Genomic DNA, 54,474 nt, shown 5'->3' on the forward strand with positions numbered 1-54,474 from the left:
GATAGAAAGCTTCATAGATTGTTTCGGCACTCACGCGCATGTCCTCGTCATCAGGAAAGTCAAGCCGGATTCGGCCTTAGTCCGCAAAAACGCCTTTCCAACACAGCATAACCCCAGGCCACAGCGTTAGGGGCCAGCAAACACGGGATTTGTTGTGAAAGTCGGGTGCTCACGCCGAGCCCAGCCGTCCTGGCTGCGGCTCGGTCTTTTTATGCCCCGGGTTGCTTGAAACCCCTGGCATAAATCCACCTACGGGTGAAAAGTCATGGTCTGTGAGCGAGATGTTTGCTCCTGGGGTATCAGGGATAAAAATCGCGTTATCTTTCGCCGTTTCGCGTTTTGACAGCGGCCGGCAATTATCAATAAAATACGGCCAGCACTGCTGTCTCGCGGCAGTCTCATCCTTTTACTCTTCCAAGGAGATTCCTATGCTCAAGCGTTCACTCGCGTCCTTCGCTGCCGTCGCCGTCTCCTCTGGTGCGGTTGTTGCGCCGGCGAATGCCGTGACTGTCACGGTCAATGATGATACGACCTGCACCATTAAGGTCACTGAAGAAGAAGCTAACTTGGCAGGCTTGACTCCGCCGGCAAACCTCAGCAAGGAACGAGCGGCTCAAATCAAAGCGGACTACGTAGATAATCAGCTGTCTGCCCTTGGCGCAGAAATAGTGAAGCTTGAAAAGGAACTGGCTGACTCCAAACTTGACGAACCGCACAAGAAGGAATTGGAGAGCAAGCTGGAGGAGAAAAGGAAGAGGTTCACCGTCAACAATAACTTGAAGAAGGCGCTGGAGGCGTGCAGCGACGGGAAGAACTACGACTCGAATCAGTCCGATGACCCGAAGCAGCCTGATGACTCGAAGCAGCCTGGTGGCTCGGATAAGCCTGGTGACTCGAATCAGCCTGGTGGCTCGAATAAGCCCGAGGACTCGAATACGCCCGGTGGCTCGGAAAAGCCCGAGGGTCCGAAGCAGCCCGAGGGTCCGAAGCAGCCCGAGGGTCCGAAACAGCCCGATGTCGAACGCGGTCTGTCTTCGATCGACGGAGCAGGAATCGGCGTCATAGTCGCGGTTCTCGGCATCCTGGCCGCCGCGCTGTCGTTCATTAAGCCGCTGCTCCCGGCTCAGCTGCGGGCTCTCCTGCCATAAGTAGGTACCCACTCCGGGCTCAGTAGCCACCCCCGCCGCGGTCTCAAAAGAGATTGTGCGCGGGGATTCGTGCTTTCCTGGTAAGCATAGGGCATGCTCGTGGCGATCTTAAGGCGTGTTTTCCCAGTACATGGGACATAAATGCATCTCGCAAGTCGGTAGAGGTCTAACAAAGTGAGACAATCGAGCGACATTTCTTGTTATGAGGGCGTGCTGTACGGCGCTGCGCCGACAAGTAACACTCGCCATAAAAAGACTGATGACTTTTACCTGACTTCCACGATTTGGTTTAGTCCGCGAGTTTCGGCTTAGTCTTCAAGGATTGTGGTGATGAGGTTCGTGGTTTCTTCGTTGATGTTGGGCGGGATGTCGTAGTGGTGTGTGCCGGTATCAATGGTGGTGTGGCGCAGTTCTTTAAGACGCGCTACTAGTTTCGGTGCGGTCACACCACTTGTGAGGTATATGTGCTTTGACATGGCTAAAGCCGCCATCATAACCGTCAGGTGGGCACGGATAGCGTCTTGCGTACGGTGGAGGATTGGTAGTGCTTGCAAATCGGTTTTCGCCATCCGGAAGGCGTTTTCGTTGTGGTAGAGCTCGTGGTAAAAGCTAATGACTGCTCGACCGGACAACTCTTCTTGGGACAGCTGGTGACGTAGCCTTTCCAGCCGGTTAGCGACAAGGATTTGTCGTAGGCTTTCTCGTTGACAGTAAGCTTCGCCCCAGCCTTGGACACGAACCGTGGAAGTCGAGTTGGTTTGGTGGCGTTGACGGCGGCTTTGGCTTTTTCTTTTTGCTTACAGGGTGAATACGCGTCGTACTTGTAGCGCTTGGGGCTCAATCCCACACACAAACCATCAGACACTCTCTCGCAGGCGGGCCCGTGCTGGTGGTAGTATGAGCAGCTCAGATTAAGAAAAACTGCTACTTATTTTTAAGGGCGAGGAAACCAACTTCATGGCACGTTTTATTGACCGCGTCGTACTTCACCTGCAAGCCGGCGACGGAGGCCACGGCTGCTCTTCGGTGCACCGTGAAAAGTTTAAGCCGCTGGGCGGTCCAGACGGCGGCAATGGCGGCCACGGAGGAGACATCCTGCTGGAGGTTTCCACACAGGTTCACACCCTGATGGACTTCCACTACCGTCCGCACCTGAAGTCCGGCCGCGGTAACAACGGTGCTGGTGACTGGCGCAATGGCGCCCGCGGCGAGGATCTCATCCTCGAGGTCCCGGCCGGCACCGTGGTCTACTCCGAGGACGGCGAGATGCTGGCGGACCTAACGGTTCCTGGCACCCGCTTCGTCGCCGCGGAAGGCGGTTTCGGTGGCCTTGGCAACGCAGCCCTAGCCTCTGCTGCCCGCAAGGCACCAGGCTTTGCGTTGCAGGGCGAGCCGGGCGAGGCCCGCGATCTGGTGTTGGAGCTTAAATCCATGGCAGATGTCGGCCTCGTCGGTTTCCCATCGGCCGGCAAGTCTTCCCTAATTTCCGTGCTTTCTGCGGCCAAGCCAAAGATTGGTGATTATCCGTTTACCACCCTGCAGCCGAACCTCGGCGTGGTGGACATGGGCTTTGAGTCCTTCACCATGGCCGATGTTCCAGGTCTTATCCCCGGCGCTGCTGACGGCAAAGGCCTCGGATTGGACTTCCTGCGCCACATCGAGCGCACCGCGGTGCTGGCTCACGTCGTTGACGTTGCCACCTTGGAGCCGGGCCGCGACCCGCTTTCCGATATTGAGGCGCTCGAGGAGGAGCTCGCAAAGTACCAAGAACTGCTGGACCAGGACACCGGCTTGGGCGATCTGCGGCAGCGCCCACGCATCATTATCTTGAACAAGGCGGATATTCGGGAGGCGGAAGAACTGGCCGAGTTCGTCAAACCAGAGCTGGAGGAGAAGTACGGTTGGCCCGTCTTCATCATTTCTGCGGTGGCACGCAAGGGCCTCGATCCGCTCAAGTACAAGCTGCTTGAAATGGTCAAGGAGCACCGCCGCACCCAGCCGAAGGTTAAGGCGGATAAGAACCACACCATCATTCGCCCACGTGGCGAGCGTAAGTCCGGCTCCCACGCTGACTTCACCGTGCGCCCTGATCCCGAGCTTGCCGGCGCCTTCGTAGTGGAGGGTGACAAGATCGAGCGCTGGATTGTGCAAACCGACTTCGAAAATGATGAAGCCATCGGCTACCTCGCTGACCGCTTGGCCAAGGCCGGTGTGGAAGATGAGCTGTTCAAGCAGGGCGCTGTTGAGGGCTGCCCGGTGACCATCGGCGGCATCACCTTCGAATGGGAGCCGATGACCGGCGGCCGTGCCACGGATGCCGGCCGCGGCTTCGACGGTCGCCTCGGCGGCACCGAGCGTGTTTCCGCCGCTGAGCGTAAGCGCGCTTCGCAGGCTCGCCGTGGTCTCATCGACGAGTATGACTTTGGCGATGACGAGAAGGTCACCCGCGAGCAGGCGAACCGCGATCGTTGGCAGGGCTAGGACCAAAGGTCTGTATGCTGGGATGGCATGACCTCTGACACATCAGATCGCCGTTCCATCCCCACTCTCAACGAGTCCTTCCCGGAGTATCCGCTGCCGCTAGAGCCCTCGCAGGGCAAGATTGCGCAGCCAGATTTCCCGGAATTAGGCGAACCCGCTGCATATCAATCCGAGCTGCGCAGCGAGCTAGCTCGGGCCAAGCGCATCGTGGTCAAGATTGGCTCCTCGTCTCTGACCAAGGACGATTTCACAACCTCTACCGAGAAGATCGACCGCATCGTCGACGCCATCTGTGCGCGCATGCAGGTCTCTGATGTCATCCTGGTTTCCTCGGGCGCGGTTGCCGCTGGCATTCGCCCGCTGGGGCTCAAGCGTCGCCCGCAGGATCTTGCTACCAAGCAGGCGGCTGCCGCGGTGGGGCAGGTGCACCTGGCTTATGAGTGGGGCGTGTCCTTCGCCCGCTATGGCCGCTCCATCGGGCAGGTACTTTTGACCGCCTCCGATACTGGGCAGCGTGATCGCGCGCGCAACGCGCAGCGCACCATCGACCGCCTACGCCAGCTCGGCATCGTGCCCATCGTTAATGAGAACGACACCGTCGCTACCTCGGAGATGCACTTCGGTGATAACGATCGCCTCTCTGCATTGGTGGCGAACTTGGTCGGTGCCGACGCACTGTTCCTCCTGTCTGACGTGGATGGCTTGTACGACAAGAACCCCTCTGAGCCCGGGGCCAAGTTCATCGAGGAGGTTCGCACGGGCAAGGACTTGAAGGGCGTCGTCGCTGGTGATGGCGGCCGCGTGGGCACCGGCGGCATGGCCACCAAGGTCGCCGCAGCGCGCATCGCCACGCGCGGAGGCATCCCTGTTCTGCTGACTGCGGCTGACAACATCGGGCGCGCGCTTGCCGACGCCTCCGTGGGCACCGTGTTCCACACCCGCCCCGAGCGCCATCTTTCGGCCTGGAAGTTCTGGGCTCTCTACTGTGCCGATACCGGCGGTGCTGTGCGCCTTGACGAGGGCGCGGTAGAGGCCGTGACCAGGGGAGGAAACTCCCTGCTGGCAGTTGGCGTCACCGAGGTCATCGGCGAGTTTAACGCCGGGGAAATCATCGACATCCTGGGACCCAAGGGCGAAAACATCGGCCGTGGCGAGGTGGGCTTTGACTCGAAGATTTTGCGCTCGGTCATCGGCCGCCACACCGAGGAGCTGCCCGAGGAGCTGCGCCGCCCAGTCGTGCACGCCGACTACCTTTCCAATTACGCGTCCCGAATCTAGACACTAGAAGCCAGAGAAACCCTAGGAGAAGACCATGAAATACGCTATGTTGCCGGAACAATGGGAAGAATCCATCGAGACCTTGCAGGGAGCTGGCCATGAGCTCGCGGAGCTTTCCGATGCCGACTTCCTCATCTACAACGGCGACGGCTCGGACTTCCCGTTGCCACTGCCGGAGAACATTAAGTTCGTGCAGATTCCGTCTGCAGGCGTAGACCATCTGCTCGACGTCATGAAGGAGACCGACGCCATCTGGTCCAACGCCGCTGGTGTATTCGATAACACCGTGGCGGAATCCACCATCGCGCTGCTGCTCGCGCAGCTGCATGCCCATCGCTATGTCAACGACACCTTCTCCAGCTACGAGGAGGTGCAGGATCACAAGACCTACCTGCACGAGGACAAGACTGTGGCGATCATCGGCGCCGGCGGTATCGGCAAGCGGCTCATCACGATGCTCTCTGGCTTTGGCCCGCGCATCATTGCCGTAAACCGGTCCGGCAACGCGGTGCCAGGCGCGGATGAGACCTATCCCATCTCCGAGGTGGACAAGGTTTGGCCTGAGGCCGACTACTTTGTGCTCATCGCGCCGCTTACCCCGCAGACCCACCACATGGTCAACAAAAACGTGTTTGCCCAGATGCCGAATCACGCGGTGGTGGTCAACGTGGGCCGTGGCCCGCTCATCAGTACCGAGGATCTTTTGGCAGCGCTGGACTCTGGCGAGATTGCCGGCGCAGCGCTCGATGTCACTGAGCCGGAGCCGCTCCCGGATGATCACCCGCTGTGGAAGGACCCGCGGGTGGTCATTACACCGCACATTGCCAATACCCGTAACTCGGTGCGTCGCCACTTGGGAGCACACACCGCAAAGGTGGCCGCGGCCTTTGAGGCTGGCGAGGAAATTCCTACCCGTGTAGATCCGAACGCTGGCTATTAAAGTGCAAAAGCATGGGCAAAGACATTCGCGTAGGAGACGCCGAACGCCACAATGCCCTAGACCTCCTCAGCACCCACTTCGCTAACGGTCTCATCGACATCAACGAGTTCGAAGACCGCACAGAAAAGGCGGCTGTTGCGCGTACCCGCGGCGGGTTAGTCCACGGCATCGATGCCGTCGTTTGGTCAGCTGCGATGATCCTCTTCTTCCTGGGTCTTTTCGTCTTCGACTGGAGCTATTTCTGGGTTGTCTTCCCGATTGCAGGTATCGCCTCGTGGGGTGTCAGGGAGGCGGTCAAGCTCTCCGACGACGACGAAAAACTTTATGAGGAATTGAAAAAGAAGGATGACAAAGACCGGGCCGAGCGCCTACGTCTGGCAGCCGAGCGCCGCAAGGAGCTGGGGCAGTAGTCCGCGGGGGCCGCGGGGGAGTGGCTGCGCGTCTGGGCTATAGCCGTGCGTGACATCCACCGCGGATAACCATGCTGTAGGGGATGAGTTTCTTTAGAGGATTTTATTTAGCTTTAAAGTGACCTAAATAAAACTCGGGGGGACCATTTTCCGGGTCTACGTGAGTGGTTGTATTCTCGTACGTGTTCAATTTAGCTAAGCCTAAGTTGGCTTGGCTATTGTTCGTGAGTAAAGGACTTTCTTTCATGACCCATTTCAACGTGCCCAAGTACTCCGTCCGCATTGCGGCAGCTACCTTGGCCATGCTTGCCTCCGCGACTGCGTTGAGCGCGTGCAGCAACAGCGAAGACACCTCCGCGTCCACCGGCTCTACCGGCGCCGCGGGGGACACTGCTGTGACCATCACTGACGTCGCTGGCCGCGAGGTCACCTTCGACAAGCAGCCAGAGCGTATCGTTCTGGGCGAAGGCCGCGGGCTCTTCGCCACCTCGATCCTCAACCGTGAAGACCCACTCGCCAACATTGTGGCAGTGGGCAAGGATCTCCACCAGGCTGCGCCCAGCTTCGAGTCCAAGTTCGCCGAAACCAATGCGGCGTACAAGGATCTGCCGACTATCGGCAACATCGCCAAGGGCGACGTAACCGTCGAAAACCTCCTGGCACAAAAGCCGGACGTCGTGGTCATGACCCTCGACCACAAGAAGGCTGCGGAGAAGTCCGGCTTCCTGGACAAGATGGATCAGGCCGGTCTGAAGTACGTCTTCACCGACTTCCGTCAGAAGCCATTGGAAAACACCCCGAAGTCCATGGAAGTCTTCGGCCAGCTCCTCGGCCAGGAGGACAAGGCCGCAGAGTTCAACAAGTTCTATACCGGCAAGGTAGATGACATCAAGTCCCGCGCAGAAAAGGCTGGCAACAAGCCGCGCACCCTGGTCTGGCGCGCAGCGGGCCTGAAGGATTGCTGCTCCACGGTCAAGGACTCTAACCTAGGTGACCTGGTTAATGCCGCCGGCGGTGAGAACCTGGGCGATAGCCTGCTGGACACCGAGTCTGGAGACCTTACCGCAGAAAAGGTGCTTGCTGAGCAGCCAGAGCACATCATCGCCACCGGCGGCGCATGGGCCAAGGACCCGGAAAAGCCGGAGGTCCTGCCGCACGTGGAGATGGGTTACGCGGCCAAGGAAGAAAAGGCGCAGGAGACCCTCGAAGGCCTGCTCAAGACCCCGGGCTTTGATCAGCTTGAGGCCCCAAAGGAAGGCAACTTCCACGCTGTCTACCACCAGTTCTACGATTCGCCTTTCAACGTCTTCGCCCTGGAGCAGTTTGCCGTGTGGATGCACCCAGAAACCTTCAAGGACTTAGACCCAGAAAAAGACTTCGCTGACTTCCACGACAAGTGGCTGCCCATCGACTACAGCGGCGTTTTCTTCACCACCAAAGACGCACACAAGCACTAGAAAATGGCACTTTTGACCTCTTCTGATCGTTCGCAGACTGACCAGAAAACCGAAACCAACCAGGTAATCGCCGAGTACCGAAGCAATAACTTACGCAAGGTACTCACCATCGGTGGACTGGTGCTGGCTGCCTTCGTGGCCTTCGTTGTCGCCACGGTGGTCGGCCCGATTCACCTTTCCCCGATGGAGATGTTGCGTGGCATTTTCTTACCGGGCCAGGTGGATGAAACCACCCGCACGGTCCTGTGGAACCTGCGTCTACCGGCGTCGGTTATGGCCGTGCTCATCGGCGCCGCATTGGCGCTATCCGGCGCGCACATGCAGACCATTCTGGATAACCCTTTGGCCGAGCCTTTCACCTTGGGTATTTCCGCCGCCGCGGCTTTCGGTGGCGCGGCCTCAATCGTGTTGGGCTGGACCGTGCTGGGGAATCCGCAGTTCAATCTCGCGGCCGTCGCTTGGCTGTCGGCTCTCGTGGCTGTGGCCATCGTCGCAGGTGCGGCGGTGTGGCGCGGCGCTAGTGCGGAGTCAATGATTCTGCTCGGCATCGCCCTGGTCTTCCTCTTCCAGGCGCTGCTTTCGCTGATGCAATACAGCGCCTCGACTGAGGCCCTGCAGCAGATCGTCTTTTGGACCATGGGCTCACTGCAGCGCGCGAACTGGGTGTCCAACCTGATCATCGCCGCCACCTTGCTCATCGCTGTGCCCTTCACCGTCTTCAACGCGTGGAAACTCACGGCGCTGCGCCTGGGCGATGAGCGCGCGGCAGCGCTGGGCATCAACGTGCAGCGGCTGCGCGTTTCCACCCTCGTGGTGGCATCCTTGCTGGCCGCAAGTGCCGTTGCTTTCGCCGGAATCATTGGCTTCATCGGCTTGGTTGGCCCACATGTGGCGCGCCTTCTGGTGGGCGAGGATCAGCGTTTCTTCGCTCCGGCCTCCATGGCAGCGGGCGCGATGCTGCTGGCGGGTGCCCACGCGGTATCCATCACCATCATCCCCGGCGTTGCCGTGCCCATCGGCATCATCACCGCTCTTGTTGGCGTTCCTTTCTTCGTGCTGCTCATCTTCACCAAGAGGAGGATCAAGTGCTGAAAGTAGAACAAGCATGCGTGAACTTTGGTAAACGGGAGGTTCTAAAGGGCGTTGACCTCCCAGAACCAGGCCCCGGCACCATCGTCGGCCTTATCGGTCCGAATGCCGCGGGCAAGTCCACCTTGGTCAAAACCATCGCTGGCATCCAAAAACTAACTTCGGGTACGTGCGATACCGGTGATGCCACCGTGGGCTACGTGCCGCAGGACCTTTTGACCAGCGCCTCCCTGACCGCCTTTGAATCGGTGGTCATCTCCGCTAAGCGCGGTTCGGCCAACGCCTTGGAATCGGCGGTTGAGGCGCTCGAAAAGCTCGGCATCGTGCATCTCGCGCACCGCTACGTCCACCAGCTCTCGGGCGGCCAGCGCCAGCTCGTTGCCGTGGCGCAGATGCTGGCCCGCGAGCCGGATCTGATGCTGTTGGATGAGCCGACCTCCGCGCTCGACCTGCGCCACCAGGTGCATCTGCTGGATACCTTGCGCAAGGAGGTCTCCCGCGGGGCGGTGGCGTTGGTAGCTATCCATGATCTCAACCTGGCCGCGCGCTATTGCGATGAGCTCGTGGTTCTCCACGGCGGCCGCGTGCATGCCCATGGAACGCCCGCAGAGGTGCTGAACACCGAGCTGTTGGGTGAGGTCTATGGCATCCGCGCTCGAGTCATCGATGACGAAGGCGTGCCCATGGTCTGTCCTGTCGAGGCTAACTTCAGTAAGCTTGAGCCTCATGAGCCAACTCACTCGCGATGAAGAACGAGACCAAGTACTAAAACTGGCACGTCAGGCGAAGAAAGTTGCGCCGCGGTTCGCGCAGCTTTCTACCCCGCGCAAGAATGAGATTCTTCTGCGCGCCGCTGAAAACCTGGTGGCCCGCACCCCTGAGATCCTCGAGGCCAATGAGCGCGACGTCGCCGCTGGCCGCGCGGCCGGGATGAATGATTCTTTAATCGACAGGCTCTCGCTTGACGCCACGCGCGTCGAAGGTATCGCCGGCGGCCTGCGCCAGGTCGCCGCCCTGCAGGACCCAGTAGGGGAGGTACTGCGGGGCCACACCATGGACAACGGCATCCAGATGAAGCAGGTGCGCGTGCCGCTCGGCGTCATGGGCATGGTCTACGAGGCCCGCCCGAACGTCACGGTGGATGCCTTTGGCCTTGCGCTCAAGTCTGGCAACGTGCCGCTGCTGCGCGGATCTAAGTCCGCACGCAACTCCAACGAGCAGCTCGTGGAGATCCTCCAGGACACCCTGGCGCACTTCGACCTTCCGCGCGAGGGCGTGCAACTCCTGCCGTGCGAGAGCCACGATTCGGTGCAGGATCTCATCACAGCGCGCGGGCTTGTCGACGTCGTGATTCCCCGTGGTTCTGCTCGCCTCATCAATGCGGTGGTGGAGGGCGCTACCGTCCCTGCCATTGAGACCGGCACCGGCAATTGCCACTTCTACATCGATGCCAGCGCTGACCTCGACAAGGCCATCGCCATGGTTATCAACGGCAAGACCCGCCGCCCTTCGGTTTGTAACTCCACCGAGTGCGTGCTGCTCGACACCGCGCTTGCCGACGCCGCGAGACTCCGCGTCATCACCTCCCTTCAGGAGGCGGGCGTGGTTATCCATGGTGACGTTGCTGAGCTCGAGCAATTCGGCGTGGCCAATGCCGTGGAAGCAACCGACGAGGAATGGCGCGAGGAGTTCTTAAGCAACGATATCTGCGCCAAGGTCGTGGAAGGTGTCGATGACGCCATCGCGCACATCGCCGAGTACACCACCGGCCACACCGAGGGTATCGCCGCCCAGGACGCCGATGTTCTGCTTAAGTTCGCCAACGAGATCGATGCCGCCGCCGTCATGCTCAATGCCTCCACCGCCTTTACCGACGGCGAGGTTTATGGCATGGGTGCGGAGATCGGTATCTCCACCCAGAAGCTGCATGCTCGCGGTCCGATGGCGTTGCCGGAGCTGACCTCCACAAAGTGGATTCTGCAGGGAAGCGGTCAAACTCGACCTTAAAATATGTCTCTATCTCTTTTTCACCCAGGCGCCCACGCCCGCGGATGGGCAGAAGGTGCACGTATAATCTCCACTCATGACTAGTCCACAGCGCATTGGAATCATGGGCGGCACCTTCGACCCCATCCACAATGGCCACCTCGTGGCCGCCAGTGAGGTGGCCTACCGCTTCCAGCTGGACCAAGTAGTCTTCGTGCCCACCGGCCAGCCGTGGCAGAAGGCGGGGCGCGACGTCACCGCAGCCGAGCATCGCTACCTGATGACCATGGTGGCAACCGCCTCGAATCCGCGTTTTACCGTCTCCCGCGTCGACATCGACCGCAAGGGCCCCACCTACACCATCGATACCCTGCGTGACCTGCGCGAGCTTTTCCCTGATGCCGAGCTCTATTTCATCACCGGCGCCGATTCCCTGGCCTCGATCATGAGCTGGCGCGATTGGGAGGTCATGCTAGAGATGGCCAACTTCGTCGGCGTCACCCGCCCCGGCTACGAGCTCAGCAAGGATATGCTGCCGCTGGAATCCCAAACCGGGATCGAACTCATCGAAATTCCCGCCATGGCCATTTCTTCCACCGATTGCCGCGAGCGCGCCAGGGAAGGCGAGCCGGTGTGGTACCTCGTGCCGGATGGGGTTGTGCAATACATCGCTAAGAACAATCTTTATGGCCCTAATCCTGATAAGCCTTTATAGAATTTGGGAAAAGAATTCACGGAAATAGCCAAACGCACCTCTCACGTGCGAAACTGGCAGAACTAAAAAGTTTTTGAAGATATTTGAAGGAAAGCACATGTCCGTTACTGATGTAGCCCGCAAGATGGCTGAAACCGCGGCGCACGCTGCTGACGAGAAGCTGGCCACGAACATCGTGGCCATCGACGTCTCTGACGTGCTTGCTATCACCGAGATCTTCGTGCTGGCATCCGCCGAGACCGAGCGCCAGGTGGCCTCCATCGTGGAGGAAATCGAGGACGAGCTGACCAAGCTTGGCCATGAGCCAAAGCGCCGCGAAGGCAACCGCGAAAACCGCTGGGTACTGCTGGATTATGGCCACATCGTCATCCACGTCCAGCGCAACGACCAGCGCGAGTTCTACGGCCTGGACCGCCTGTACCACGACTGCCCGATCATCGAGATCGACGGCATCGAGACCCCAGAGCGCCCAGGCGAGTGGTCCAACGAGGTAAACCTGCGTGAAGTCGAGTCCATTGACGAGATCCCGCTGGCTCAGCCGGAGCCGGAAGAGGACGAGGAGTACTAAAACCTTGGTTCGCCGTCTTATTCTGATCCGTCACGGTCAGACCACCTATAACGCCACCGGCCGCATGCAGGGCCACCTGGACACCAAGCTGTCCGCGGTGGGTTATGAGCAGGCCAAGGGCGCGGCGGCGATGCTCAGAGACAAAAACATCTCGGCCATCGTGTGCTCGGATCTCATCCGTGCCCGCGAGACCGCGCGCGTCATCGGCGAGGAGCTCGGGCTTGAGCCTTCCATCGACGCCCGCCTGCGCGAGACCAACCTGGGCGACTGGCAGGGGATGAGTTCCGTCGAGGTCGACGAGGAGTTCCCTGGCGCACGCGCCATCTGGCGCCACGATCCCACCTGGGCGCCGCCGCAGGGCGAGTCGAGGGTGGACGTCGCCAAGCGTGCCCGCCCCGTCATCGACGAGCTCATGCGCACCCATGACTGGAGCCCGGGCCCCGTGCTCGTGGTCGGACATGGAGGCGCGATTTCCGCGTTGACCTGCAACCTTCTGGGCCTCGAGCACAATCAATACGGCATCCTTTCAGGACTTAAAAACACCCACTGGTCCCAGCTGACAGCCCGCCCGGACTTCAATCCGGGCAATCCCACTTCCTCCCTGGAGTTCACCCCGGACAACGTCGATGGCGCCAAGTGGTACTTCGACGGCTGGAACATGGGCGCGCACGTGGTCGGCGGAGCGGGGGCGGACGTCTAGTGTCCGTTCGCATTGTCACTGACTCTGCTGCTGGTCTGTCCCAAGAAATCGTGGAGCAACTCCAGATCCAGGTTCTTGATCTGCACGTCATGGATACCGAGGGCGAGCAATCTACCTCGGGCCTGACCTCCTTAGAGCTGGCTGCCGCCTATGGTCGGCAGATGGAACGCGCCAACGACGCCGGCGTGGTGGCCATTCACCTGTCCAAGGAACTGTCCTCCACGTGGTCGGCCGCGGTCACCGCGTCCGGCGTGTTCCCGGATACCGTCAAAGTGATCGACTCTGGCTCCGCCGGCATGGTCATGGGCGCGGCGGCAATGGCTGCTGCCAAGCTTGCCCAGGAAGGTGCCTCGCTGGAGGAATGCCACGCCGCGGCCGTTGACACCGTCAAGCGCGGCAAAACCTGGGTCTACCTCAACTCCACGGAGGACTTGCGCCGCTCGGGTCGCCTTTCTGCCACCACCGCCATGTTGTCCACAGCACTCCTGGCTACCAAGCCGATCATGTCCATCGTGGGTGGCAAGCTGGAGTTGGTGGGCAAGACGCGTACGCAGACCAAGGCCTTCACCAAGCTCGTGGACCTCATTGCCTCCCGCGCGGACGGCGACCCGGTATTTGTGGCTTTGCAGCACAACGACGCCGAAGAACCTGCTGAGCGTCTGCTTGAGCTGCTCGAAATGGCTTTGCCGGAGGGCTCGTCCTTCATGCTGGAAGAGCTGACGGACGTCCTCGCGGTCCACGCTGGCCCTGGCGCCATCGGCGTCTCCGTGGTCTTTAGCAAGGAGACCCCAGACAAGCCGCATTCCTTCTTCGCGCCACGAAAGCCTGCGGAGAAGTAACCTATTTGTTGACGCGCTCAACAAGTTATCCACAACTTTGAGAATTGACCCTCGACTTTCGGGCGCCGCCTTCGTAGCGTCGAGGGCATGCCCCACATCAGCGACCGCCTTCGCGAGCTCTCCCGTCCCACAGGGGAGGAGGATCTCCTCACCGTCAGCTATCCACGCCCGCGCATTTCCGTGCCGCCGTGGATTGCGTGCACCATCGCTGTCCTGGTGGCCGCGGGAATTTTGGTGTGGCTGGGGATTTCCTCGCGCGCGGAGCCCTATGCCGCGACCAGCCCCACCTCCTCGACTCCTGCGCCAAGCTCCCTCGTGGTCTCCGTGGTGGGGGAGGTGGACAACCCTGGCCTGGTCACGGTGGCACCTGATGCGCGCATTGCCGACGCCCTCGACCACGCCCGGCCCAAGCCCGGCATCGATCTCCGCAACCTCAACTTGGCCAAACGGCTGACCGACGGCGAGCAAATAGTCGTCGGCATGCCTGCGCCCGTGCCAGGATCCGCTGGCGAACCTGGCCAAGGTCCGCTGAGCCTCAACGCCGCCACGAAAGAACAGCTCATGGACTTAAAAGGCGTCGGCGAGGTGACCGCGGAGGCCATCATCGCGCACCGCGAGGAAATCGGTGGCTTCAGCTCAGTGGAGCAGCTTATGGACATCAGCGGCATCGGCCCGGCCAAGTTCGAAGGCCTCAAGGACCAGGTCCAGCCATGAAGCAGCTGCGCCTGTTGCCGGCCGCATGTGCGGTGTGGGCGGCCACGCTGCTGGCCTTGCACGGCAACTGGTGCATTGTGGTGCCAGTCCTCGCCCTCGTATTGTGGCGGTGGCAACGGGGCCAGGCAATCTTGTGCGCTGCTTTGAGTGCGCTTGCGATTGTGGTCACCAAGGTGCGGCTGGCGCGCGCAGTGCCGCTTGGCGACGTCCTCACCGGCACCGTCATCTCCGATCCCTCCGAGACCCGCGGCGGCTGGTTGCTGCGTTTGCGCGTGCCGGGCTACCCCTTCCAGGTTCCGGTATTCGCGGATGATCCTGCTCCCAGTGGGGCAGAGGTCACCGTCTCCCATGGGCGGCTGACGAGCTTGACGCCGCCGGACTCGTTGGCCGCGCACGTGGCGGAGAACTTCCGCGAGCTCGTGGTCACCACAGTGGGCCCTTCCTCGCAGGGACTGCTGCCCGGCATGGTGTTGGGCGACACCACCCTGCAGGATGCCGCGGAGAAGCAGCTCTACATTGATACCGGCTTGTCTCACCTAAGCGCGGTCTCCGGCTCCAACGTGGCGATTGTCTGTAGTGCTGCGGCCCTGTTGGTGAAGGGCCCACGGCTGCGTGTAGCGGCGTCGTTAGCCGCGCTCGTGGTGTTTGTGCTCCTCGTCGGGTTTGAGCCCTCCGTCCAACGTGCCGCCGTGATGGGCCTGGTGGGGTTGCTCGCGGTGCTCAACTCTTCCCGGATGGAGCCGATGCATGGCCTGAGCCTGGCGATAATCGTGCTGCTTTTCATCGACAGCGAGCTGTGTTCTAGCTTTGGCTTTGCACTCTCCGTGGTCGCGACTGCGGGAATCGTGGTGGTCTCGCCCTTGCTCTACCGGCACCTCGCGGTGATCGGCTGGCCCGACATCTTTATCCGTGCCCTTGCCGTAGCCATCGCCGCGGACCTAGTGACAATGCCGATTGTGGCGTTGATGGCGGGGGAAGTCTCCGTGGTCTCGGTACTGGCCAACGTCCTAGTCGCCCCCGCCACGGCGCCGGTGACCATCCTCGGACTCATAGCCGCCATCTTCGCCCAGCTAGGGCCGCTCTCCGTCTTGGGTGCGGGCCTGCTCGCCGTGGCGGAACCCTTTACTTGGTGGATCAACACTATCGCTCACGGCTGCACCGGGCTTCCTCTCAACACCGTGGCCGCCAGCCCGTTCCTCGTGCTGCTGGCCTATGGCTGGGTGGTGGCCGGCATTATTTATCGCCGCCCACTGCTGACCCTTTTGTGCGTGATTGCGGTCCTCGTCCCGCGGCACCTGGAGACACCGCAGAAACCTGTGCACGTGGTTGCCACGGAGGAGGATGTTTATCCGATCCCGCCGGGCACCTGCTCCATCGTGGTTACCGAAGACTCCCCGCCGGACTATCCCACCCGCACTCCTGAAGGCATCCCGGTGTTCTACCGCTAGAATTGCACCCATGCAGCAAGTCCACCTCATCCTTGGCGACGACGAATTCCTCACTGAACGCGCCCGACTTTCCATCCAGAAAGCGGCCGGGGAGGGCGTCGAGGTGGTGCGCCTGAAAGCCTCTGAGGTCTCCGAAGGCGAGATCGCCATGGCCACCAGCCCGTCACTGTTTGGTGACAACCGCGTCATCGTCATCAGCGACGTGGAAAAGGTGGGCAAGGAACTGACCCAGGTCCTGCTCACTGCGGTCGCTGATCCTGGACCGGGCATGACCTTGGTGCTCATCTACACCGTCACCGCAAAGACACTGAAGGGCAAGAAGAAACCACCGGAGATCGTGGCCAAGCTGCGAAAGGTGGGCGAGGTGCACGAGGTCTTCTCGCTGTATCCCAACGAGCTGGGCTCTTGGGCCACCCGCGAGTTCGCCTCCCACGGCGTACGGCCGACCCCTGACGTGGTGCAGGCTGTCCTCGACGGCGTGGGCTCTGACCTGCGCGAGCTGGCCTCGGCCATCTCCCAGCTGGTCTTTGACACCAACGGCAACGTCACTCGTGAGGCCGTGCACAACTACTACGTGGGCATCGCTGAGGTGGCCAACTGGGACATTGCCGACGCCGCCGTGGCCGGCCGCGTCGAGGCGGCCGTGTCTACCTGCCGCCGCGCGCTCCAGCTTGGCGCCTCCCCGGTGGCTATTGCCGCGGCTCTCGCCAATAAGGTCGGCGCCATCGCCCGCCTTTACTCAGCCCGCGGCGACCAATACTCCCTGGCCAAGGACACCGGGCTGGCCCCTTACGTGGTGAAGATGACTCAGCCGGTAGCGCGCCGCTGGTCTGAGGACAACGTCAACAAGGCGGTCATCCTCATGGCGGAGCTCGACGCCGCAGTCAAGGGCCAAGGCGGCGATGAGGACTTTGCCATTGAGGCAGCCGTGCGCCGGGTCGCTGAACTCGCGCGATAGACTTGCTTTTCATGGAAGACATCACCCAAGACGTCCAGGAATTCGCCTCAAAGCTTTTTGACTTCGCCCGCCACGGCGACGCCGCCCTCCTCGAGTACATCAAGCAGGGCGTCAACGCCGATATGGTTAACCAGGACGGCCAGTCCTTCGTTATGCTCGCTGCCTACAACGGCCACGCCGAGCTCGTGCGCGAACTCGCCGGCCTTGGCACTGACGTTAACCTTCTCAACGACCGCAATCAGTCCCCGCTGGCTGGTGCCATCTTTAAGAAGGAAGACGCCGTGGTCGACGCACTTCTGGCCGCCGGCGCTGACCCGCAGGCTGGCACCCCGAATGCCGTGGACTCCGCCCGCATGTTTGGGCGCGAAGACCTGATTGAGCGCTTTTCATGAGTTGGTCCGCATTTGCGGCACTGATGTTCATGAACCTTCTGGGCGCGTTGGCTCCTGGGCCTGACATCGTATTGGTTACCCGCTACGCCACGCGCTCGCGCAAGCACGCCATCGCTGCCGCGACCGGAATCCAGTTGGGAGTGCTCTTTTGGTACACGATCACCGTGTTTGGCGCCGCCGCAGTTCTCACCGCGTTCCCGGGGATTCTGCGGGCCATTCAGGGAATCGGTGGTGCCTTCCTGATTTTCATGGGCGTGCGTTCAATCAAGGGCGGTCTGGAACTGCTCCACAATCCGCCCGCTGATATTGAGGAGGCCGCCCTGCGCTTGGGCAGCCTTGGGCAGGTCTTCCGCACCGGCTTGGCCACGAACCTTTCCAACCCAAAGATCGTGCTCTACCTCGCGGCGATGATTGCCCCGCTTCTGCCACCGCATCCGCCGCTGTGGCTCGCGGTGGCACTCATCTTGGGCCTATCGCTTTCGGCCTATCTCACGTTCGTGCTGCTCAGCACGGTTATTTCTACGTCCGCGATTCGCCGCCGCATGCTGGCCGCTGGCCCCTGGATTGACATCGCATCCGGCGCGTTCTTCATCATCGCCGGATGCGTTCTCATCAGTGCTTCCGTGGGGATAGCGCCGCAGCTACACGCTTAAGCTGCTCCGGGTAGTCGTTGTACGGGGTCACCGCTTCAACAAAGACCAGCTTGTCCTTGTTCGCGGTGGCCACGGCCACGGATTCTTCGAGCTCCGCGCCAGTAGTGGCCCGCAGCGTAAGCCCAAAGTCGCCAGCCCCAAAGAAATCTAGCGTCTTGGACCAATCCCACGCCGGGATGTCGTTGTAGTACTCGTCCTCGCCGTTGATTGCGCGTTCAACGGTGTAGCCATTGTTGTTCACCAAGAAGATGGCCGCGGGAACCTTTTCGCGCACCATTTGTCCGATTTCCTGGATGGTCAGTTGCGCGGAACCATCACCGATGAGCAGCACTGGACGACGCCCCGGCTGCGCCAGCGCCGCACCAAGTGTTGCGGGCAGCGTGTAACCGATGGAGCCCCACATCGGCTGGCCGATGAACACCGTATCGGTGGGGAAGTGGTGCGCCGAGAGTCCAAAGAAGGAGGTGCCCTGCTCCGCGATGACCACGTTGCCCGGCTCCAGCGCGCGTGAGACCACCGCCCAGAGTTGTTCCTGTGACAACGGATCGTCGGTGATTTCTACCTTCTCTGCAGGGTTGGTCTTGCCCACCGGCATGAACTCTGGCGATACCTCGGCTGTGACTTGGTCCAGAATCTCGATGGCCCGGCCCATGCTCAACGGCGTGTAGGCATTGCCCTGGATGTAGGCCGTATCACGGCGAATATCGACCTGGTTATCTTGGGAAATCGCAACGGAGAAACCCGCGGTGATGTTATCGGTAAAGTCCACGCCCACGGTCACCAAGGCAGTGGCCTCCTCGACGGTTTTGCGGGTATCGCCATGCGACGCCGCACCAGAGTAGATTCCCGCGAAGTTCGAGGTCTCCTCATCGATGAGGGACTTGCCCCAGCTCAACGTTGCTACAGGAACCGCGGATCGATCCAGATAGCCCTGGAGCGTGGACTGGCAGCCAAAGCGATGCACGAGGACGTCGGCAAGCACTGCGAGAGTACGCCCCTTGAGGAAGCCCTTCAGGTCCCGCTCAAACTCTTGTGCGGCGGCTTCCGAGTCGAGCTGCTCGATGAGCGGCAGCGGAGCCTTCGGCGGCGTGCAGGGGGTGCTGGCGACGTCCGCCGCCAGATGCAGCGCGCCGGGCTTGCGCTGGAATAACACCTGGACAATGAGGTTATCGATCTGCGCCTGCGCGGTCATTGCGTTGAGATCCTCGGCCACGCAGGTCAGCTCGCGGTCAATGCGGAAGAAGCGGGCGAAGTCACCATCGCCCATGGAGTGGTGGATCTTGGCCACGGAGGCTTGCAGCTCCTTGCGCGGCGAACCAACAATGTGGATGACCGGCACGTTCTCCGCGTAGGACCCCGCGATGGCGTTGGCGGCGGAGAGCTCGCCCACGCCGAAGGTAGTGAGGAATGCGCCGATGCCGCGCAGGCGGGCGTATCCATCAGCCGCATATCCGGCGTTGAGCTCGTTGGAATTGCCCACCCAACGAATCTTCTCGTGGGCCACAACGTGGTCGAGGAACTTGAGATTGAAATCGCCGGGAACACCGAAAAGCTCCGTGATGCCGACTTCCGCCAAGCGGTCGAGAAGGTAATCACCAATCGTGTACATATGTACAACATATCCCAATAGGTGAGACGGCGAAGGCTATACCAGCATCAATTGTTCTGGTGCGATGAGTTCCCAAATCCACTGCGACCACGCCGCGACTGTCGACGCCCTCCTTGGTAGCGTCGACCCAGTAAGCCCCAGGTCTGCTTTCTCCATGAGCGCCTGAGCCTCGGCCTTGGTGAGTGCGCGCTGCTGCTCCACGACTTCCCGAATGACGGCGTTGAACACCTGCCGCCGCGCGAGGGCATCCACCAGCATCAGATTGCGCTCGTCGCGCGAACCCGTCAGCGGGGTGCCTTCAACCACTCCGTCGTTTATCTCCATCAGGCCCAGGTAACGCCCGGCGTTCACGTAATAGTCCGCTTGGCGCGGCGTGAAGCCGAAGCGTTGCGGAATCTCTGCTTTGGCCACGGGCAGCATCTCCAGCAAGCTGACCACGCGCGCGAAAGAATCGGCTTGCGGGAACGGGATGCGCGGCTCGGGCTCGGGTTGCGTGCGGTGCGCAACGGCGCGCAGCGCAGAGCTTGTGACCTCCGAACCGCCAAGCACGTAGCGGGCGGAATCCTCCAGCTTTATACTGCGGAAGTCTGCCGGATTAGGAAAAGAATAACGGTACAAATGGAATACTCCGTTGGAATAGACCACGTACAGCGGCACCACTTCCTTGGCGAGTGCCTGGGAGAAGCGCCGGTACGGAAAATACAGCTGGCGGATGTTGAAGTCGGGCGAGATATGGTTCTTGGCCTCAACCAAGATGAGCCGCTCCGCGGATTCGAAGCCGCCGTCGATCTCCATCTGCGCACGGTCGACGTCCAGCTCCAAGTTCAGGTCAGCCAGGCGAATAGGCAGCTGCAGTGTGGACATGCGGCCAGTCACGGTGGGGTAGAGCTGCCCGCCACCCACGAAGTCCGTGAGGATTCCGGACAGTGCCGCCGCATTGAGCATCACCGCCTCCGAGGTCAGGTTCTTAAAATCCAGCGACTCAATGCCGCTCGGAATGGGCAGCGACTTTAGTGGTGCGGCGTGCTCGGGAAACTTCTCATAGACATCGAAGCGGCCAATCAGGTACGCATCTCGGCGCACCGGCATGATGGATAAGCCGTGTTCCCGGAAGAACCAGGGCCGCGCCGCGGAGAAGTCGTGCTTGGCCATAAGCCGCGGCTCACGGCTGGACAGTGCCTTGATGCGCGCTGCTTCTACCACCACGAATCCGGTGCGCTCAAGCTGCTCGCGAACGGTGGGATCGCGGAAAACCTTGAGCCAGCCGACGTCGTTGAGCCCCAGCGTCTGCCCATCCGGAACGTCGAACTCCGCGCACAAGCTAGCCAGCTGCTCATCCATAGTTGCGCACCAGAACCTCGTCTACCTTGCCGCGCTTGCTCGCCACCGAATTGATGGAGCGGGTGGCCCCGACGATGTTTATCTCGTACTCGGAGTAGATCTCCTGAATGAAGTCCGTGGCCGAGTTCGAAAGCAGGAACTTCACGCCGGCGGCGTCGAGCTTATCGCAGACCCCCTTGAGACGCAGCTGATCCTCGCGGCCGAAGCCCCCGGACTGATACCCCGTGAAGTTGCTGGTGGGATTGACCGGATCATAGGGCGGATCGAAGTAGACAAAGTCGCCTTCCTTGGCGTCTTTCAAGATGGCCGCGTAGTCACCGGTATTGAAGGAAACATTGTTGCTGTTCAAGTACTCGGAGACCGCACGTAGCGTTTCCTCATCACAAATGGCGGGGTTGGTGTAGCGGCCGAATGGCGAGTTGAACTGGCCGGCGTTGTTGACGCGGTACAGGCCGTTGTAGCAGGTCTTGTTGAGATAGACCGTTCGTGCGGCGCGCTCCGTGCGCGTCATGTGTGCAAAGGAGGAGTCACGGTCTTTGCTGCGCATCTTGTAGAAGAAGTCTTCCTCGTTGGGATAGGTCTGCAGCAGCTCGATGAGACCTGCGACATCGTCTCGGACTGTCTCGTAGACGTTGATGAGCTCCGTGTTGAGATCGTTGACCGCGGCCTTGTGCGGGGTCAGCGAAAACAGCACTGCGCCACCGCCGAGGAAAGGCTCGAAATATCCGTCGAATCCTTCTGCCGGGAGGGCAGCGTGGATCTCCGGCAGTAGCTGGCGTTTTCCGCCGACCCATTTGAGCAAAGGCTTCACATTTTTCATAACGTTTGCCATAGTAGCGGGCCGCCCGGACATGGCCGTCTATGTGTTCGAATAGATCGAAAAAAGGGACCTCACAAGGAGGTCCCTTCAATCAAAAGCGGTGTGTATTACGCCATCTTGTTGAAAGCGTTAGCCATACCGGACTTCTTGTTGGCAGCCGTGTTGCGGTGGAAGACACCCTTGGACACGGACTTGTCCAGAGCGCGGGAAGCGACGCGGAGCTGCTTCTCAGCAGCTTCCTTGTCACCAGCGGTGACAAGCTCGCGGAACTTGCGGATCTCGGTACGAACTGCGGAACGAACAGCCTTATTGCGCTGACGTGCCTTCTCGTTGGTGAGAATGCGCTTCTTCTTGGACTTGATGTTTGCCATCTTTAATACCTCTTGGAAATCGAATGATTACATTGGGAAACCAACCCGCCGGACATGTCCCGCATGGCGCTCGGCGTTGATGTTCGATGGGCGGACCCAAGGTCCTGACCGCCCCGACCAACGCGCCCGGAAAGTAAGTAACTTCCAAAACCTAGCAGGAGCAGGAAGAAAAACCCAAATCAGGCCTTGGACTTAGGACCAGTGGTAACGCGAGCGAAGACGGTTGGCAATGCGCTCAAAACGGCGCTCCGGGAAGAGCGTGCCCTGGCGGCGGCATTCTTCCTCAGAAATCTCGAGGATTCTGTCGAGGCGAACCCAACACTGGCGGCCTGATTCGTCCCATTCACCAGTGCCGATGTCGAGCCATTCCTCTTCGTGAGCATGGTTTGGGTTGGGGGAGATGAGCAGCCCCAGCACGGTGGTGCGGGTGCGGGAGATAATGAGCACGGCGCGTTCGCGCGGCGGGGATTGCTTGCCGTCGGAGGGAGCCCAGACCCAGACGACCTCGCCAGAATCTGCTTGGCCGTCCATGTCGGGGGAGAAGCACACAGAGCGCGGATGGGAGTTGGTGCATTCGACGCGGATGCGGGCGGCTTTGCGGGGTTCGCGGTATTCGGCGGCGTTATTCATACCGAGACGCTCGGAGATGCGGGCTAGTCCGACGTCGACAGGCTCGCGTTCGCCAATTCCGAGTGCCACCCGTAAGCGGGTGAGTGGGTTGCCGCTAGTCATGTCGTCTATTCTAAACCCATGTCTAAAAACTTTGCGGCCACTACGTTTACGAATCCAACCCAGATTCGAAACTTCTGCATTATCGCCCACATCGACCACGGCAAGTCGACGCTGGCTGACCGCATCCTGCAGTTTTCGCAGGTCGTTGACGCGCGTGACATGCGCGATCAGTACCTCGACAACATGGATATCGAGCGCGAGCGCGGCATTACCATTAAGGCGCAGAACGTGCGTCTGCCGTGGATTCCGCGCACCGGAAAGCACGCGGGCGAAGAGATCGTCATGCAGATGATTGATACCCCGGGTCACGTGGACTTTACCTATGAGGTCTCCCGCGCGCTGGAGGCATGTGAGGGTGCAATTTTGCTTGTCGACGCCGCCCAGGGCATCGAGGCCCAAACCCTCGCCAACCTGTACCTGGCGATGGAAAATGACCTGGAGATCATCCCGGTCCTCAACAAGATTGACCTGCCGGCTGCGGACCCTGAGAAGTACGCGCTGGAGATTGCCCACATCATCGGCTGCGAGCCAGAAGAGGTTCTGCGCGTGTCCGGCAAGACTGGTGAAGGCGTGGAGGACCTGCTGGACAAGGTAGCTGAGCTGGTGCCGCCGCCTTCCACGGAGGCGCCTGATGACGCCCCTGCCCGCGCCATGATCTTCGACTCCGTCTACGACACCTACCGTGGCGTTGTCACCTACATCCGCATGATGGACGGCAAGCTCACCCCACGCCAGAAGGTCACCATGATGTCTACTGGCGCGAACCACGAGCTGCTCGAGGTGGGCATCGTGTCCCCGACGATGCAGAAGTGCGCCGGCCTGGGCCCGGGCGAGGTGGGCTACCTCATCACGGGCGTTAAGAACGTGCGCGAGACTAAGGTGGGCGACACCATTACCTGGGCGTCGAATGGCGCAACCGAGCCGCTTAAGGGCTATGCGGACCCGAAGCCAATGGTCTACTCCGGCTTGTTCCCGATTTCCCAAGCGGACTTCCCCGACTTGCGCGATGCGCTGGAGAAGCTGCAGCTTAACGACGCCTCCCTGACCTTTGAGCCAGAGACCTCCGTTGCTCTGGGCTTCGGCTTCCGCTGCGGCTTCTTGGGCCTGCTTCACATGGAAATTACGCGCGACCGCTTGGAACGCGAGTTTGGCTTGGACCTGATTTCCACCGCGCCTTCTGTTACCTACCGCGTGGTTGCAGAAGACGGAACCGAGTCCCTCGTCCACAACCCTGCCGACTGGCCGGGCGGCAAGCTGCGCGAGGTCTACGAGCCAATCGTGAAGATGACCATCATCGTTCCTGAGCAGTTCGTGGGCTCCACCATGGAGCTGTGTCAGTCCAAGCGCGGCCAGATGGGCGGCATGGACTACCTTTCTGAGGACCGCGTGGAGCTGCGCTACACGATGCCGTTGGGTGAAATCATCTTCGACTTCTTTGACATGCTGAAGTCCCGCACTAAGGGCTATGCTTCGCTGAACTATGAAGAGGCTGGGGAACAGCTCTCTGATCTGGTCAAGGTGGATATCCTGCTCAACGGTGATCCGGTCGACGCCTTCTCTGCCATCGTTCACCGCGATTCGGCGCAGTGGTACGGCAACAAGATGACGAAGAAGCTTAAAGAGCTCATTCCGCGCCAGCAGTTCGAGGTCCCGGTCCAGGCAGCCATTGGCTCCAAGATCATTGCGCGTGAGAATATCCGCGCTATGCGCAAGGACGTCCTGGCGAAGTGCTACGGCGGCGATATCTCTCGTAAGCGTAAGCTACTGGAGAAGCAGAAGGCTGGTAAGAAGCGCATGAAGTCCATCGGTTCGGTTTCCGTGCCGCAGGAGGCGTTCGTGGCAGCGCTTTCTACCGACGGTGAGGGCTAAGACCTAAGCCCAAAAACCCCAGGCTTGGCCCTGGGGTCTTTGCCATGGGTGGGGGAACTGGGCGTCGTCAAGCATGCTCTTTTTGGCTGAAACTTCCGGCGGGGGTAGGCGGGGGTAGTAGCTTTGTCGAACTGGCAAAAGTACCAATAGCGCCGTTTCTATTTTCGAAAATTCTTGCGGGTGTCCGGGGCGTTTTGTAGCTTGGGTGGCAAGCAGCTCGGAGGGGGAGTTGCGCAGCGAATGCTGTTCTCAAAACTACGTTTAAGGAAACTCGATGGACGGACCCTACTTCGCTCCACTAAATCCAAAGTGTGAGGTTGGGAGGTCATTTGTGGAAAGTAATCGCCTGACCTGGCGTGCCTTTAATGCAATTTTGCCGCAGCCTGACGAGGATGCTGAACTAGCGTTCGCAGATGTTTCGCGCAAGCTTGGCCTGACTTCCTACAAAGCTGAACATCTGTTCTATGGCTTCAAAAAGATCTCGTATCTGCCTAAACTACGTCACCTCAACAAACTGGACTGGTTCTTGGACTATGACCGGATTTTGGCCATCGGCAAGGCGCTGCAAGGCGTCGAGGAACGCATCTATCCGTTCGTGGATGATGCTCTCGAAGAGCTCTTCACCCCGCGTCGTCCGAATCAGCGCCTGCCCGAGGCCTCCCGTATTCGGAAGGTAATTTCTGAGGTTCTCGCCCTGCACTATTGCGTTGAAGGCGAAGATGAAGAAGATCGCGACCGCTACCGCATGGAGCGGTATGCCGGTCGTGGTGAAATCACCGCCAACCTTGATGCAGTTACCGCAGAAACCATTGACCGCCTAGTTCGTAAGCGAGCGGAGAAAGAGGGCATCTCCTTTGCCCGTGCGTTGGTGGCCACCATCCTTGAACCGATCGAGCAAAAGGTCGTTATCAACGTTTTCCAGCAGGCTGATACCTCACTAGCCTTCGCTCCCGGATACGGGTATATCGACCCACCAGAGGGCGCCTCGACTCGAGAAATCGTGCCAGGTGAAACCGAGGGGTACCGCCCGACTGAAGCAATTCGAGCGTTTGTTGAGGCGCGCGATGGAACGTGCCGAGGTCCAGGTTGTGACATGCCTGCGCACCTTACGCAGCTCGACCACCGAATTCCCTACGCGGATGGCGGAAAAACCTCGAGCGATAATTTGGTTTGCCTTTGCCAACGCTGCCACAACATCAAGACGGATGGCAGGGCGTTCTATGTCATGGACCCCGACACCGGAGTAGTTCTATGGTGCTGGGCAGACGGCACCTGGGAGAGCACCGTTCCGAATGGGCTTCTCGTTCCCAACAATGCGAACTGGCGCCAGAGCGTGGCTGAACGAATGGGCGCCTGGGAAGCGAGAGGAAGGTTGCTTTCCTTCGATGACGCTACTGCAACGCCGGCTTAATTCCGTCCCATGTACGCTGCAGTTGCTGACCGAACATGGTCCACCCGTGGATTCCTTTGTCCAGGTAGTCCGTGGTGTGCTCGATGCCTGCCTCCAAAAGGGAACCCGCAATCTGGTTAGTGATTGGATAGGTAGAGTAATCTGCCACCTCTTGGTCGGTGACCTCGCCGGTCGCAGCCGAAAGGTACAAACGCGTTCCTCGCAGTCCCTCCGGAGGCGACCACATATTCTGTGGGTTGCCACCAAGGTTGCCTACGGTGAGTTCAACCGTGCCGCGGCCTGGCTCCTCAGTGGGAGTCCGCCTGTTCGGACCTCCAGATGTCAGTTTGTGGTGCAGTTCATTGCAACTGGGTTCCATGTAGTGTCGATGGTCAAACCCGGGAAGGATTGATTCATGGAACCCATCAAGAAGAAGGCACCTCGCCAAGGCCAGCAGCTTCCACCGCTGCCAGTTACCGCTGCCAAGATTGGTGAGCGTCTTGCCAGTGAGGTGTTCTTAGAGCAAGGTCAAAAGCTCCTACCGCAGCTGCAGGAATTCCGGCGGGATATGCACCAGCACCCGGAAATTGGGCTCGAGCTTCCGCGGACGCAAAAGAAGGTCCTCGAGGCGCTCAAAGGCCTGCCGTTGGAGATCCAGGTCGGCCAGGATTTAAGCTCCGTGGTCGCGGTCCTTCGCGGCGGCAAGCGCGGCCCACGGCCGGTTTCGGTGCTGCTGCGCGCAGACATGGACGCGTTGCCGGTCCGTGAGCAGACGGGCGATCCTTTTGCTTCCACCAACGGCTTGATGCACGCGTGCGGCCACGACCTTCACACCGCGGGGCTCATCGGTGCAGTGAAGTTGCTGTGCGCGCAGAAGGAGCACTTGCTTGGCGACGTCACCTTCATGTTCCAGCCCGGCGAAGAAGGCCCCGGTGGTGCGCTCCCGATGATCGAAGAGGGCGTCCTCGATGCAGCGGGGCGTCGTCCGATTGCTGCTTATGGCCTGCATGTCGGTCCGCAGGATCGTGGCACTTTCCACCATATCTCCGGGCCCATGATGGCGTCATCGTCGAATCTGAAGATCACTGTCTATGGCAAGGGCGGCCATGGGTCGCGGCCGCACGATGCCATCGATCCCGTCGCAGCGCTGGGGGAGATTCAGATGGCCTTGCAGGTTGCACTGACTCGCCGCTTCGACGCTAACGAGCCGATCGTCATCACGGTGACTAATCTGCGCGCTGGCGACGGCGCCATTAATGTCATTCCTGATCACGCCATGCTCGGCGCCACAGTGCGCGTGCTGCGCGACGAAAAGATTGAGCAAGTGCGCCAGATGGTTGTGGAAGTGGCCAGTTCTGTCGCGGCGTCGCATAGATGCACCGCAAAGGTGGATTTCGAGGTTTTGTATTCCGCAACCAAGACCAACCCGCGCGAGAATCAATTCGCCGCGGCGCTGTGGGGTGGCATGTTCGGGGCGGAAAATGTCATTCCGATGGAAACGCCCATGATGGCCTCGGAGGACTTCGGAGACGTACTGGCGCAGGTACCTGGCACCTTCATGTGGTTTGGCACTGTCAATCCGGATACCCCGGAGCACCTGCGTGAGTGGAATCATTCGCCGCTGGTGAGGTTCGATGATTCGGTGCTCGGTGACCAAGCCGCAGCACTCGCCGCCGTCGCCTTTGAGCGCTTGGCTGCAGAAGACGCGCATCCTTCGCCGGCAACAAGGGTGATGCGCTCTGCGGTAGAGGGCCTTGAGTAGTACAAGATTGTCGAGATAACAATGCAGGTCAATGCGCTGAGCAGGGTTTGGCCCCACCCCACATTCTCAGCGTTAACGTCCATAGAGCCCAAGGCGCCAGCAGCAAAGAAGACAAAGTGATTGCTTGCGGCTTTTCTTATTTTGCTGCGCTATCTCAGCTGGTGGCGAAGGGGCTGGACAATAATGAAATCGCGGAGCAGCTTTATGTCTCTGTGGCCACGGTAAAGACGCACATCAAGCACATCTTGGAAAAGATTGGCGGCACGAACCGCGTGCATATCGCGATTGCGGTGCTGGAGCAGCGCTAGCTTTCCTTGTCTTCGCCGGTGTAGCCGTCAGCCCAGGTGTCGGTCTCGAAGTCGTAGTCAACGTTCTCGCCGTCCTCGTCCGTGCGCTGGTACCACTCGGTGTAGCGCTGCGCGGAGGAGTCGAAGTCGGAGCCCGCACCGCGGCCCTCCTCAGCATGCTCAATGGAAAGCTCGAAGTCGTCGCCGTGCTCCTCGATGCCGCGGACAACCGCGTTCTCCACAGCGGCACGGGCGTACGTGCGGCGAATGAACATCGGGTCAGAACGCAGATCTGTCACAAAAGCCACCATCATCACGAGCAACACCACGCAGAACGGAAGCGCGGAAAGAATAGTCAGGTTCTGCAGGCCGGAAAGCACGTCCTCGCCGCCGGTAAGCAGCATGACGATGGCGATGCCCATCATGCACAGACCCCAGAAGACCACCACGAGTTTGTTGGGCGCAGGATCTCCCTTGGAGGACATCGTGCCCATAATGACGGAGGCAGAATCCGCCGAGGTGATGAAGAAGATGGCCAGCACGGAGAGCAGGATGAACGGGGTTACCTGGCTCAGTGGCAGGTTGTCGAACATGGTGAATAGTACCTGCTCGCCAGAAGCGGTTCCGTCGAAGCCTGGGACCTTTTCGCGGCTAAATTGAATCGAGGTTCCGCCGAAGACGGTAAAGGCCATGATGAGGATAAGCGTTGGCGCGAAGACGGTCACGGCGGTGAACTCACGGAGAGTACGTCCGCGGGAGATGCGGGCGACGAACATGCCCACGAACGGCGTCCATGCAATCCACCATGCCCAATAGAAGGCGGTCCAGTAGGACTGAAACTCGATGGTTTCATCGCCCCAGGACAGGCCTTTGGCCATCATCGGCAGCAGCTGGTCGATGTAGGTGACGATGCCCGAGGGGATGAGGTTGAGCAGCAGCAAGGTTGGGCCGGTGAGGAAGACGAAGACCACGAGGCCCAGCGTGAGCGAGATATTGATGTTGGACAGGTAGCGCACCCCGCGGGAGACGCCGGAGACTGCGGAGATGATAAAACCACAGCCGAGAACCGCAATGATGACGATGAGCGCGGTATTGGTCAGCGGTCCGGCATCGCGGATGATGGAGACGCCTTCACCGATCTGGATGGCGGAAACGCCCAGCGTTGCAGCGGTGCCAAAGAGGGTGGCGATGAGTGCGAGGGCGTCGATTAGCTTGCCCAGTGGCCCATCAGTATCGCGGGAGCCGAACAGCGGCTTGAAGATCGAAGATATCAACGGGACGCGGCCGCGGCGATAAGAGGAATAGGCAATTGCACCGCCTACCAATGCATAAGCAGCCCACGGGGAAAGACCCCAGTGGTAGTGTGCCTGGGTCATGGACTGGTGCAGAGCCTCAACCGTGTTGCCGTCAACGGTGTGCGGCGGCGGGGTGAGGTAGTGCGAAAGCGGCTCCGACGGGCCGTAGAAGAAGATACCCACACCGATGCCGGCGCCGAACATCATGGCCACCCAACTGAACCAGCCGAACTCGGGCTCTTCGTCATCGGTGCCGAGCTTGATGCGGCCGAGGCGGGACAGGCCCACGTAGGCCATGGTGACGATGGCCATCATCATGGTGATGTTGAGCAGCCAGCCGGTGTTGGTGATTGCCCACGAGAATGCGCTTGACGACGCCGCGGAGACCGACTCCGGGGATAAGATGCCCCAGATGATGAAGCTGACGACGGCGATTGCCGTCACGGAGAACAAGGCCTTATCAAGCCCGAACGTGTTGCGCTGGTTCTCAACGCCGATGCCTGGGACGAGGCCCGGGTGCATGTCGTGGGGATAGAGGCCCACGGCGCGGGCTTCTGTGTTCGTATCTGTGTTCGTAGATGCAGGGGTACTCGGCGAATCGTTGATGGGAGAAGACAAACTTTCCTAACTTGGCGGCACCTCAATGGGCCTGCCTTTTAGACATTGGCCCTCCATTGTTCAGGAGAAAAGGTGCAAGTGCCAACTTATCCGCTAGTATCAGGGAATCAGAGTTTCTAATGGATTGGATTGCCACGAATGCAACTGCCAAATTTTGATAATTCTTCGTACAACGTCGCAGAGGCCGAGTTGCTATCGGCTTTTGAGGTCTTCGAGCGCATCGAAGAGCATGTGCTCGATAAATCTCTACTTTTCGAAGTCTATTCGCGCTAGGGATACCAGCGCGTTGATGTCACCCGGAACCTCGTCCGGGTGAATTGAGCAGTAATCCAAGATGAAATAGCCCGCATGCTGCAGGGCAAGGTGGCGCTGCCAGAACTCACCCACGTGTTGCGGGTGGTTGACTGCAATGGACTGGATGGAGCGGCGCTCAGAAAGCAGCTCGTACTGCAGGTCGCGGCGAGCAGCCAGGGACTCGTCGGGGGTCGAGAAAAGTAGTGCGCCCAGCAGGCTGGTGATTGCTTCCTGGCAGCGGACCTGCAGACGGTAGTGGTTGGTCAGCTGGGCACGCGGCTTCCAGAGCCAGAGCACCAGCAAGGAAAAGACCACCGACAGAGCGATCTCACAGATGCGGGAGAAAGCCGTGAACGCCAAGTGATCGGCCGTATGACCCATGAGCAGCGCCAGCGGCGTGGAGAAGATGACGCAGATGGCATAGTTCTTGACCACGAAGATCTCCGCGCAGAATTGGCAGGCAGCGAGCGCGAGCAGCAGCGTCCAGCTTTCTAAACCGAAGGACGCAATGAGGTAGAACACGCACACACCGAGCAGCGAGCCCACCATTCGCTGCAATCCGCGGATGGTGCCGGGCACGTGGTCCGGGCCCCACTGCAGAAGAAGCAGCACGGAAACTGCGCCCCAGTCCGGGCGGTCGAGGCCCAGTGCAAGGCCCACGAGCGTGGTGGCGATGGCCGCAAGCAGAATCTTCTCTACCGTCACCACCGCATGCGAGTTGCCCACCGACGCGCGGTAGATGCGGTAGCGCATCGTCGGCTTGGTGTGCGGGATGGCGGTGCGGTTTGGGTCGACGTAGGTCGGGGAGTCAGAAAGCTCATCCGAGTTGGCAGAGAGATCCAGTGACTGGTTGTGCTGCACGATGCGGTTCTGCGCGGCAAGGGCACGCTCCACGAGGTGGCCTTGTGATGCTTGGATGACGCGGCCGCCGCGGACGATACCGGCGTCGGAAAGCGCTTGCCACGTATTCGCCAGCGCAGTCTGCGCCTGATGGTGGCGTGCCAAGACGTCGGTTGTGGAGTTCTCAAAGGCGGCAGTGGCCTTCTCTAGGGTCGCGACAGTGCGGGTCTCCGGACCGTGCGGGGAGTGGAAGCGAGGCAGCATGCCCAGGCAGTACGCAGCGATGACACCCGCAATGGACCAGGCAGCGACCTCAAAGGGGGTGATGTCGGTGCGCGCGAGCATGGTGGAGCCGCCGCCGACCATCACCACGAAGAAGGAACCCGGCGGCGGCAGACGTAGCGCATTCTGCAGGAAGGCGCCGAGCGCGCCAATGGAAATAGCAAAGGCCGCAGACAGCAAAAGCCACCAGTGTCCGTGGCCCGGGGCGAAGACGAGCTCACCCACCAGCGAACCAACGGTAGCGGCCAAGGTAAGGAGCACACCCGCAGTGAGAATCACCCAACGGCGGGTGCGATAGGGGTGCCCCTCGCCGTAAATGACGGACATCGCGCCCGCGGTGACCAACAGCACGGCGTCGGGGTGGCCGGTGAGGATGGCGAGCGTGCCGGGAATGGCGATGGCGAGAGCAGCACGCATCGCGCCCGGCCAGCGAGTCACCGAAGAGTTGTAGGCGGTGAAAAGCTGCAGCGGGCGCGGGCGTTGCGGTAGGGGATGCTCAATCAATTCGCTCATATCGCGGCATACGTTACCCCTGCGCAGCCTCTAGAAGCGACTTGGTATACGGGTGCTGTGGGGCGGACCATACTCCGCGTTCGACCAGCTCACCATGGTAGATGACAGTCAGGCTGGAACACACTTGCTTGACCACACCCAGATCATGCGAGATGAACACCAGCGTCAGGCCGTAGCTTTCAACGAGCCTCTCAAGCAGCTCGAGGACCTGGGCGCGCACGGAGACGTCGAGGGCGGAGACCGCTTCGTCGGCGAGGAGGATGTCCGGGTTGCCGATGACCGCGCGGGCAATCGAGATGCGCTGGCGCTGGCCGCCGGAGAACTCGTGGGGGAAGCGGTCCAAGGCATCCTCGTCGATGCCGACCTCCGCCAAGACTTTCGCAATCTCGGCACGTGTGACCGGTGTGGGTGAGCCCTCAGCCACGATCTTCCAGATCGGCATGCGCGGATTGAGGGAACCTTGCGGGTCCTGGAATACCATCTGCACGCGGCCTTCCACCTGCACGGACCCGGAGGTCGGCTGCTCGAGGCCGGTGATGAGCTTGAGCAACGTCGTCTTACCCGAGCCGGAGCTGCCGACGACGCCGATGCGCTCGCCCTTGCGTACTTCGAGGGAGACGTCGGAAAGCGCAATAGTGGAGCCGTAAGCCTTGGTGACGTGGTCGAGGGAAATGACAACCTCGCCGAGCTTCGGCTCAGTGGCGGCCGGCTTGGACTGGGAGGCCGCGATGAGGTGCTTGGGGTACGGGTGCTGGGGGATGTCCAGCGCCGCGCCGGATTCGACGATCTGGCCGTCCTGCATGACCAACGTCTCAGGGCACATGCGGCGGATGACGCGTAGGTCATGGCTGATGAACAGCAGCGCGGTGTTGTGGCGCTGGGTCAGTTCCATAATGAGGTCCAGGATGCCGTTTTGCGTGGTGGCATCGAGGGCCGTGGTGGGCTCGTCGCAGATGAGCAGCTTGGGGTTGCGGGCCATGGCCATGGCAATCATTACGCGCTGGCGCTGGCCGCCAGACAGCTCGTGCGGGAAGCGCGAGGCAAGGGCCGGATCGAGGCCCACCTCGTTGAGCGCCTCAGCAGACGCGCCGGCGTAGCGTAGCTGCTTGCTTACGCGCATGAGCGGGTCGAGCGCGCTCATCGGCTCCTGGAAGACCATCGCCATGTCGGCGCCGCGCAGCTTGCGCACCTGGCGGTCACGCAGGCCCACGAGCTCGCGTCCGCCAAGTTCGATGGAACCCTCAGCGTGGAGGTTCTTTGGCAGTAAGCCCATGATGGCCAGCGCGGTCAGGGACTTTCCGGAGCCGGACTCACCGATGATGCCCAGGCGTTGGCCGGGTTCAATGCTAAAGCTGAGCGGGCCAACGATGGTCTCCTTGCCGGTGCGGATGCACAGGTCTTGTACGGAAAGCATGGGGTGGTTCATCGCTGGCCTCCTTTCAGGCGGGGATCGAGGATGTCGCGCAGGGCGTCGCCAAGCAGGTTAAAGCCCAGCACCGTGGCGGCGATGGCCAGGCCCGGCCAGAAGGCCTGCATGGGATGGCTGGCCAGCAGGGACTGGGAATCTTGCAGCATGCGGCCCCAAGACGCGGTGGGCGGGGTGGTGCCGAGGCCCAGGTAGGAAAGGCCGGCCTCGGCGAGGATCGCGAGTGCGAAGTAGACGGAGGACTGCACGATGATAAGCGGGGCGATGTTAGGCAGGATATGGCGCACCGCGATGGTGGGCGCTGAAACCTTGGAAACGCGCGCCGAGGCGATGAAGTCCTGCGTGACCACCTGTAGGGTGCCCGAGCGTGCCACCCGGGCAAAGGAAGGGATTCCCGCGATGCCGATGGCGATCATGGCTGAAATCGTCGACGGACCCCATACCGCGCCGGCGATGATGGCTAGCAGCAAGGCTGGGAAAGCCAGCAGCAGATCGGAGCCGCGCATGATGAGGGAGTCGAGGATGCTATTGCGGCGCATGCCCGCCACCACACCGAGCGGAACGCCGACGAGCGCAGCTATGCCGACGGCGATGACGCCCACGAAGAGCGTGATGCGTGCGCCGACCATCAGACGCGAGGCGATGTCGCGACCAAAGCGATCGGTGCCGAGGAGATGCTCAGCGGAGCTGCCCGCCAGCAAATCGGGCGAGGCGATGTTCGGCGCATAAGGCGTCCAGAAAAGGGAGACCGCCGCGAGGAGGGCGGTGATACCGACGAGAACGAAACCCAACTTCTTCATCGCTTCTCCTTCAAACGCGGATCGATTACGCGGTAGGCCAAGTCGGTGGCCAAGTTGATCACCAACGTGAAAAAGACCAGCAGCATAACCAGGGTCTGCACGGTGGTGAGATCGCGGTTGGACACGGCGTCGAGAAGCATGCTGCCCAGGCCCGGAATGACGAAGACGGACTCGATGACCACCGCACCCACAATCAGCGTGGTCAGCTGCAGGCCCGTGACCGTGAGCACCGGCAGGGCCGCATTGCGCAGGCCGTGGCGGCGCAGCGCCTCCGCATGGGATAGACCCAGCGCGCGGGCGGTGCGGATGTAATCCTGGTCCATCACATCCACGATGGAAGAGCGCACGTAGCGGGTGAGCATCGCGCCCTGCACCAAGGCCAGGGAGATCACCGGCATGATGAGCCGGGCGATAAAGTCGCCGAAGTCCTGGTCCGGTGGAATCCAGCCGTTGGCGGGCAGCCAGCCCAGACGCACGGCGAAGAAGGCCACCATGATGATGCCCACGAGGAAGCTCGGGACGGCGATGCCGATCTGAGTCAGTGCCGAGACGAACGTGTTGCCCGTGCGCGCCAGCCACATGCCCATGGGCACAGCGCCGGCTAGCGCTAGCACGATGGCCAAGCCCACCAGGATGAGGGAGACCTGGGCGCGGTCCAGCACCAGCGGAGTGATGTCCTGCTGTGAGGACAGCGAGGTGCCGAAGCTGCCGCTGAGCAGCCCGCCCACCCACTCGAAGTACTGGGTGAAAAGCGGGCGATCAAGGCCGAGGGTCTGGGTGAGCTCGGCGACGGCCTCGTCAGTGGCGTTCACGCCCAGCGCCACGCGCGCCGGGTTGCCGGGCACTGCGCGCATGAGCAGGAAGATAGCAACGGAGGCCGCAAACAAGGTCAGGACGAACTTGGCCAGCGCCTTGAGGTAGGTCATGCCTGCTCCTTTAAGTTGCGCAGCTCGATGGCGTCGGTGATTTGATTGGGGTCAAGGCCCTCAATCCCGTCGCGATAGAGCACGATGTTGGGCATGTTCATCAAGGTCAGTGCACCGGCGTCGGCCATGATCTGGTCCACAGCCTCGCCCATGAGCTTGGGGTACTGCTCCTCGGGGGCGGCGTCGGCAGCCGCGAGCAGGTCACGGGCCTTCTGCGAGTCGTAGCCCAGGTAGTAGTCTGGGTTGCCAAAGAGCGTGGGGATGTCGCGCGGCTCCACGTGGGAGACCAACGACATCTGGTAATCCTTGGCGCCCATGACCTGGCCCAGCCACACGGCGGGGAACTCGGCGGACTCGAGGGTGACGTCGAAACCGATCTCGGTCAGCTGGGAGTAGAGCAGCTCTGAGACGCGCTGGGCATAAGGCAGGGTCGGCGCGGTGATGGTGACGGGGGCTCCCACGGCACCGGCCTCAGCGAGGAGCTTTTTCGCGCGCTCGGGGTCGAATCGGTAGTAGTCCTTATCGCTAGACCAAGGGTCCGTCGGTGGGACCGGTGCACCGCCGGTGTCCTGGGCCATGCCGCCCCACAGGACCTGGTTGGCGGCATCGCGATCCACGCCGTAGGCCACGGCCTGGCGCACGCGAGGGTCGTCGAAAGGCGCGGCGTTGTTGTTCATGGAAAGCAGCACCTCGCCGTTGGTGGTGCCTACCGTGGTGCGGATGTCGGAACCCAAGTCATCGAGGAGCTCCGGGTTCTGCATTGCCCACACTACGTCGACGCCGCCGGACTTCAGCGAGTTCACGGAGGAGACAGCATCGGGGAAGTACTGAATGGTCACGTCTTCCTGCGGGACCTTCCCCCAGTAGTCACGGTTAGGGGTCAGGGAGATGAACTCGCCTGGGGTAAAGCCTGCGAGCGTGAACGGGCCCGTGCCCACCGGGGTGGTGGCAAGGTCCGTGGCGGTGGGGGTCATCATCGCGCCGATGGCGGTGCCCATGGACCACAGCCAGCCGTTGGAATGCTTGGACAGTTTCACCTTGAGGGTGTGCTCGTCGATTGCGGTGGCGGAGTCAACTACCGCCATCTGCTTGGCGATGCCGTTGGTCCAGTTCTCTTTCACGTTGTTGATGGAGTAGGCGGCGGTCTCAGCGGTGAAGGCGTCACCGTTGCTGAACTTGATGCCTTTGCGCAAGTGGAAGGTGTAGGTGGTGCCTTCGGTGTCCCAGTTCTCGGCAAGTCCGGGGACTATCTCATCGCCCTCAATACGTACGAGGGTCTCGTATACGTTGCTCATGAGTGCAGCGGGAATGGCCGCGCCGCCTACATTGGTGAAATCGAGAGAGGTGGCGGCGCCGGTTGCGGCGATGGTCAGGGAATCACTGGCGGTGGGTTTGACCGCCGTGTGTCCGGCTGAGCACGCGCTTAGCGACGCCCCGAGAACCAGCGCGCAGGCCATGCGCGCTAGGTGTACTTTCTTCATGAAAGCAGGTTAATCGGTGGGGGTGGGTTGCGCGAAATCTAGTCAGATAGCTCGAGCGGGAAGCGCCATAGGGGTGCACCGGGCTCGCAGGCAAGAGCCTGTGCGTCTTCGTCAGAGGCATAAACGAGAGTTGGAAGCCGGTGGGCATTGTCGTAATCGACACCCTTTTCAAAAAGGTGGCTGTGGATGGAACCTGATTCGGCATCAAGGCCGCGGCTTTCGAGCCAGTGGGAAATGGAAAGGATGGAATCAAAGTCTTCCGAGTTGAATCGGCCCAGAACTACTGAGCGGCGCCCGCGTCCGGAACTGACTAATACCTCTGCACGCAGAGTTGAGATCTTTTTTGTGATGCTGCACATCGCGCACTGCCATGCGTCCACCTTCGCTACTGAACAATGGAAATGCTAATCAAGTTAAATCCAAGGTTTCAATTTCATGGAAGTTATGTGTTTCCCCTATTTTGAAAATAGTCCAGCTGCCGCACAGGTAACTTGCTGGAAACTGCATGACCAGTGGTCGTGCATTCGCGCTCCAGCTGATATGTAGTTTTGATTTGCGCAGGATTTCTAGTGCAGATCCCAAGCCTTCGCCAGAAGGTCCATGTTGTGGAGCACGTTGTCGTGCGTGGTGGACTGCAGAGAAATCATGAGCTCGTCCGCCTGAGCCTTTTCCTGGAAGCCCTCGAGGTACTCGCGGACTTCATCGGTGGTGCCCACGGCGCTGTACTGCAGCATGTCGAGAATTTGCTGGCCTTGGTAGGAGCTAACGATCTGCTCGACCTGCTGGTCGGTGAGGTGCTTGCCGCGGCCGGCAAATGCCTTGACGCGGTTGAAGCAGACCTTTTCGTATTCGGCGTCGGCCGCCTCCTTGGTGTCGGCGGCTAGGACGTTAACGCCGGCAATGACGTAAGGCTCGCTGAGTGCCTCAGAAGGCTCGAAGTTGGTGCGGTAGTACGCCGTGGCGGACTCCAGGTGGGTCGGCGCGAAGTGGGAAGCGAAGGCATAAGGCAGGCCATATTTCGCTGCTAGGGATGCGCCGAACATGGATGAGCCCAGAATGTAGAGCGGCACGTGGGTGTTTACGCCGGGGATGGCCTGCACACCGGGAACCAAGGACTTGCCGGAGAGGTAGCCCTGCAGCTCCTTGACGTCCTCGGGGAAGCGCTCAGCGGCGTGGGCATCGCGGCGCAGGGCGCGGCCGAGGGTGTGCATGTCGGTGCCGGGCGCACGGCCGAGGCCCAAGTCGATGCGATTGGGGTAGAGCTCAGCTAGCGTGCCGAACTGCTCGGCGATGACATAAGGGGAGTGGTTGGGCAGCATGACGCCACCTGCTCCCAGGCGGATGGTGTTGGTCTTAGCGCCGATGTGGGAAATGAGCACCGCCGGGGATGACGAGGTGATGTTCGGCATGTTGTGGTGCTCGGTGTACCAGATGCGGGAGTAGCCCAGCTTTTCGGCTTCTTGGGCTAGCTCCACGGACCTGGCCATGGACTGTGAGGCGGTCTCGCCCTCGTAAATGGTGCAAAAGTCGAGGATTGATAGCTTGGCGTGTTCCGTCACTGAAATAGGTCCTTAGTTGGCATTGATGTGCGAGTTCGTTCTCGTCTTCCAACGCTACGCCAGCACCATTTATTTCTCTCTAATTCTTTCGCTGAGCGAAGTCGATGGCAACGCCGATGAGCGCCGTAACGGCGGTTGGAACGAACCAGCCCAAGTCGACGGACTGGCCTGGGGAGGCGTTCAGTAGCGGCTCGGCAGCAGCCAGCCAGCCCTGGTTTGCCAGCACCGTCAGCGCAGACCAGACCACGGAGGTCCACAGTGCAAGCAGGAAGGCCCAGCGGAAGGCCACGGCGTTCTTGACCACCGGCTGGATAAGGGTCAAAGCGATGAGCGTGATAGCTGGTGGGTAGAGGAAGATGATGAACGGAACCGCGATAGAAAGCACTGTCTCGAGGCCCTGGAATGCGAAGGCGATAGAAAGCAGGGTGAAGACTACGGCCCAGAAGTGGTAGGTGGTCTTAGGGACCAGCTGAGCAAAGAACTCAGAGGTTGCAGTAATCAAGCCCACGGCGGTGGTCATGCAGGCGAGGATGACAATCGCGGAGAATACCGCCTGGCCCACGCCGCCCATGGTGGAGTTCGCGGCGTCGGCAAGCAGTGTTGCGCCGGACTCATAAGACTGTCCATCCTGGATGGTCTGGCCGATCCAGCCCAGGCCCAGGTAGATACAGGCGAGGAGGCCACCGGCGATGACGGCCGCTGTGATGGTGCCGCTGATGACCTGCTTGCCGGCTTTGAAACCCTTGGACTGTAGGGAGGAGACAATGACGATGGAGAACGCCAAACCTGCGATGGCATCCATGGTGTTGTAACCCTCAAACAGGCCGGTGACCATTGGTGCGGAGGTGTAATCTTCGGTGGGGGCGGCCGGGACGCGTTCAGCGCCGAACGTGGCCAAAGTGATGAGCACAAGCAGCAGGATGACCAGTGCAGGGGTCAGGAACTTGCCCAGGGTGTCAATGATGCTGTTGGGCTTCCAGGACAAAGCAAGGGCGATAAGGAAGAAGATGATGTTGTAGGTGACGTTGGCGCCGAAGCCTTCCCAGCCAAACAGCGGGGTGATGGCGGTCTCCATGGAAACCGCACCGGTGCGCGGCAAAGCGTAGAAAGCGCCGATAGCAAGGTATGCCATGGCGGAAAAGACAACGCCGAAGAACTTGCCGCCGTAGTTGCCGATATCGCGCACGGACTGGCCGGAGATGGACACTGCCACCACGGCTAGGACTGGCAACAAGACGCCTGCGGCGAGGAATCCCAGAATGGCAGGCCAGAAGTTGGTGCCGGAAGCGACGCCCACCATCGGCGGGAAAATCAGGTTTCCAGCGCCGAAGAACATGGAAAAGAGCATGAGCGAAGCCACGATGATGGTCATCGTGGGCTTCGTGTTGGAGCCAGTAACCGGGCTCGCGGCGGTATCTGTTTGTGTTGTCATTATCTTCCTCGTTTGTCTCAATCCTTGGGATGAGTTTCTCACACGACGTTAATCGGTGATGGGAAGTAAAGGCAAATTTCTAATTATCGCTCGAAAGCATTCTCGAGGCGGTTGAGTGCTTCCTCGAGGATCTCGCGGGACGTGGCGAAGTTCAGACGCGCGTGATGCGAGCCTCCAGTGCCGAAGGTTTCGCCCTCGTTGAAGGCCACCTTGGCATGCTCACGCAGCCACTTCGCCGGCTGTGGATTGTCCCCGATGGCGGTCTCGCGGAAGTCGAGCCACAGCAGGTAGGTGGCGTCCGGCTGGCTGGACTTGAGCCCTGGCACGCGCTTCGGTAGTTCTTCAACGAGCCAGTCACGGGTCTCGCGCAGGTACTCCAGCTCTTCATCCAGGAACTCCTGATCGCGGTAGGCGGCCTCGGCCGCCAAGACTCCGAGGGTGCCGGTTCCGTCCTTGGCCACACCGGTCAGGGAGTTCCACGTTGCGACGTCGTCGGCGTTGGAGAAGATGATCTGCGCGCACTTGAGGCCCGCGGTGTTCCATGCCTTGGACGTGGCGGTCACGGTAAGAGCGCGGCGTGCACCGGCCTCGCCTAGGGAGGCAACCGGAATGTGCTTGCCATTGAAGACTAGGGGAGCATGGATCTCGTCGGAGAGAATGCGTGCGTCGTACTTCTCAGCCAAGGCGACGAGTGCGGTCAGGTACTCCTCGTCGAAAACGATGCCCAGCGGGTTGTACGGGTTCGAAAGGAGAATGGACCCGGCACCTGCCTGGAATGCGCGCTCAATATCGTCGAGCTCCAGGGAGGTCTCAATCTTCTCGCGGCCGGCAGTCTCCGGCAGCTCCAGCAGCGGCGGGTAGGAAGGGACCGGCACTACGACGGCAGAGCCCGGGCGGGTGAAGTATTGCAGACCCACTAGGAGGCCGCGGACGGCATCGCCGATCCAGAAGATCTGCTTCGGGTTAGGGCGCCAGCCGTAGCGGGAACCGTAGAAGTCAGCCAGCGCCTCGTTGAGGCCAGAGGTTTTGGGGGCTGGGGTGTAGCCGAATGTCTGTTTCTTCAGGGCCTTTTCCAAGACCTGCTTGACCGCAGGGGCGGTGTCAAAGTCGGATTCGGCGATCCACAGTGGGAGGACGTCTTCGCCGTACACCGTCCACTTGCGGGTACCGCGGGCTTTCAACTCTTCAAGGCTTGGAAACTGCATGCTCCCAACCCTAGCGGGCAGGCTGAAAAAGGGGCTGGGAAATTTATTCTTGGCCGCTATCCTCGTAGTCCTCCTCGTCATGGCCTGGCTCCACGAAGCCGTACTTCTTCAGGCGTTCGCGGTCGGCGCGGGAGTTGGACTGGGTAAGGCGCAGCAGCTCCGCGTAGATGCCGCCGGACTGAGCGAGCTCGGCGGGGGAGCCAATCTCGTCGATGCGGCCGTGATCGAGGGTGATGATGGTATCGACGTCCGCGATGGTGGACAGGCGGTGGGCGATGATGAGCGTGGTGCGGTCCTTCATCAGCTCATCCAGTCCTGCCTGCACGGCGCGCTCGGCCTTGGTATCCAGCGCGGAGGTGGCCTCGTCGAGGACCAGGATAGGGGCGTCCTTGAGCATCGCGCGCGCCACCGCCACGCGCTGCTTCTGGCCGCCGGAAAGCTTGAGACCGCGTTCGCCGATGACGGTGTCGTAGCCTTGGGGGAAGGCCTGGATGAAATCGTGGGCATTGGCACGCTTGGCGACGTCGATTACTTCCTGGTCGGTGGCACCCGGCTTGCCGTAGGCGATGTTGTCACGAATAGAGCCCGAGAACAGGTAGGACTCCTGGAAGACCACGCCCACCGAGGCGCGCAGGCGCGCTGCGGTGAGCTCGTCGACGGCGTGGCCCAAGACGCTGAGCTGCCCCTCGGATGGCTGGTACAGGCCCAGCAGCAGGTTGACCAGAGTGGACTTGCCGCCGCCCGACTCGCCCACGAGCGCCACCTTGTGGCCTTCCTCCGCAGAGAAGGAGATGTGGTCCACCACCGGTTTGTCCTCCTCATAAGCAAAGGAGACGTCGTTGAAGGCAAAGATTGGCTCGCCCGGGGTGGGCTCCAGCGGGGCAACCGGGGTGAGGTCGAGCGCCGGGGCGTCGGAAGCCGTGGTGGCGTCGATGAGGCCTTGGTTGGCGGTGGGCTCGAACTCTTCCTCCATGACCTTGAAGTAGTCCTTGGAGCCGGCGATGGCGCGCTGTGCGGTATCAACGATCCAGCTCATCATGAACACCGGCTGCTTGGCTAGGTTGACCAGCTGCAGGATCATGACCATGTCACCGATGCTGAAGTGACCTTCCAGCGTGCGCCAGAAAACGATGCCGTAAATGCCCAGGAAGATAAGGGCCATGGCCACGCCGCGGACGGTGTCCATGGAGTGCCACCAGCGCGACTGCGGCTTGGTGGTGTCCACGATGCGGCGGTAGAGCTTGCCAAAGTAGTGGAGTTCGCGGACCTCGGCCACGAAGGACTTGGTGACCTTGACCTGGCCGATGACCTCAGCGAAGCGGCCATTGGCCTCGTCGATGTCGGCGTTCTTTTTGCCCTCGTACTTCTGCCAGCGCGTGGAGGTCAGCGCAGTCAGCCACATGTAGATGGGGAAGAGGGCGGCGAGCAGGATCGCTAGCGGCCAGTAGTAGAAACCCATGATGACGAGGACGGCGATGGCCTCGATGAGCATCGTGAAGAAGTTATTGGAGAAGGACTGCACAAACTGCGTGATATTCGAGATCGAGCGGTCCAAACGCGCAATTAGGGTGCCGGTGACCTGGTTGTCGTAGTAGCCCTGGGGCACGGAGAGCAGCTTGGCAAAGTAGCGCGTGGACAGGATCTGGCGCAGGCGGGCGACCATGACGTCGCCGATGTAACCGCCGACGTTCCTGACGAGATTGCCAATCGCGTCCGCGGCGAACAGGGCGATGACCAGCCACATGACGGTACGCAGGGCGTCGCCAGCCGGCGTCCCACTGCCCAGCGAGTCAACGATGGTGTCGGTGGCTTCGCGAACCAGGAACGGCGAGACAAGCGACAACACCGCAGTGATGGTGGCGGTGAAGAGGACACCTACGTAAAAGGGCCACAGTGCGGAGGCACTGCGAGTGATGCGCAGAATGGAATTCACGGGGTTTAGCTCAATTCGGTAGGAGGCAAGGCCGCACGGCCTAACTTTCAAGCAAACGGACAGTATGCCACTCCAAGCAGATAGCGGCATAGTCAGTGCCAAGAAAAGGCATAGCTGTGCTTTGTTTGTAGAGCCGTGATCGCGGGGAATGGAGCTGTCTGCGTTAAGGTATTGAGGAAAGTTTGTTTTGTCCCACAGCAAAGAGGAATTCGTGGTGAAAAGGTCTCTGAAAATGATTGCCGGCTTGGCTGCAATCAGCACCATCACTTCGGGCTGCGCCATTCTGCAGCCAGAGGATACTGGTTTGGGCGAAAACATCGTGGTTTCCAGCTCTGAAGAGCCTCCGTACGAGCCCAAAGACGTAGACAACAAGGAAATTACCTCGGATCTCGGCGCCAAAGTTAAGGACGATGGGCTCAACGTCGAGTGGGAGCTGCAAGGCGTCTATTCCGACTCCGTGCAGGGATCTGTGGTGACCATCAAGCTGCACAACCTCAATGACCAGGCCCTACCTGTTGATGCTTTCGAGGATCCCGTCCTTGAGCGCGCTGACGGCAATGGTGGCTGGTCCAAGATTGAGCTGCTGCCTTACGACGCCGCGACCAACCCCGATGTTGCCGCCCCTGGGCTGGACCTTCCGCTGGGCGCCGGTGCTTCCACCAACTTGCAGTACCGCTTCAACGTGGCCCCGGGCAACCTGTGGAACGCCCGCTTGACCATCGGAAACGTTACTTACGTGGGAGATCTTAACCTATGACAGAACTCGTAGTCCTCGCCGGTTCCGACGGACTACCAGCCGGAACAGCTGATAAAGCGGCCGTCCACACGACGGATACCCCGCTCCACTTCGCGTTTTCTGCGTGGGTACTGCGTGAAGGCAAGGTCCTGGTCACTCGCCGTGCGTTGAGCAAGAAGACGTGGCCGGGCGTGTGGACTAACGCTTTCTGCGGTCACCCCGCCCCAGGCGAGGAGAACGCCGCTGCAGTCATCCGCCGTGCCCACTTTGAGCTTGGCCTTGCGATCTCCGAGGTCCGCGAAGTGCTGCCGGACTTTTCCTACCGCGCGGTGGATTCCTCTGGCATCGTCGAACACGAGATTTGCCCGGTCTTCCTCGTGGAGCTCGCGCCCGGAGTAGAGCCGCAGCCTAACCCAGACGAGGTCGACTCCTACGAGTGGGTCGAACCCGCCGAGCTCATCCGCGCCGCCGAGGCCACCCCGTTTGCCTTCAGCCCGTGGATGGTTGAGGAGCTGGCGGAGGCGCCGCTGCGCCAAGTGCTGGCTTAGCAGAAAGGAATTTAAGGGATATTCGGCTGTCCTTAGAGGCTGACCTATCCCGACTATTTCGGCTTCGACTGTTGTGGGCTGATTTTTGATCCAGGGCTGGTGTAAACACAGACGCCCCGCTTTCCGAGGTCTTATGGAATCTAGGTCCTCCATAGCAGCGACAGCATAAGCTGCGTAGTTTGGGGCTTTCGCTCACCTTGCCTATTTCGTGGCTAGTGAATGCTCTCAAATACCAATCCGTATATGGCGTGAGCTTTACCCAAAAGTGAGACAGAGACTTGCTCTAAGCTTTCCCAGAGCACGACCACGGCGTTTGAGTTGATTCTTCGTGAGCAAGTGGAACTCGGTATTGCTGAGGAAGATGTTTGGGCGAGGTAGATTCATTGCGTTAGCAACTGCTATGGAACTTGTGTGCGACTTCTCGACTCGCGTGTCATAGTCTCCGTTTAAATTGAAGACATGAGTGAACTGAAAAACCCGCTTGCGCGGGTAAGAAGTTGCTGCCAAGTTATCAACTCAAGGCTTACTTGGCTCATCCCGACAACTGCGGGAGTCATTGCAACATGCATATCGTACCGCCGCTCTGTAGTAGACTTAAATTTGAAAGTTTTTAATAGTAATCCTTGAGTTGTGGATCTGAGGTAAGTTGATTGTTATGGTAGGTGAAAGCTTTCTCGGTCCAGCATCGCTAGCGTGGGCTAAACCTGGGGATGAGTCGGGTTATTTGTCGGTGTGGCAGCACCTTGTAGATACCCGGGATGTTGCTTCACGTTTGTGGGACACGTTTGTTGCGGATTCAATTAAGCAATCATTGGCTACAACAGAAAGGCTTGAGGTTTCTGAAGTCCGAGCATTGGCCGTGTTCTTGGCAGGGATCCACGATGTCGGCAAAATCACCAGAAGTTTTCAGCGCAAGATACCGCCTGGGGCCAACGCAGAGATGATCCTTGGAAGTCTCGAAGACGTTGGATTAGATCTGGAATTTGGGCTCGAAGAAGTCGGCGCTTACTTCCCTCACGGTTTGGCCTCATCGGTGATTCTTTATGACTGGCTTTTGAAACAGGGAATGTGGGGGCCAGTTGCGGAAACTATTGCGAGTGTCGTCGAGTCGCACCACGGAATTCCTGCCAGAACAGTGGATTACGACAGGGCTCGCGCAATTCTCCGTGAGTACCCAGAGAACTGGTTGTTAGTTCAGGCTGCTGTTATTGAAGCAATGGCCGATGCCACTGAGGTGAAGCCGATCATAGGAAAGATTCAATCAGAGCTGTTTGTACCTACGATTCAACTGATTACGGGACTGGTCATTGCTGCTGACTGGTGTGCGTCAAATGAACGGGCCTTTCCGTATGTTTTCGATTGTGAACAAGAGCAACGGGTTCAGGATGGGCTGGCGTCGATTGGGTTTGCAGGCTTGTGGAGCGCTTCTAAGACAATGAAACCTGACGTTGCGGAGTACTTTGCTGCGGCCTTTGGTTGGCCTGATGAGTGGGATCCGCGGCCCATTCAACAGCGGGCTTTTGCCCAGGCCCGCAGATCCGAGGGGGCTTCACTGCACATTATTGAAGCGTCTACTGGTAGCGGTAAAACGGAGGCGGCTTTAGCTGCAGCACATGCGTACGCAGAAAAGCATGGTTGCCATGGGGTAGTTTTCGCTGCGCCGACGATGGCTACAGCGAATGGCCTCTTTAACAGGGTGATTCAGTGGGCACAGAATGTCGTTCCCGCAGGTGATACGACTGCGGCCTACCTTGCACATTCGATGAATAGCTTGGTCAAGGAGTATCAGAGACTGCGAGTTAAAGGAGTCGGCACCGATACTTCGGATAATGGGAGCGTTACCGCGATGGAATGGTTCGCTTCTCCCAAGAAGGGGCTGCTCTCTAACTTCGCTGTGTCGACAGTAGACCAAGTTTTGATGATGGCACTGCAATCCCGCCACAACATGCTTCGCCACCTTGGTCTTGCCGGAAAAGTCGTCATTATTGACGAGGTCCATGCATATGATTCGTTTACGAGTGCGTATTTAGAGTCGACCTTGAAATGGCTCGCTTGGTATGAGGTACCGGTCATCTTGTTGTCGGCGACTTTGCCGGTAGATAAGAAGGAAAGTCTGGTGCAAGCCTATCGTTCGGTTCTGGGAGAAGAGGACTGGGAGTCTGTAAGCGATGGGTATCCGCTACTTACGATTGCGGATGCAAATGGAGTGCGTGAGGAATCACTCGATATCGGCCCTAATGAGATTCACGCGGACGTGTCCGTGATTGGAGACACTGATCGTGAGCTCTTAACGTTGTGCGAGGAGTTACTCACTGATGGAGGTTGCGCGCTTGTCGTGTGCAATACCGTCCGGCGAGCGCAGAATTCCTATTCGATGCTGGTAAAAAAGTTCCCAGACGAGGTTGAACTGCATCATGCAGCTTTCATCGCGCATGAGCGCGCGGTGAAGGAGGGCAAGATGCTTCAACAACTTGGACCAGAGGCTAGGCGCGGGAGGTCTCGCCCGTATCGACGTATTTATGTTGCTACCCAGGTGGTCGAGCAATCTTTGGATATTGACGTCGACGTCATGATTTCTGACATGGCGCCTATCGATCTGCTCGTTCAACGCGCTGGCCGTCTGCACCGTCACCAGCGGCCACTGGAAGATCGGCCTGAAAAACTGCGTCGCGCTCGCCTCTTCATAAGAGGGGCAGAGGGATGGGACGAGATGCCCGTTTTCGACTCTGGCACGGCCGCTATTTATGACCCTGCAGTACTTCTAGCTTCTGCTGCTGCGGTTTCACGGAAGTGGCTGAGTGAGGGATATCGGCGCCCAGAGGACATTGCTGGCATAGTCCGCGGTACTTACGCAACGGTCGCTGATCCAGAGTCACCAGTGGCGGACTGGCAGCCTGCATGGGACGAGGCGAGAGAAGAAAGCCGCAAGCTACAAAACTTGGCAATCAATCGATCGGAGACGTTCCGTTATCCGGATCCCGACGTAGGCAATTATCGTGCACTTTTTGCACGTTACTTTGAGTCTAAGGGGTCAGCTGTGGATAAGGAAGAAGCAGCTATTGCTCAAGTTAGAGACGCTGATCCGACCATTGAAGTTATTCCTATCGAGACGGGGGACTTCGGGTATCGCCCATGGGGAACAGAAAGTGAGTACGTGCTCGACGACGAGAGCCCGGAGTTTTCATTGGCCCGACATCTCGCCGGCGCTACCGTTCGACTCCCCACCCGGATGAGCAAGCACGAATCTGTATTCGACCGAGTAATCGATCAACTTGAAAAAGAAACCCCTGTTGGGTGGGTAGACAGCTTTCTCCTTAAGAACAAAGTTGCACTGCGGCTGGATTCTACTGGGGAGGCAAACATTGCTGGTTTCGATGTGAAGTATTCGCCGGAACTGGGCTTGGAGGTGAAATAGGATTGTGAGTCGAGACAACTTTATTAAGGCCAACTGGAGAACCCGAGGCCCGCCCTGAAAATCGTGATTTAGGTCCTAAATAAATCTCTATCGCTCTTTAAGGAGGAAAGATGTCACGCGAAGACAGTGATGTGTTCTCATTACTCGATGAACCGTGGATTGCGGCTGTCGGCAGTCATGGAGAACCGCTCTTGGTGAGTATTAGACAGATATTCGATGGCACACACGACATTGCGGAGCTGCGTGGGGACTCGCCAGCGCAGGATTACGCGGTTCTCCGCGTTTTGCTCGCGATATTTTGGCGGGCACATTCAGTGTCCAAGCCTGCGGGAAAAACTAAATTCTCTATGGCTGAGTGGTTTGTCAAGGCGAGGGCTGATGCTCTTGAAGGTGCAGCTGACATTAAGGTGCTTTCGTACTTGGACGGTTATGCAAACCGGTTCAACCTTTTCGATTCCGACCATCCCTTCATGCAGGTCGCTGACCTTCACACAGAGAAGGGATCAGTTTCTCCCATAAACCGAGTCATTCCCGAAGCAGAAGATGAGTTCTTCACGATGCGGGCCGGTAAACCCCTTGAGAAGCTCAGTTTCGGAGAGGCTGCGCGCTGGCTTGTGTATGTTCATGCATACGACTATTCGGGAATCAAATCTGGTGCGGTTGGCGACTCTAGGGTTAAGGGTGGTAAAGGATACCCAATCGGCACGGGGTGGACCGGAATGACCGGTGGAACCTATTTGATAGGTGCAAATTTGCGCGAGACTCTGGCGCTGAACACCACTGAGGCGTGCCTACGTACACCAAATGACAAACCAGTGTGGGAACGTGAGCCCGACACCGCGGCTGAGCGCAATGGAGGAGCTATTCACATTGGTGGTCCAGCAGACCTAGCAACGTGGCAAACTAGGCGAGTTCGGCTTCATCGTGAGAACAATGAGGTTGTTGCGGTTCTTGTGAGCAATGGTGACCGTATCCCCGATGCCGGCCTTAACGCATTCGGAGATCCGATGACACCCTACCGCTACAGTAAGAACCAGTCGAAGAAGGACTTTGTTGCCTTCTACCCGCGTCCATACGATGCGGGAAGAACTATGTGGCGTTCTCTTGAACCGCTCATTGCGATGGAGTCCGATGCGCCATACCTTCGGAGTACTTCTTCAGCAGGGAAGGGAGCGCAAGCCCCGAAACGCCCGGAAATTCTGGATCAGCTCGCATACTACTGGCGGACAGATGTTCTTCCTCCATCCTTAGCACACGTGGGCATGGTCACCGTGGAATATGGTGCTCAGTCGTCATCGGTGGCGGCGAGTGTCACCGCTCGCACCACGTTGAACCTTCCAGTTCTGGAAAATGACGCTGTTCGGCGCGCAGCCCTAAACGCAGCTGATGTCACTCTTAATGCAGCTATTGCGCTTGGACAGTTTGGCGGAAACTTACTTGTTGCCGCAGGCGGTACCTATGAGTTTCAAGCTGAACCCATGGATTCGGCTCTCGCGCAATTGGAGCCTGCTTTCAATCGGTGGGTAGCGGGATGGAGTGATAGCCCTGAGCCTAAGGAATACGCAATCGAATGGCAGAAACAGGTGCGGTCTTTCATGCTCTCTCGTGGAGAAGCCATGCTGCATGCTGCAGGACCGAGAGCGATGATAGGTCGACCCCTTCTCAGCTCGACGACTGAGAAACCGCAAATTGTCACTGCAGCGTCCTATTTTTCATTGTTTGGCCGGAGGCTCGATAATTCATTGCCGCTCTTGTCGGAAGAATCGAAAAAGAAAGAAATGGTAAACACGAATGACTGATCAGCTTAGGCGGTCTCGCTTGTCTTTGGCGGTGAGCAATGCCGCAGAGCGTTTACAGAATGCGTACCTGCAGCGCGGAGAGAAGCCTGGTAGTGAGGCCGCAGCAAAGAGCACACTATCAGAGATGCGTCGGTATGCTGGCCGGAGTCCGGAAAAGGCGCCTCTGGCATTCCAACGGGTCATGAACCTCATGTATCCTGCGCTGCTCGACGAAGAACCTGGATTATTTGCAACTCGCGAAGAGGAAGCGGCGTTTTATGCATTGACGCTTTTCGCATCGCACATGCAATCTGCTACCCAGCCGGTACATGTAGAAGGATGTAGTTTCGCACGAGCATGTGGATTGATGTACACCCAGAGTGAATCCGAGTCATTGAAGCCTCGTTTCGACGCTATCTTAACCGCAGCTGGCTACGAGTCGCAGCTGTATCACGCACGTTCCCTGGTGAGTATTCTTCGTTCAAAGAATATTGGCTTTGACTATGGAGCATTCGCTCAGGATTTGAAGACGTTGCGCAATCCGAAGTTCCGAAATTCCGTTCTCCTTCGATGGGGACGAGATTTTGCCACGGCCCCATTCACTAAAAAGACCGAAAAATAATCAAGAAAGGTTCAATATCATGTCCCTAACTGTTGACGTCCATGTCCTTCAAACCATCCCACCAAGCCTCATCAACCGTGACGATATGGGCGCACCAAAGTCCGCACGTTATGGTGGTGTTCAGCGCCAACGTGTCTCGTCGCAAGCATGGAAGCGTGCCGTCCGCCAGGATTTCGCCAAGCGCTTCCCCGCAGAGGTGATGGGTAAGCGCACCCGTCTCGTGGGAGAACTCATCTGCAAGCGCATTTTCGAAATCACCGAGGAGGCAGGAGAGAAGTGGGAAACCCAGCGTGCGATTGATGGGGTAAAGAACCTCTTTACTGGTGCCAAGCTGAAGCTCAAGGATGCCAAGAGCAAGAACGACGAGACCGAAGAGGACGCGAAAATCGCATACCCAGAGCTCGGTTACTTGTTGTTCCTGGGCAACCATCAGATTGATCGTGCTGCTCGCGCCATCATCGATAAAGATGGGGAGAAGTTTAAGAAAAATGAAGCTCAGGCAATTCTTGACACTGAGCACTCCATTGACATCGCAATGTTTGGCCGTATGGTGGCTGATGACGCTGCTTTCAACGTCGACGCTTCCGTCCAGGTCGCGCACGCGTTGGGTATTCACGAGACTGAGCCGGAATTCGACTACTTCACGGCAGTCGATGACGCCACTGCTGACAATGAAGAGACAGGTTCAGGCATGATCGGCACTGTACAAATGATGTCTTCAACTCTTTATCGCTTCGCATCGGTCGACTTCGAATCCCTTGCTTCCAATCTCAATGACGTGAAAACTGCGGTCGACTCTGCGGCGGCATTCGTAGATTCCTTCGTCAAATCCCTTCCAACAGGTAAGCAGAACACTTTTGCACACAACACGCTCCCTGAGCTTGTTTATGTCACGATTAGTGACGATCGTTCGGTGTCGTTGGTCAATGCTTTTGAGGAGCCCGTCGAGGCGGGTGCTGCGGGGCGCAGCAAGCTTGGTGCGGAAAAGCTCGCCCAAGAGGCTATCGAAACTCAGCGAATGTATGGACTCAAGCCAACTGCCCAGTTCGTCGCTGGAATTCGCGGACTTGACGGGTATTTCACCGAATTTGCGGACTCAGTCACTATTCCTGAGCTTGAAGAGCGGGTGGCAGATGTTCTCAACTCCCTCATTTCGGAGAAATAGAAATGACTAGCACCTTGCTACTACTTCTTAAAGGTCCCATGCAATCATGGGGCGATGATTCCCGCTATAAACAGCGCAAGACGGGAAAGGTGCCGACCAAATCAGGGGTGATCGGTATGCTCGCTGCAGCTCTAGGCCGCCGACGAGTCGATCCGATTGAAGATCTTGCGGGATTGGGTTTCGGAGTGCGAGTGGACCAACCTGGTACCTTGCTAAAGGATTTCCAGACCGCGCTACCGGAGGGCGCTTCTAACGCGCAGCTGGTGACCCGCTACTTTCTTAGTGATGCTGTGTTCGTTGCTGCTGTGGAGTCTGAGGAACGAGACCTCTTAGAGAACATTGAATCAGCTCTGCGACGTCCCCGCTTCCCGTTGTTCCTTGGTCGCCGATCGTGTCCTGCGCCAGCTGATCTAGTCTTGGGGATCCGCGATAGTGATTTGGTCACAGCTCTGCAAGGCGAAGAATGGCACGCCTCCAAAAGTCATCGGCAAGCTCGAGCGAGAAACGTTGTATTACCGATACACCGCGACGCAAGAGAAGGGGAGAGAGGAATAGCATGCCGCGATGTTCCGATTTCTTTTGCCCAAGAGCATCGGCAGTATGCGTGGCGTGAAGTTGTGCAGGACGCGACAGGCGCTCCGTTTGAGAATCCTCTCGCTACTAAGTCTGATCCATTTTTTGAAGCGGTGATTCGCGCATGAGTACGTTAACGAAGTTGTATCTCAACCCCTTGAAGCGTGGCGCTGCAAAGCTATTGGCGAACCCACAAGCGATGCACGCGGCCGTTCGTGGAGCATTTCCACCAGATATCGACGAATCACAGTCGCGGGTGCTGTGGCGCGTGGACCACAGGGAACATGAGCATGTTCTTTATATTGTGGGGCCTGAAGAACCGGATGCCCAGCACATCGTTGAGCAGGCTGGCTGGGGCACCCGGCCCGCGCAATCGGCGGACTATTCAAGGTTTTTGGAACAGATTGTCAATGGGCAAAAATGGGCTTTTGAATTGGTGGGAAATCCCGTTGAGTCAATCACTATTCCAGGGAAATCGAGGGGAAAAGTTGTTCCACACGTCACGGCTGCTCAGCAATGCGAGTGGTTATTGAAAAAGTCGATGGCAGCGGGCTTTTCCATCGCAGTCGATGAGAACGAGGAGCCTATGCTTTCTGTGGTTGAACGTAATAACCTGCGGTTTTCAAAGAGAGATGGTGCTAAACGCGTTTCTCTCCGCACCGCACGGTTCCGTGGGCAACTCGTAGTCACCAATGCCAAAGCCTTGAATAAGTCGCTCCAGCAAGGAATTGGACGTGCAAGGGCATATGGTTGTGGCCTTTTAACGCTAGCTCCGGCAGAGTAGGAAAGTCTGCAAATGGAACCGCAAAAGGTACCTGTTGATCGGCAAGAACTGACGCGCGTGAGTGAGAGGATTTCATTTCTCTACGCTGAGCGTGCCGTGGTCAACCGGGATAACAATGCACTGACCATTTCGGATCAGAATGGCACGGTACATGTTCCAGCAACCACGCTTGCTGCGTTGTTGCTGGGACCGGGGACTAAAGTGACATACGCTGCAATGGCTTTGCTGGGCGATACTGGCGTATCTGTTGTGTGGGTGGGAGAAAAGGGCGTGCGTTACTACGCCCACGGACGCCCTCCTGCCAAGACTTCGCGTTTCGCTGAAGCACAGGCTCGAATTGTTACCAACCAACGGGCCCGTTTGGACTGCGCTCGAGAAATGTATTCCATGCGCTTTCCCGACGAAGACGTGAGCGGATTAACTATGGCGCAACTACGTGGGCGTGAAGGCGCACGTGTCAAAGCGATTTATCGTAAGTATGCAGATCTCTATGGAGTTTATTGGGATCGGCGGCGTTACGACCCGAATGACTTTGCTGGTGGCGATCCTATTAATCAAGCACTCACCGCGGCGAATGCTGCGTTGTATGGTGTGTCTCAAGCGGTGATTACGGCCTTAGGTTTTGTCCCTGCACTGGGTGTGGTTCATAACGGCACGGACCGTGCTTTTGTGTATGACATCGCTGATCTCTACAAAGCGGAGGTTTCGATCCCAGCTGCTTTCGCAGCAGCCTCTGAGCCAAGGAACGATATTAGCGGACAGGTTCGCCGACTAGTTCGGGATGCAATCATTGAAAAACGGCTATTGCCACGGATCGTAAAGGACCTCTATCGCCTAATGGGAGTGGACAATAGCGCCGAGTCAATCGATGTAGAGCTGCTTTTGTGGAACGAACTTGAAAATATTGCGGCTGGTACTAATTGGTCAGACTTTGATCGGAGTTCTCCATGATGGTGCTCGTCGTTACTGCATGTCCCGCCGGCCTGCGCGGTGACCTTACTAAGTGGTTACTTGAGATTTCACCTGGGGTGTTTGTGGGTCGTCCATCAGGGCGCATTCGTGATCTGTTGTGGGAACGTTGCGTAAGTTTGTGCAAAGATGGCCGCGCTATTTTGGTTTTTAGCTCCGATAATGAGCAGGGGTTGGATTTTCGCGTTCATCGCCATGAGTGGGAGCCTGTGGATTTTGATGGTGTCACCCTCATGCGAAGAACCACTGCGCCATCAAAAGCTCAACGCCGTACCGGCTGGAGTGCTGCCCGAAATGCTCGCCGACACTGACCGTTACACCATAAGTCGGATCTGCTAGCCTCGTTTTTGGCTCTTCCACGCTGGTCAGTAAGTGTCCGCCCCGCGTAAGCGGGGATGAGCCCCCAGACGCCGCGCCAGCGCGGGTGATTGTGCCGTCCGCCCCGCGTAAGCGGGGATGAGCCCAGCCTGGAGAATATCACCGAGCGCGGGGAAAAGTCCGCCCCGCGTAAGCGGGGATGAGCCCCCCTGGCCTGATTCCGTAGCCGTATCGGGTGAGTCCGCCCCGCGTAAGCGGGGATGAGCCCACCAGAACGGCATGAGCCTTGCAGCTGCGAAGGTCCGCCCCGCGTAAGCGGGGATGAGCCCCCGTCCCTGGTGGCGCACGATGTCGCCCTCGCGTCCGCCCCGCGTAAGCGGGGATGAGCCCCAGTGGCGAAAGCGTTCCACATGTGGCCGTACGTCCGCCCCGCGTAAGCGGGGATGAGCCCGCCTACCGAGGCAGCCGGGATGAGCTACGTGCGTCCGCCCCGCGTAAGCGGGGATGAGCCCGAATATCATGGAGCCCATGACCAACGAAACTCGTCCGCCCCGCGTAAGCGGGGATGAGCCCGCCGGTCGCGCCCGAATCAAAGAGGTTGGTGAGTCCGCCCCGCGTAAGCGGGGATGAGCCCCCCAGTGAGGGCACAACAGTGGCGCAGCAAGTGTCCGCCCCGCGTAAGCGGGGATGAGCCCCAGTGGCGAAAGCGTTCCACATGTGGCCGTACGTCCGCCCCGCGTAAGCGGGGATGAGCCCGCCCTGTTCGCATGCTTCGAGAGCTGCTTGCTGTCCGCCCCGCGTAAGCGGGGATGAGCCCTTCTCGGATGTCAGTACCAAGGTCAAGTGCTTGTCCGCCCCGCGTAAGCGGGGATGAGCCCATCACGACGAGGGCGATTGCCAGGATGAGTGTGTCCGCCCCGCGTAAGCGGGGATGAGCCCACGTGCCGTTACGCCGTGCGCAATTTTGTGAGGTCCGCCCCGCGTAAGCGGGGATGAGCCCAACAT

50 protein-coding genes and 1 CRISPR repeat array are annotated in these 54,474 nt (G+C 59.4%); of the genes, 32 read left to right on the forward strand and 18 right to left on the reverse strand.

Annotated features, from left to right (window positions below):
• Positions 1–428 precede the first annotated feature (428 nt).
• Positions 429–1,148, forward strand: coding sequence for a hypothetical protein (locus HMPREF3153_RS04370; protein ID WP_070420126.1), 720 nt, complete (start codon positions 429–431; stop codon positions 1,146–1,148).
• Positions 1,149–1,456: 308 nt separating this feature from the next.
• Here the strand turns inward: HMPREF3153_RS04370 and HMPREF3153_RS12610 are convergent, their stop codons facing one another.
• Positions 1,457–1,624, reverse strand: a complete 168-nt coding sequence (locus HMPREF3153_RS12610; RefSeq protein ID WP_240927054.1) for a hypothetical protein — start codon at positions 1,622–1,624, stop codon at positions 1,457–1,459.
• 481 nt (positions 1,625–2,105) lie between these two features.
• Between HMPREF3153_RS12610 and obgE the strand changes: the two genes are divergently transcribed.
• From obgE to HMPREF3153_RS04460, 17 genes are all read left to right on the forward strand, one after another.
• On the forward strand, positions 2,106–3,629 hold the full coding sequence (obgE, locus tag HMPREF3153_RS04380) for a GTPase ObgE (RefSeq protein ID WP_005528303.1): 1,524 nt from the start codon (positions 2,106–2,108) through the stop codon (positions 3,627–3,629).
• 27 nt (positions 3,630–3,656) lie between these two features.
• Positions 3,657–4,907, forward strand: coding sequence for a glutamate 5-kinase (gene proB / locus HMPREF3153_RS04385; protein ID WP_005528305.1), 1,251 nt, complete (start codon positions 3,657–3,659; stop codon positions 4,905–4,907).
• A gap of 34 nt (positions 4,908–4,941) precedes the next feature.
• Positions 4,942–5,847 (forward strand): D-isomer specific 2-hydroxyacid dehydrogenase family protein, encoded by a 906-nt coding sequence (locus tag HMPREF3153_RS04390; RefSeq protein WP_070420127.1) that lies wholly within the window; start codon positions 4,942–4,944, stop codon positions 5,845–5,847.
• A gap of 11 nt (positions 5,848–5,858) precedes the next feature.
• A complete protein-coding gene (locus tag HMPREF3153_RS04395; protein WP_046646209.1) occupies positions 5,859–6,257 on the forward strand; it encodes a DUF1707 SHOCT-like domain-containing protein in 399 nt (132 codons plus the stop codon).
• A gap of 245 nt (positions 6,258–6,502) precedes the next feature.
• On the forward strand, positions 6,503–7,714 hold the full coding sequence (locus tag HMPREF3153_RS04400; RefSeq protein WP_049063160.1) for an ABC transporter substrate-binding protein: 1,212 nt from the start codon (positions 6,503–6,505) through the stop codon (positions 7,712–7,714).
• Positions 7,715–7,717: 3 nt separating this feature from the next.
• Positions 7,718–8,806, forward strand: a complete 1,089-nt coding sequence (locus tag HMPREF3153_RS04405; RefSeq protein ID WP_005528313.1) for a FecCD family ABC transporter permease — start codon at positions 7,718–7,720, stop codon at positions 8,804–8,806.
• The gene (locus HMPREF3153_RS04410) at positions 8,800–9,552 is read left to right on the forward strand and encodes an ABC transporter ATP-binding protein (protein ID WP_046646211.1); all 753 of its coding nucleotides are present in this window, start codon (positions 8,800–8,802) and stop codon (positions 9,550–9,552) included. Before HMPREF3153_RS04405 ends, HMPREF3153_RS04410 begins: the two co-directional genes overlap by 7 nt.
• The gene (locus HMPREF3153_RS04415) at positions 9,530–10,810 is read left to right on the forward strand and encodes a glutamate-5-semialdehyde dehydrogenase (protein ID WP_070420128.1); all 1,281 of its coding nucleotides are present in this window, start codon (positions 9,530–9,532) and stop codon (positions 10,808–10,810) included. The genes HMPREF3153_RS04410 and HMPREF3153_RS04415 overlap by 23 nt, the downstream gene beginning before the upstream one ends.
• Before the next feature lie 76 nt (positions 10,811–10,886).
• Positions 10,887–11,504, forward strand: a complete 618-nt coding sequence (gene nadD / locus HMPREF3153_RS04420; RefSeq protein ID WP_005528316.1) for a nicotinate-nucleotide adenylyltransferase — start codon at positions 10,887–10,889, stop codon at positions 11,502–11,504.
• Positions 11,505–11,601: 97 nt separating this feature from the next.
• Positions 11,602–12,072, forward strand: a complete 471-nt coding sequence (gene rsfS, locus HMPREF3153_RS04425; RefSeq protein ID WP_005528318.1) for a ribosome silencing factor — start codon at positions 11,602–11,604, stop codon at positions 12,070–12,072.
• Positions 12,073–12,076: 4 nt separating this feature from the next.
• A complete protein-coding gene (locus HMPREF3153_RS04430) occupies positions 12,077–12,772 on the forward strand; it encodes a histidine phosphatase family protein (protein ID WP_070420129.1) in 696 nt (231 codons plus the stop codon).
• Positions 12,772–13,611, forward strand: coding sequence for a DegV family protein (locus HMPREF3153_RS04435; protein ID WP_070420130.1), 840 nt, complete (start codon positions 12,772–12,774; stop codon positions 13,609–13,611). Before HMPREF3153_RS04430 ends, HMPREF3153_RS04435 begins: the two co-directional genes overlap by 1 nt.
• An 87-nt stretch (positions 13,612–13,698) precedes the next feature.
• Positions 13,699–14,325 carry a ComEA family DNA-binding protein gene (locus HMPREF3153_RS04440; protein WP_046646212.1) on the forward strand — a complete coding sequence of 209 codons (627 nt, stop codon included), beginning with the start codon at positions 13,699–13,701 and terminating at the stop codon, positions 14,323–14,325.
• A complete protein-coding gene (locus HMPREF3153_RS04445; protein ID WP_070420154.1) occupies positions 14,322–15,773 on the forward strand; it encodes a ComEC/Rec2 family competence protein in 1,452 nt (483 codons plus the stop codon). Before HMPREF3153_RS04440 ends, HMPREF3153_RS04445 begins: the two co-directional genes overlap by 4 nt.
• Before the next feature lie 10 nt (positions 15,774–15,783).
• Positions 15,784–16,731, forward strand: coding sequence for a DNA polymerase III subunit delta (gene holA, locus HMPREF3153_RS04450; RefSeq protein ID WP_172953403.1), 948 nt, complete (start codon positions 15,784–15,786; stop codon positions 16,729–16,731).
• A gap of 11 nt (positions 16,732–16,742) precedes the next feature.
• Positions 16,743–17,123 carry an ankyrin repeat domain-containing protein gene (locus HMPREF3153_RS04455; protein WP_070420131.1) on the forward strand — a complete coding sequence of 127 codons (381 nt, stop codon included), beginning with the start codon at positions 16,743–16,745 and terminating at the stop codon, positions 17,121–17,123.
• A complete protein-coding gene (locus HMPREF3153_RS04460; RefSeq protein WP_049147748.1) occupies positions 17,120–17,776 on the forward strand; it encodes a LysE family translocator in 657 nt (218 codons plus the stop codon). Before HMPREF3153_RS04455 ends, HMPREF3153_RS04460 begins: the two co-directional genes overlap by 4 nt.
• Here the strand turns inward: HMPREF3153_RS04460 and HMPREF3153_RS04465 are convergent.
• The 5 genes from HMPREF3153_RS04465 to HMPREF3153_RS04485 all read right to left on the reverse strand — a co-directional run bounded on the left by HMPREF3153_RS04465 (position 17,736) and on the right by HMPREF3153_RS04485 (position 22,649).
• Entirely contained in the window at positions 17,736–19,385 is a 1,650-nt protein-coding gene (locus tag HMPREF3153_RS04465) for an alpha-keto acid decarboxylase family protein (protein WP_070420132.1), read from the reverse strand. The genes HMPREF3153_RS04460 and HMPREF3153_RS04465 overlap by 41 nt on opposite strands.
• Before the next feature lie 36 nt (positions 19,386–19,421).
• Complete coding sequence (locus tag HMPREF3153_RS04470) at positions 19,422–20,726, reverse strand: type II restriction enzyme (RefSeq protein WP_070420133.1); 1,305 nt, start codon at positions 20,724–20,726, stop codon at positions 19,422–19,424.
• Entirely contained in the window at positions 20,719–21,546 is an 828-nt protein-coding gene (locus HMPREF3153_RS04475; protein ID WP_070420134.1) for a DNA adenine methylase, read from the reverse strand. The genes HMPREF3153_RS04470 and HMPREF3153_RS04475 overlap by 8 nt, the downstream gene beginning before the upstream one ends.
• Positions 21,547–21,653: 107 nt before the next feature.
• A complete protein-coding gene (rpsT, locus tag HMPREF3153_RS04480; RefSeq protein WP_070420135.1) occupies positions 21,654–21,917 on the reverse strand; it encodes a 30S ribosomal protein S20 in 264 nt (87 codons plus the stop codon).
• Positions 21,918–22,109: 192 nt separating this feature from the next.
• The gene (locus HMPREF3153_RS04485; RefSeq protein WP_070420136.1) at positions 22,110–22,649 is read right to left on the reverse strand and encodes a type II toxin-antitoxin system PemK/MazF family toxin; all 540 of its coding nucleotides are present in this window, start codon (positions 22,647–22,649) and stop codon (positions 22,110–22,112) included.
• 18 nt (positions 22,650–22,667) lie between these two features.
• On the opposite strand from HMPREF3153_RS04485, the gene lepA reads away from it, so the two are divergent.
• Both lepA and HMPREF3153_RS04495 read left to right on the forward strand, forming a co-directional pair.
• A complete protein-coding gene (gene lepA / locus HMPREF3153_RS04490) occupies positions 22,668–24,518 on the forward strand; it encodes a translation elongation factor 4 (protein WP_049063149.1) in 1,851 nt (616 codons plus the stop codon).
• A 331-nt stretch (positions 24,519–24,849) separates the two neighbouring features.
• The gene (locus HMPREF3153_RS04495; protein ID WP_070420137.1) at positions 24,850–25,929 is read left to right on the forward strand and encodes an HNH endonuclease signature motif containing protein; all 1,080 of its coding nucleotides are present in this window, start codon (positions 24,850–24,852) and stop codon (positions 25,927–25,929) included.
• Here HMPREF3153_RS04495 and HMPREF3153_RS04500 read toward each other — a convergent pair.
• Entirely contained in the window at positions 25,910–26,287 is a 378-nt protein-coding gene (locus HMPREF3153_RS04500; protein ID WP_193394789.1) for a hypothetical protein, read from the reverse strand. The two genes, HMPREF3153_RS04495 and HMPREF3153_RS04500, sit on opposite strands and share 20 nt — an antisense overlap.
• Positions 26,288–26,323: 36 nt before the next feature.
• On the opposite strand from HMPREF3153_RS04500, the gene HMPREF3153_RS04505 reads away from it, so the two are divergent.
• Together HMPREF3153_RS04505 and HMPREF3153_RS04510 are read left to right on the forward strand one after the other, a co-directional pair.
• Positions 26,324–27,670, forward strand: coding sequence for a M20 metallopeptidase family protein (locus HMPREF3153_RS04505; protein WP_049160793.1), 1,347 nt, complete (start codon positions 26,324–26,326; stop codon positions 27,668–27,670).
• A 116-nt stretch (positions 27,671–27,786) separates the two neighbouring features.
• Positions 27,787–27,978, forward strand: a complete 192-nt coding sequence (locus tag HMPREF3153_RS04510; RefSeq protein ID WP_070420138.1) for a response regulator transcription factor — start codon at positions 27,787–27,789, stop codon at positions 27,976–27,978.
• On the opposite strand, the gene HMPREF3153_RS04515 is transcribed toward HMPREF3153_RS04510, so the two are convergent.
• The 11 genes from HMPREF3153_RS04515 to HMPREF3153_RS04565 all read right to left on the reverse strand — a co-directional run bounded on the left by HMPREF3153_RS04515 (position 27,975) and on the right by HMPREF3153_RS04565 (position 42,561).
• The gene (locus HMPREF3153_RS04515) at positions 27,975–29,774 is read right to left on the reverse strand and encodes a BCCT family transporter (RefSeq protein ID WP_141740917.1); all 1,800 of its coding nucleotides are present in this window, start codon (positions 29,772–29,774) and stop codon (positions 27,975–27,977) included. The genes HMPREF3153_RS04510 and HMPREF3153_RS04515 overlap by 4 nt on opposite strands.
• A gap of 342 nt (positions 29,775–30,116) precedes the next feature.
• Positions 30,117–31,799, reverse strand: coding sequence for an FUSC family protein (locus HMPREF3153_RS04520; protein ID WP_070420140.1), 1,683 nt, complete (start codon positions 31,797–31,799; stop codon positions 30,117–30,119).
• Between the two features lie 13 nt (positions 31,800–31,812).
• Positions 31,813–33,225, reverse strand: a complete 1,413-nt coding sequence (locus HMPREF3153_RS04525) for an ATP-binding cassette domain-containing protein (protein ID WP_083280945.1) — start codon at positions 33,223–33,225, stop codon at positions 31,813–31,815.
• On the reverse strand, positions 33,222–34,025 hold the full coding sequence (locus HMPREF3153_RS04530; RefSeq protein WP_049151651.1) for an ABC transporter permease: 804 nt from the start codon (positions 34,023–34,025) through the stop codon (positions 33,222–33,224). The genes HMPREF3153_RS04525 and HMPREF3153_RS04530 overlap by 4 nt, the downstream gene beginning before the upstream one ends.
• A complete protein-coding gene (locus HMPREF3153_RS04535; RefSeq protein WP_070420141.1) occupies positions 34,022–34,951 on the reverse strand; it encodes an ABC transporter permease in 930 nt (309 codons plus the stop codon). Before HMPREF3153_RS04535 ends, HMPREF3153_RS04530 begins: the two co-directional genes overlap by 4 nt.
• A complete protein-coding gene (locus HMPREF3153_RS04540; RefSeq protein WP_070420142.1) occupies positions 34,948–36,432 on the reverse strand; it encodes an ABC transporter substrate-binding protein in 1,485 nt (494 codons plus the stop codon). Before HMPREF3153_RS04540 ends, HMPREF3153_RS04535 begins: the two co-directional genes overlap by 4 nt.
• A gap of 38 nt (positions 36,433–36,470) precedes the next feature.
• The gene (locus HMPREF3153_RS04545) at positions 36,471–36,791 is read right to left on the reverse strand and encodes a GntR family transcriptional regulator (RefSeq protein ID WP_070420143.1); all 321 of its coding nucleotides are present in this window, start codon (positions 36,789–36,791) and stop codon (positions 36,471–36,473) included.
• A 207-nt stretch (positions 36,792–36,998) separates the two neighbouring features.
• The gene (locus tag HMPREF3153_RS04550) at positions 36,999–37,991 is read right to left on the reverse strand and encodes an LLM class flavin-dependent oxidoreductase (protein WP_070420144.1); all 993 of its coding nucleotides are present in this window, start codon (positions 37,989–37,991) and stop codon (positions 36,999–37,001) included.
• 79 nt (positions 37,992–38,070) lie between these two features.
• A complete protein-coding gene (brnQ, locus tag HMPREF3153_RS04555) occupies positions 38,071–39,423 on the reverse strand; it encodes a branched-chain amino acid transport system II carrier protein (protein WP_246817162.1) in 1,353 nt (450 codons plus the stop codon).
• Between the two features lie 83 nt (positions 39,424–39,506).
• Positions 39,507–40,628 carry a MalY/PatB family protein gene (locus HMPREF3153_RS04560; protein ID WP_070420145.1) on the reverse strand — a complete coding sequence of 374 codons (1,122 nt, stop codon included), beginning with the start codon at positions 40,626–40,628 and terminating at the stop codon, positions 39,507–39,509.
• Positions 40,629–40,671: 43 nt separating this feature from the next.
• Positions 40,672–42,561: an ABC transporter ATP-binding protein gene (locus HMPREF3153_RS04565; protein ID WP_070420146.1), complete on the reverse strand. Its 1,890-nt coding sequence runs from the start codon at positions 42,559–42,561 to the stop codon at positions 40,672–40,674.
• A 232-nt stretch (positions 42,562–42,793) separates the two neighbouring features.
• On the opposite strand from HMPREF3153_RS04565, the gene HMPREF3153_RS04570 reads away from it, so the two are divergent.
• The 10 genes from HMPREF3153_RS04570 to cas2e all read left to right on the forward strand — a co-directional run bounded on the left by HMPREF3153_RS04570 (position 42,794) and on the right by cas2e (position 53,462).
• Positions 42,794–43,318 (forward strand): hypothetical protein, encoded by a 525-nt coding sequence (locus HMPREF3153_RS04570; RefSeq protein ID WP_070420147.1) that lies wholly within the window; start codon positions 42,794–42,796, stop codon positions 43,316–43,318.
• Positions 43,315–43,845 carry an isopentenyl-diphosphate Delta-isomerase gene (idi, locus tag HMPREF3153_RS04575; RefSeq protein WP_049063135.1) on the forward strand — a complete coding sequence of 177 codons (531 nt, stop codon included), beginning with the start codon at positions 43,315–43,317 and terminating at the stop codon, positions 43,843–43,845. Before HMPREF3153_RS04570 ends, idi begins: the two co-directional genes overlap by 4 nt.
• A gap of 655 nt (positions 43,846–44,500) precedes the next feature.
• Positions 44,501–47,260, forward strand: coding sequence for a CRISPR-associated helicase/endonuclease Cas3 (locus HMPREF3153_RS04580; RefSeq protein ID WP_083280947.1), 2,760 nt, complete (start codon positions 44,501–44,503; stop codon positions 47,258–47,260).
• A gap of 110 nt (positions 47,261–47,370) precedes the next feature.
• Positions 47,371–49,059 carry a type I-E CRISPR-associated protein Cse1/CasA gene (gene casA, locus HMPREF3153_RS04585; protein ID WP_070420148.1) on the forward strand — a complete coding sequence of 563 codons (1,689 nt, stop codon included), beginning with the start codon at positions 47,371–47,373 and terminating at the stop codon, positions 49,057–49,059.
• Positions 49,052–49,660, forward strand: coding sequence for a type I-E CRISPR-associated protein Cse2/CasB (casB, locus tag HMPREF3153_RS04590; protein ID WP_070420149.1), 609 nt, complete (start codon positions 49,052–49,054; stop codon positions 49,658–49,660). Before casA ends, casB begins: the two co-directional genes overlap by 8 nt.
• A 19-nt stretch (positions 49,661–49,679) precedes the next feature.
• A complete protein-coding gene (gene cas7e / locus HMPREF3153_RS04595) occupies positions 49,680–50,825 on the forward strand; it encodes a type I-E CRISPR-associated protein Cas7/Cse4/CasC (protein WP_070420150.1) in 1,146 nt (381 codons plus the stop codon).
• Between the two features lie 2 nt (positions 50,826–50,827).
• A complete protein-coding gene (gene cas5e / locus HMPREF3153_RS04600; RefSeq protein WP_070420151.1) occupies positions 50,828–51,526 on the forward strand; it encodes a type I-E CRISPR-associated protein Cas5/CasD in 699 nt (232 codons plus the stop codon).
• The gene (gene cas6e, locus HMPREF3153_RS04605; protein WP_070420152.1) at positions 51,523–52,182 is read left to right on the forward strand and encodes a type I-E CRISPR-associated protein Cas6/Cse3/CasE; all 660 of its coding nucleotides are present in this window, start codon (positions 51,523–51,525) and stop codon (positions 52,180–52,182) included. Before cas5e ends, cas6e begins: the two co-directional genes overlap by 4 nt.
• Before the next feature lie 12 nt (positions 52,183–52,194).
• Positions 52,195–53,133, forward strand: coding sequence for a type I-E CRISPR-associated endonuclease Cas1e (cas1e, locus tag HMPREF3153_RS04610; RefSeq protein ID WP_046646233.1), 939 nt, complete (start codon positions 52,195–52,197; stop codon positions 53,131–53,133).
• On the forward strand, positions 53,130–53,462 hold the full coding sequence (gene cas2e, locus HMPREF3153_RS12400; protein WP_049151744.1) for a type I-E CRISPR-associated endoribonuclease Cas2e: 333 nt from the start codon (positions 53,130–53,132) through the stop codon (positions 53,460–53,462). Before cas1e ends, cas2e begins: the two co-directional genes overlap by 4 nt.
• 63 nt (positions 53,463–53,525) lie before the next feature.
• Positions 53,526–54,469: a CRISPR direct-repeat array (repeat unit 29 nt; unit sequence GTCCGCCCCGCGTAAGCGGGGATGAGCCC).
• Positions 54,470–54,474 lie beyond the last annotated feature (5 nt).

Source organism: Corynebacterium sp. HMSC06C06, from assembly GCF_001807295.1.
GTDB lineage: Bacteria > Actinomycetota > Actinomycetes > Mycobacteriales > Mycobacteriaceae > Corynebacterium > Corynebacterium striatum.

Coding starts and splice junctions, on each gene's coding strand:
- rpsT (WP_070420135.1), bottom strand. CDS start 21,917: ATGGCAAACATCAAGTCCAAGAAGAAGCGCATTCTCACCAACGAGAAG.
- HMPREF3153_RS04465 (WP_070420132.1), bottom strand. CDS start 19,385: ATGTACACGATTGGTGATTACCTTCTCGACCGCTTGGCGGAAGTCGGC.
- cas2e (WP_049151744.1), top strand. CDS start 53,130: ATGATGGTGCTCGTCGTTACTGCATGTCCCGCCGGCCTGCGCGGTGAC.
- HMPREF3153_RS04515 (WP_141740917.1), bottom strand. CDS start 29,774: ATGCACCCGGGCCTCGTCCCAGGCATCGGCGTTGAGAACCAGCGCAAC.
- HMPREF3153_RS04370 (WP_070420126.1), top strand. CDS start 429: ATGCTCAAGCGTTCACTCGCGTCCTTCGCTGCCGTCGCCGTCTCCTCT.
- lepA (WP_049063149.1), top strand. CDS start 22,668: ATGTCTAAAAACTTTGCGGCCACTACGTTTACGAATCCAACCCAGATT.
- HMPREF3153_RS04530 (WP_049151651.1), bottom strand. CDS start 34,025: ATGAAGAAGTTGGGTTTCGTTCTCGTCGGTATCACCGCCCTCCTCGCG.
- HMPREF3153_RS04440 (WP_046646212.1), top strand. CDS start 13,699: ATGCCCCACATCAGCGACCGCCTTCGCGAGCTCTCCCGTCCCACAGGG.
- idi (WP_049063135.1), top strand. CDS start 43,315: ATGACAGAACTCGTAGTCCTCGCCGGTTCCGACGGACTACCAGCCGGA.
- HMPREF3153_RS04570 (WP_070420147.1), top strand. CDS start 42,794: ATGATTGCCGGCTTGGCTGCAATCAGCACCATCACTTCGGGCTGCGCC.
- HMPREF3153_RS04520 (WP_070420140.1), bottom strand. CDS start 31,799: ATGAGCGAATTGATTGAGCATCCCCTACCGCAACGCCCGCGCCCGCTG.
- HMPREF3153_RS12610 (WP_240927054.1), bottom strand. CDS start 1,624: ATGTCAAAGCACATATACCTCACAAGTGGTGTGACCGCACCGAAACTA.
- HMPREF3153_RS04500 (WP_193394789.1), bottom strand. CDS start 26,287: ATGGAACCCAGTTGCAATGAACTGCACCACAAACTGACATCTGGAGGT.
- HMPREF3153_RS04460 (WP_049147748.1), top strand. CDS start 17,120: ATGAGTTGGTCCGCATTTGCGGCACTGATGTTCATGAACCTTCTGGGC.
- HMPREF3153_RS04545 (WP_070420143.1), bottom strand. CDS start 36,791: ATGTGCAGCATCACAAAAAAGATCTCAACTCTGCGTGCAGAGGTATTA.
- HMPREF3153_RS04455 (WP_070420131.1), top strand. CDS start 16,743: ATGGAAGACATCACCCAAGACGTCCAGGAATTCGCCTCAAAGCTTTTT.
- HMPREF3153_RS04535 (WP_070420141.1), bottom strand. CDS start 34,951: ATGACCTACCTCAAGGCGCTGGCCAAGTTCGTCCTGACCTTGTTTGCG.
- HMPREF3153_RS04400 (WP_049063160.1), top strand. CDS start 6,503: ATGACCCATTTCAACGTGCCCAAGTACTCCGTCCGCATTGCGGCAGCT.
- HMPREF3153_RS04470 (WP_070420133.1), bottom strand. CDS start 20,726: ATGGATGAGCAGCTGGCTAGCTTGTGCGCGGAGTTCGACGTTCCGGAT.
- HMPREF3153_RS04580 (WP_083280947.1), top strand. CDS start 44,501: ATGGTAGGTGAAAGCTTTCTCGGTCCAGCATCGCTAGCGTGGGCTAAA.
- HMPREF3153_RS04560 (WP_070420145.1), bottom strand. CDS start 40,628: ATGCAGTTTCCAAGCCTTGAAGAGTTGAAAGCCCGCGGTACCCGCAAG.
- cas5e (WP_070420151.1), top strand. CDS start 50,828: ATGACTAGCACCTTGCTACTACTTCTTAAAGGTCCCATGCAATCATGG.
- brnQ (WP_246817162.1), bottom strand. CDS start 39,423: ATGACAACACAAACAGATACCGCCGCGAGCCCGGTTACTGGCTCCAAC.
- HMPREF3153_RS04415 (WP_070420128.1), top strand. CDS start 9,530: ATGAGCCAACTCACTCGCGATGAAGAACGAGACCAAGTACTAAAACTG.
- HMPREF3153_RS04485 (WP_070420136.1), bottom strand. CDS start 22,649: ATGACTAGCGGCAACCCACTCACCCGCTTACGGGTGGCACTCGGAATT.
- HMPREF3153_RS04390 (WP_070420127.1), top strand. CDS start 4,942: ATGAAATACGCTATGTTGCCGGAACAATGGGAAGAATCCATCGAGACC.
- HMPREF3153_RS04445 (WP_070420154.1), top strand. CDS start 14,322: ATGAAGCAGCTGCGCCTGTTGCCGGCCGCATGTGCGGTGTGGGCGGCC.
- HMPREF3153_RS04525 (WP_083280945.1), bottom strand. CDS start 33,225: ATGAACCACCCCATGCTTTCCGTACAAGACCTGTGCATCCGCACCGGC.
- holA (WP_172953403.1), top strand. CDS start 15,784: ATGCAGCAAGTCCACCTCATCCTTGGCGACGACGAATTCCTCACTGAA.
- HMPREF3153_RS04475 (WP_070420134.1), bottom strand. CDS start 21,546: ATGAAAAATGTGAAGCCTTTGCTCAAATGGGTCGGCGGAAAACGCCAG.
- cas1e (WP_046646233.1), top strand. CDS start 52,195: ATGGAACCGCAAAAGGTACCTGTTGATCGGCAAGAACTGACGCGCGTG.
- rsfS (WP_005528318.1), top strand. CDS start 11,602: ATGTCCGTTACTGATGTAGCCCGCAAGATGGCTGAAACCGCGGCGCAC.
- proB (WP_005528305.1), top strand. CDS start 3,657: ATGACCTCTGACACATCAGATCGCCGTTCCATCCCCACTCTCAACGAG.
- nadD (WP_005528316.1), top strand. CDS start 10,887: ATGACTAGTCCACAGCGCATTGGAATCATGGGCGGCACCTTCGACCCC.
- casA (WP_070420148.1), top strand. CDS start 47,371: ATGTCACGCGAAGACAGTGATGTGTTCTCATTACTCGATGAACCGTGG.
- HMPREF3153_RS04405 (WP_005528313.1), top strand. CDS start 7,718: ATGGCACTTTTGACCTCTTCTGATCGTTCGCAGACTGACCAGAAAACC.
- casB (WP_070420149.1), top strand. CDS start 49,052: ATGACTGATCAGCTTAGGCGGTCTCGCTTGTCTTTGGCGGTGAGCAAT.
- HMPREF3153_RS04505 (WP_049160793.1), top strand. CDS start 26,324: ATGGAACCCATCAAGAAGAAGGCACCTCGCCAAGGCCAGCAGCTTCCA.
- HMPREF3153_RS04395 (WP_046646209.1), top strand. CDS start 5,859: ATGGGCAAAGACATTCGCGTAGGAGACGCCGAACGCCACAATGCCCTA.
- HMPREF3153_RS04540 (WP_070420142.1), bottom strand. CDS start 36,432: ATGAAGAAAGTACACCTAGCGCGCATGGCCTGCGCGCTGGTTCTCGGG.
- cas6e (WP_070420152.1), top strand. CDS start 51,523: ATGAGTACGTTAACGAAGTTGTATCTCAACCCCTTGAAGCGTGGCGCT.
- obgE (WP_005528303.1), top strand. CDS start 2,106: ATGGCACGTTTTATTGACCGCGTCGTACTTCACCTGCAAGCCGGCGAC.
- cas7e (WP_070420150.1), top strand. CDS start 49,680: ATGTCCCTAACTGTTGACGTCCATGTCCTTCAAACCATCCCACCAAGC.